Raw genomic sequence first — 46956 nt, 5'->3', positions numbered from 1 at the left:
CAGCGTTCATCCTGAGCCAGGATCAAACTCTCCAATAAAGTTAGTTTGTCTAGCATCTAAAAATAAAAATTGACGTTTCACGTTGTTTGTTTCGTTTAGTTTTCAAAGTTCAACATCGCGTTTTAGCGACTTTCATAATATATCATAGTATATTATTTTCGTCAACAAGTTTTTTTCGATAACTTGTATCTCTCATTTGCTGACTTTTCCTATTATATACACTTTCCTATTGCTATGCAAGTATTATTATAAAAAAATAAGAGGGGGGAGAAATCCCCACTCTTACTCTTCAGAAGAATCCTCTTCATTAGATTCTTCTTCTTCATCTTTTTGCGCTTTTGCTACTGTCGCTACCTCTTGCTCATCTTCTAATCGAATTAGACGAACACCTTGTGTATTACGTCCCATTTGAGAGATTTGATTAACCGGCATACGAATAATAACGCCTGCTGCTGTAATTAACATAATGTCTTCTTCGCCTGTTACAGACTTAACCGCTACTAACTTACCGTTTTTATCTGTAATATTACAAGTCTTCAGACCTTTACCACCACGACTTTGCAGGCGGTATTCATCAATCGGTGTACGCTTTCCATAACCATTTTTCGTTACAATTAGAACATTTACATCCTCTTCGACAATTTCCATACCTACAACTTGATCTTCATCACCTAATGTAATTGCTTTTACACCAGCCGCATTACGTCCCATTGAACGCACATCTTGCTCATTGAAACGAATTAACATACCGTTACTTGTCCCAACAATAATATCCTTATCACCAGATGTTAAGCGTACAGAGATTAATTCATCCTCTTCACGAAGAGAAATTGCAATTAAACCATTTGTACGTATATTGGCAAATGATGAAAGTGGTGTTCTCTTAGAGATACCTTGTTTCGTTGTAAAGAATAAGAACTGGTCGTCACCAAATTCACGAATTGGAATAATAGCGTTGATCCACTCGCCCTTATCTACCCCTAATAGATTAATAATCGGTATACCTTTTGCTGTACGACTATACTCTGGAATTTCATATCCTTTTGTACGGTATACTTTACCCTTGTTTGTGAAGAATAAAATATGATCATGAGTAGACGTTGTTAATAAATGTTCGACAAAGTCATCATCATTCGTACCCATTCCTTGTACACCACGTCCCCCACGGTTCTGTGTTTTGTACGTAGAAGCCGGTAACCTCTTAATATAACCATTATGAGTAAGTGTAATTGCGATATTTTGTTCTGGGATTAAATCTTCATCCTCTATAGCTTCCATACCGCCAATTGTAATTTCTGTTCTTCTCTTATCATTAAAACGCTCTTTTACTTCAGCTAATTCCTCGCGAATAATTTCAAGAACTTTTTCTTCGTCTGCTAAAATTGCTTTTAACTCTGCAATTATCTTCATTAAATCTTGATATTCTTGTTCGATTTTTTCGCGTTCTAATCCAGTTAAACGTTGCAAACGCATATCTAAAATCGCTTGCGCTTGTTTCTCACTTAAGCCGAAACGTTCCATTAAACCTTGTTTTGCAATATCAGCTGTTTTTGAACTACGGATTAAAGTAATAACTTCATCAAGATGATCTAAAGCAATTCGTAAGCCTTCTAAAATATGAGCACGCGCTTCTGCTTTCTCTAATTCATAAGCAGTACGTCTACGAATCACTACCTTTTGATGCTCTAAATAATAATATAGATTTTGTTTTAAATTTAAGACTTGTGGCTCTCCATTTACAAGAGACAACATATTAATACCGAAGCTTGTTTGGAGTGCTGTATGTTTATATAGATTATTTAATAGTACATTGGCATTGGCATCACGACGTACTTCCATAACAATACGCATACCATTTCGATCTGATTCATCACGTAAATCTGTAATACCTTCAATTTTCTTATCACGAACTAGTTCTGCGATTTTTTCAATTAATCGCGCCTTATTAACTTGATAAGGTAGTTCTGTTACGATAATAGTTTGTTTACCATTTGCTCTCTCTTCAATTTCAACTTTAGCACGAAGTATAATAGAACCGCGACCTGTTTCGTAAGCTCTTCGAATTCCACTTCGCCCTAAGATTAAACCTGAAGTTGGGAAGTCTGGTCCAGGAATATATTCCATTAATTCCGCGATAGTGATATCAGGGTTATGACTTAATGCCAACACACCATCAATTACTTCTCCAAGTTGATGCGGTGGAATGTTTGTTGCCATACCAACCGCAATACCCGTCGTACCATTGACTAATAAGTTAGGGAAACGCGCTGGTAATACAACTGGCTCTCTTTCAGAACCATCGTAGTTATCTTGATAATCAATTGTATTCTTTGTAATATCGCGTATTAATTCCATAGAAATCTTAGACATTCTTGCTTCTGTATAACGCATTGCTGCCGCTGAATCTCCATCAACAGAACCGAAATTACCATGTCCATCAACAAGCATGTAACGTTGACTAAAATCTTGTGCCATACGTACCATTGTTTCATAAACAGCTGAATCACCATGCGGGTGATACTTACCAATTACTTCGCCGACAATACGCGCCGACTTCTTATATGCTTTATCAGCTGTAATTCCTAAATCATTCATCGCATATAAAACCCTACGATGAACTGGTTTTAATCCATCACGAACATCTGGTAATGCACGAGACACGATAACACTCATTGCGTAATCTAAAAATGAGGTACGCATTTCATGACTAATATTAATTTCTCGAATTCGTGCTTGTTGTTGATTGTCTGACATCAACGAGCACCTCCTCTTACATTTCCGTTACACATACATTGATTTATATGTAGAAGACAGGAATACTTAGATTCCTGTCATTACTCACTTAAATATCAAGGTTTTTCACGTATTTTGCATTTTCTTGGATAAAGTTACGACGTGGCTCTACTTTATCACCCATCAAAATTTCAAATGTTTCATCCGCTTCAATTGCATCTTGAAGGGAAACTTGAAGTAACGAACGTACTTCTGGGTCCATTGTCGTCTCCCACAGCTGAGTTGGATTCATTTCCCCTAGACCTTTATAACGCTGAATCCCAGGCTTAGGTTGAGCTGGTAATTCAGCTAGTATTTTTTCAAGTTCTTTATTGTTATAAGCATATTGAATTTTTTTACCTTGTTGTATTTTAAACAACGGTGGCTGTGCGATATATATATATCCACACTCAATGATTTGGCGCATATAACGATAGAAGAACGTTAATAATAGGGTACGAATATGTGCACCATCAACATCGGCATCTGTCATAATAATAACTTTATGATAGCGAGCTTTTTCAATAGCAAAATCCCCACCAATATTTGTACCGATTGCTGTAATAATTGTACGAACTTCATCATTTGATAAAATCTTATCTAAACGTGCCTTTTCAACGTTAATAATTTTACCCTTCAGTGGTAAAATCGCTTGAAAATGACGATCGCGTCCTTGTTTTGCAGATCCGCCCGCAGAGTCACCCTCCACGATATAAATTTCGCTAATTGCTGGATCTTTAGAAGAACAATCAGCTAGCTTCCCTGGTAAACTTGAAACTTCTAGAGCACTCTTTCGGCGCGTTAGTTCACGAGCCTTTTTAGCCGCTACACGTGCACGTGCTGCCATAGTCCCTTTATCTATAATTTTACGTGCAACATTGGGATTTTCTAGTAAGAACTTTTCAAACGCCTCTGAGAATACAGACTCTGTAATCGTTCTCGCTTCACTATTTCCAAGTTTCGTCTTTGTTTGTCCTTCAAATTGTGGATTTGGATGCTTAATTGACACGATTGCTGTTAAGCCTTCACGAACATCCTCACCAGTTAAATTACTATCCGCATCTTTTAAAATATTATTTTTACGACCATAATCGTTAATTACACGTGTTAGAGCAGTCTTAAAACCTACCTCATGTGTACCGCCTTCATACGTATGAATATTATTTGTAAATGAATAAATATGATTTGTATAGCCTTCGTTATATTGAAGAGCAACCTCAACCTGAATCCCATCTTTTGAACCATCAACATATACAGGTTCCTCATGAATCGGTTGTTTTGAACGATTTAAATGTTCAACATATGATTTAATTCCACCTTCATAATGGAATTCTTTCTTTTGCTTATGTTCACGCTTATCTTCAATTGTTAATTTAATATTACGATTTAAAAACGCCAACTCACGCATACGAGTCGCTAATGTATCAAATTCGTATTCTGTCGTCTCTGTAAAAATTTCTGAATCTGGCTTAAAGCGTGTGATCGTTCCTGTACGATCAGTTTCACCTATTACTTTTAAATCCGCAGCCGGGACCCCACGTTCATATTTTTGATAGTGTATTTTTCCATCTCGATGTACAAATACCTCTAATTCTGTTGATAAAGCATTTACAACAGATGCACCTACACCATGCAAACCACCAGAAACTTTATAACCACCACCGCCAAATTTACCACCGGCATGGAGTACCGTCATAATAACTTCTACAGCAGGACGTCCCATTTTTTCTTGTATACCAACAGGGATACCACGACCATCATCTGTTACAACAATACTATTATCTTCTTCAATACTGACATTAATTTCATCACAATATCCTGCTAAAGCTTCATCAATACTGTTATCAACAATTTCCCACACGAGGTGATGAAGACCTTTTCCACTTGTAGAACCGATATACATACCAGGACGCTTTCGAACTGCCTCCAGTCCTTCTAACACCTGAATCTGACTTTCATCATATGCATTTTCCTGTATTTGCTTTTGTTCCATTGACACAAAGATCACCTACTTTTCCATTTAAACAGAAATTATTTTCTGTCTATTTCACAATCTACCGTGCCGTTCGTTACATGAATTGTTTTCGCTTCTTTCAATGTTTCATGTTCAATTCCCTCGACACTCGTCGTTGTCACAAAGGTTTGTACTTTTCCTTGAATTGTATTTAGCAGATGCGATTGACGATAATCATCTAATTCTGATAACACATCATCTAGTAAAAGAATTGGATATTCCTTAACCTCTGAGTATATCAATTCAATTTCAGCCAATTTTAGGGATAGTGCGGTTGTTCGTTGTTGTCCTTGTGAACCAAAGACTTGAACATTTTTACTATTAACGAAGAATTGTAAATCATCACGATGAGGACCAAGTAAAGTTGTACCCCGAAAAATTTCACGTTGTTTCACAGATTGAAAACTTTCATAGTATACTTCTTTTATTTTCGACAAATCCATTGATTCTGATACATCTACACTTGGTTTATAAACGATTTCTAACTCCTCTAATCCCCTGCTAATTCCGCGATGAATTGGAGCAGCCCATTCTTGTAGTAAATGCAAAAACTCAAAACGTTTTCGCAAAATTTTTGCACCATGCTCAATAAGTTGAAGTGTAAATACATCCAACATAGTTTCCTCATTTTTACTATTCCCTTGCATCTTCTTAAGTAAATGATTTCGTTGCGTGAGTACCTTTTGATATTGACTTAATTCATACAAATAGACCGGAGCTATTTGTCCAAGTTCCATATCCAAAAAGCGTCTTCGTACTTGAGGGCTTCCTTTTACAAGATTTAAATCTTCTGGGGCAAACATAACAACATTCATTTCACCAATATACTGGCTCAATTTTTGTTGTTCTAACTGATTTAACTTTGCCTTTTTACCTTTTTTTGAAATATTTAATTCTAAGGATACTGAACTATTTCGCCTTTGTAATCTACCTTTTATATTACCATAATCCTCATCCCAACGAATGAGTTCACGATCGTTCGAAGTTCTATGAGATTTCGCCATCGCCAATACATAAATAGCTTCCATCAGATTCGTTTTCCCTTGCGCATTTTCACCAATAATTACATTGACTTTATCCTCAAAGGAAAGCTCTAAATGCTCATAATTGCGATAGTTTTTTAATTGTATTTCTGTAATAAACAAAGGGATCCCCCTTTATGCCTGAACTTGGAAAGTTCCGCTTCCCGGAATTTCAACAATATCATTTGCATATAACTTTCGGCCTCTTCTATTTTCAAGTTCTTGATTCACGTATACTTCATATTCTTGTAAGAACCATTTCACAGCGCCACCTGTATCAATTACATCAGCTAACTTTAAAAATTGTCCTAGTGTAATGTATTCTGTTGAAATCTTAATAAGTTTCATAAAATCGCTCACTTTCTGAAAGTGTTCATTCTTTCATTGTACTAAATAAACTAGCATTAGGAAAGTAATACCCCACAAATCAAATAAGGGTCACTAGTACCTTTACACTAGCAACCCTTAATCCTTACTTAGTAAGTACGGACTGGTAAAATTAATTGGATAATGGAATTATCATTTACTGTGCGAATTAAAAACGGTCTCATCGCTCCAGTAAAACTAACTTTAATTTCTGTACTGTCTAAAGCCTTTAATGCGTCCATCATATATTTTGCACTAAAAGATATTTTTAATTCTTCGCCATCTACATTTTCACATTGAACCTCTTCTACTACTTTTCCGATTTCTGGTGCATTCGAAGAAATCTCTAACATCTGTTGTTCTAATGTCGATAATTTAACAACGTTGTTACGACCATCTCTTGCTAACAGCGACGCACGATCAATCGCTTGTAAAAATTCTTTTGTATTTACAAATATATCAGTTTTACTTTCAGCTGGAATTAAACGCGTTGTATCTGGATAATTTCCTTCTAATAATCTTGAGAAGAATAATAAATGTTTTGTACGGAATAATACTTGATACTCCGTAATAACGATATCTACCATTTCTTCAGATTCATCTAGAATTTTACTTAATTCACTTAAGCTCTTACCAGGAATAACGACATTCGCTTGAAATTCATCGGCAATATTATACCCTTCGATTTTTGCTTTACGAAGTGCTAGTCTGTGACTATCTGTTGCAATACAAGTTAGCTCGCTGTTATATACCTTCCAGTTTACACCTGTCAAGATCGGTCTTGTTTCAGAACTTGAAACTGCAAATACTGTTTGACGAATCATGTGCTTTAGTAAATCTGTTGGAATCTTAAATACATGATGTTCTTCGATTTGTGGTAATAACGGATATTCAGCAGCATCTAAACCATTTAAGTTGAACTCTGATTTTCCAGATTTTATTTTTGTCATAAAATGATTTTCCACAGAAATTTCGACAGTTTCTTTAGGTAATTTTTTTACGATCTCACTAAAATATTTTGCTTGTAAAATAATACTTCCTGCTTGTTCAATTTCCACAATTTCTTTTCCAGCATCTTCGACTGGGATAAATGATTCGATAGAGATGTCTGCATCACTACCTGTTAAAGTAACTCCTTCTTCAGTTGCTACAACTTTAATCCCTGTAAGAATTGGAATTGTTGTACGAGAAGAAACTGCCTTCATTACATCTTGTACACTTCTTACAAGATAGTCTTTTTGTATTGTAAAACGCATAACGAAAAACCTCCGGTAAGTATAAGATTTTATTTATTTAATAAAGATATAAAAGTAGTAGTAATAGTACTAGGGCTTGTGGATATGTGGATAACCCTGTTTAAAGATGTAAAAACAGTCTATCTACATGTGGATAGACTGTGCGTAAAATAAGCTAAGTTATTCACACTATTCAGCTACTACTATTTTAAAATATCCTTAACTTCTTCAACGTGTTTTTGTAATTGAGTATCCGTTTTTAATAGCTTCGAAATTTTTTCGTGAGCATGGATTACTGTTGTATGATCGCGGCCACCAAATTCTTCACCTATTTTTGGCAAAGATGAGTCCGTAAGTTCACGTGATAAATACATCGCAATTTGGCGAGGGAATGCAACGGATTTTGTCCGTTTTTTTGCTTTGAAATCTTCTAATTTTACTTGATAGACGCCCCCAACAGCCTTTTGAATATCAGAAATAGAAATAATTCTAGGTATAGAGTTTGGAATAATATTTTTAAGCGCTTCAGCCGCTAAATCAGCATTCATATCTTTATTAATTAAAGATGAATAAGCTACAACTCGAATAAGTGCACCCTCTAGTTCACGAATATTTGAATCGATTTGATTTGCGATATAAAGCATAACTTCATTTGGTATATCAAGACCTTCTGCTTTTGCTTTTTTACGTAAAATTGCGATTCTAGTTTCTAAATCTGGTGGCGTAATGTCCGTAATTAACCCCCATTCAAAGCGAGAACGAAGGCGATCTTCTAAAGTTGGGATTTCTTTTGGTGGTCTATCGCTTGAAATCACAATTTGTTTACTTTCTTCATGTAACGCATTAAATGTATGGAAAAACTCTTCCTGTGTTTGTTCTTTTCCAGCAAGAAATTGAATATCATCTATCAATAAGACATCTACATTACGATATTTATTACGAAAATCGACAGCTTTATTATCACGAATTGAATTAATAAATTCATTTGTAAATTTTTCAGATGATAAATATACAACTTTTGCATTTGGGTTGTGTTCAATTACATAATGCCCAATTGCGTGCATTAAATGTGTTTTTCCAAGTCCAACGCCCCCGTAAATAAAGAGCGGATTATAGGCTTTAGCTGGTGCTTCAGCTACAGCTAAAGAAGCAGCATGTGCAAAACGATTACCAGAGCCAATAACAAATGTATCAAATGTATATTTTGGGTTTAACATACTCTGTGGTAAGTGATTAGACTCATCATGTGCGTGTTTTTGCTTAACAGAAGGGAGATCTATATCCTCTTCTGCCTGACTTTGGGGAATGATAAAACGAATAGCTAGTTTTGCCCCTGTTAAATCATAAAGTGTTTCGGAGATTAGTTCCGAATAATGAGATTCTAGCCAGTCACGAGCGAATTCATTTGGAGCTGTAATAGTTAATACATCTTTTTTTAAGTTATGAGCAGTTGTTGATTTTAACCAGGTTTCATAACTTGGCTTGCTTACCTTTTTTTCTAATTCTTTTAAGGCACTATTCCATAAATCAGAGATATTTTCCAAAGGTGTCCCTCCTTTACAAAGATGGTAAAAGAATAAGGTTGTGCAACAATTGTACAACCTGTAAATACTTCTAATGCATATTTATACGAAACGTATTTTAAAATATAAAAACGTCGTTAGTATCCGAGATAGAGTTTTCGACAAAATAACACATGTGGACAACTATTTACTCACATGTGATTTAAACTATCCACATGTTATACACAAATTGTGGATAAAATAAAGGTGTGGAAAACTTATTCAAAGTGAAAACACAACTATAATATCAAAAAAAAGCAGCTATAGCAATGAATTTAAGAAAGTTATCCACAAAATCAATACCTTGTGGAATAAACTTGTCCACAATACGATATACTGTGTAAAAGTAAAAAAAGAGTTTGTGGATACAAAAAAGAGAAAATATATTTATCCACAAGGAAATATAGGTACTGTGAAAAAGTTTGTGAATAGGTTAAAAATGAATATTTGATGAAAATTTCGAGAACCATTGACATTTTCCTATTTGATTTACTATAATTTATTAGACTGTCTTTAACAGATATTCCTCAGGGAGGTGTCATATAATGAAAAGAACTTACCAACCAAATAAACGTAAGCGCAGCAAAGTACATGGTTTCCGCAGCCGTATGAGCACAGCAAACGGACGTAAAGTGCTAGCAGCTCGTCGTCGTAAAGGAAGAAAAGTATTATCTGCGTAGACCACTGATCGTTCAGTGGTCTTTTTTTCTAATAATAATGAGTTTCCGCTGATGAAATACAGGAGTGTCAAATGATATGAAGAAAAAAAATCGTATAAAAAAGAATGATGAATTCCAGGCTGTTTTCCAAAAAGGACAATCGAATGCCAATCGCCAGTTTGTTGTATACAAATTAGATAAAGAAAAACAGCCGCATTTTCGCATTGGTCTTTCTGTTAGTAAGAAAATAGGAAATGCAGTAGTGCGTAATCGAATTAAGCGTATGATTCGCCAATCGATTATAGAATTAAAAGATGAGATAGATTCTGGAAAAGATTTTGTTATAATAGCAAGGAAGCCTTGTGCAGAGATGACATATGAAGAGTTAAAGAAAAGCTTAATTCATGTCTTTAAACGCTCTGGTATGAAAAGAATAAAAAAGTAGCGTAAGGAAATGAATTACACTATATACATACCGAAACAAGGAGGAGCAGGCTTTGAAAAAGAAAATAGGTTTATTAGCCATGGTTATTATGCTAATGGCAATTGCTACCGGCTGTAGTGAAACAAATCAACCGATTACACCGAAAAGCACTGGGATTTGGAATGAATATTTCGTATACCCGCTTTCTCAGTTAATCACGTATTTTGCAGAATTATTTGGTAGTAATTACGGTTTAGCAATCGTTGTTACAACTCTTATCATTCGTTTTGCATTATTACCATTAATGATTAAACAAACGAAGAGTACGAAAGCAATGCAGGCGTTACAACCAGAAATGGTGAAATTAAAAGAGAAATATAGTTCTAAAGATCAAGCAACACAGCAAAAACTACAACAAGAAATGATGCAGTTATATCAAAAGAATGGTGTAAACCCATTAGCAGGATGTTTACCAATATTTGTTCAGATGCCTATTTTATTCGCGTTTTATCATGCGATTATGAGAACAACAGCAATTAGTGAACATACATTTTTATGGTTCGATTTAGGACAGGCGGATCCGTTCTATATCCTTCCAATTGTTGCAGCTATTACGACGTTTATTCAGCAAAAGCTTGCAATGGCAGGAACGGCTGGACAAAATCCGCAAATGGCAATGATGATTTGGCTTATGCCAATTATGATTTTAGTCTTTGCAATTAACTTCCCAGCAGCACTATCATTGTACTGGGTAGTTGGTAATATCTTTGGTATCGCTCAAATGTATATGATCAAAGGGCCTGAAATTAAGGCTAGTAAGGCAGGAGGATCAAGCAAGTGAGTATGATTACTGCTAAAGGACAAACAGTCGAGCTGGCAGTACAAGATGCTTTAAGACAATTAAATGCTTCGAAAGATCGAGTAGATATAAATATTATCGATGAGGGTAAGAGGGGGTTCCTGGGTTTATTTGGTAATCGCCCCGCTGTTGTAGAAGTTGTATTGAAAAAAGATCCAATCCAAGAATGTGAAGAATATTTAAAAAATGTTATTCAAAATATGGGTGTGGAAGTTGAGATTAGAAAAATTGTAAAAGGACGCGAAGTTGAATTTACAATTTCTGGTGAAAATATTGGTGTTTTAATTGGTAAAAGAGGGAATACGTTGAATTCTTTACAATATTTAACAAAACTTGTTGCGAACCGTAATACAAAGCAATATATTGGTATTACACTGGATGCTGAAAACTATCGTAGTAAAAGAAAAAATACGTTAGAATCTCTTTCCTATCGATTAGCAAAACAAGTAGTGAGTACGAAAAAAAGAGTTGTTCTAGAACCAATGCCTTCTTTCGAACGAAAAATTATTCACCAAGCATTATCTAATCATCAAAATATCATTACAACTTCTGAAGGAAAAGAACCACATCGGTATGTTGTAATATCTTCCAAGTGACCGGTTACTCAATTGAGTGCCGGTTTTTTTGAGGAGAAAATAAATGTGGATAACTAAAAAACACTAAACTTATCCACTGTGAATAAGTTTAGTGTTTTTTACATAAGGACATAATAAAATGAGTTATTATTCTTTTGTAGATAGGTTCGTTATGGTATCCTAATAATTTAGTGACGGAAAAAATTCATGTTGAAATAGAGATAAATAAGCAAGTGAGGTGAAAGGACATGGAATTTGATACAATTGCCGCAATTTCCACAGCACTTGGGGAAGGTGCAATTGCCATTGTTCGAGTAAGTGGGGATGATGCGATTGAGAAAGTCGATCGTATTTTTAAAGGGAAGGATTTAACACAGGTTTCTTCTCATACAATTCATTATGGTCATATTGTCGATTTAGATACAAATCAAGTTATTGAAGAAGTTATGGTGTCCATTATGCGTGCACCAAGGACTTTTACGCGTGAAAATATAGTAGAAATTAACTGTCATGGTGGACTTGTTTCGGTAAATAAAGTATTACAGCTTATTTTAGCGCAAGGAGTACGACTGGCAGAGCCTGGTGAATTTACAAAACGTGCTTTTTTAAATGGACGTATTGATTTGTCACAAGCAGAAGCTGTTATGGACTTAATCCGTGCGAAAACAGATCGTGCTATGAATGTAGCGATTAACCAAATGGAAGGACGATTATCTAAATTAATCGGCCATCTGCGTCAAGAAATATTAGAAACATTAGCTCATATTGAGGTGAATATAGATTACCCAGAATATGATGATGTAGAAGAGATGACGCATAATATTTTAATTGAGAAAGCTACACATGTCCGTGCTGAAATTGCAAAGATATTAGAAACATCGAAGCAAGGAAAGATTTTACGTGAAGGTATTTCTACCGCGATTATCGGTAGACCTAACGTTGGGAAATCATCGCTATTGAATAGTCTTGTTCAGGAGAAAAAGGCAATTGTAACTGATATTGCAGGAACAACTCGTGATGTTATTGAAGAGTACGTTAATGTGCGTGGTGTACCACTTAAACTTATAGATACAGCCGGAATTCGTGAAACGGAAGATATTGTTGAACGAATTGGTGTAGAGCGTTCGAAGGAAATGATGAGCCAAGCAGACTTAGTGTTAATTGTAGTGAATTATAGCGAGGCTTTAACAAATGAAGATGAGGATCTATTCCGTGCCGTACAAGGAAAAGATTTCATTGTTATTGTAAATAAGACAGATTTACCGCAAGAAATTGATATGGAACGTGTTACAGATTTAGCGGTAGGCAATCGTGTTATTACAACATCTTTAATTGAGGAGCAAGGAATAGATGAGCTTGAAAAGGCAATAGCTGATTTATTCTTTGAAGGAACAATTGATTCTGCGGATATGACATACGTGTCTAATGCGAGACATATCGGATTATTAACACAAGCAGGAAGAACAATTAACGATGCAATTGAAGCGATAGAAAATGGTGTTCCGATTGATATGGTTCAAATTGATTTAACAAGAGCTTGGGAAATACTTGGTGAAATTACTGGTGATACTGTCCATGAAAGCTTAATTGACCAATTGTTCTCTCAATTTTGTTTAGGAAAATAAAGTAAAACTTTAATCAGAGATGATTTAGTAAGATAGAGGTTATTAGGAGGAATAAACAATGGGATACAATGCCGGTTTATATGATGTCATAGTAATCGGTGCAGGTCATGCAGGATGTGAAGCTGGTCTTGCGGCAGCACGAATGGGCTCAAAAACATTAATGTTAACAATTAACTTAGATATGGTAGCGTTCATGCCATGTAACCCTTCTGTTGGTGGACCAGCAAAAGGGATTGTTGTTCGTGAAATTGATGCATTAGGCGGAGAAATGGGACGCAATATTGATAAAACACATATTCAAATGCGTATGTTAAATACGGGTAAAGGACCAGCTGTACGCGCGCTTCGTGCACAAGCTGATAAATTCTCTTACCAGCATGAATTAAAGAAAACAATTGAAGAAACACCAAACTTAACGTTGTTTCAAGGTCTGGTAGAGCGTTTAATTGTTGAAGATGGTGTATGTAAAGGGGTAATTACGCAAGCTGGTGCTGAATACACAGCGAAAACAGTTGTAATTACAACGGGAACATTTTTACGTGGTGAGATTATTATGGGAGATTTAAAATATTCAAGTGGTCCAAATAATCAGCAACCATCTATTACATTATCTGAACACTTAGAGGAACTTGGTTTTGATCTTGTTAGATTTAAAACAGGTACACCTCCGCGTGTAAACAGTAATACGATTGATTATAGTAAAACAGAAATTCAACCAGGTGATGATAAGCCACGTGCTTTCTCTTTTGAAACGACAAAATTTATTATGGATCAAATTCCATGTTGGTTAACGTATACAAGTACAGAAACACATCGCTTAATAGATGAAAACTTACATCGCTCAGCTATGTATTCTGGTATGATTAAAGGAACAGGGCCTAGATATTGCCCTTCAATTGAAGACAAGGTAGTAAGATTTAATGATAAACCACGTCATCAAATTTTCTTAGAGCCAGAAGGACGTAATACACAAGAAGTATATGTACAAGGCTTATCGACGAGCTTACCAGAAGATGTACAGCGTGCAATGCTTAGAACAATTCCTGGCCTGGAAAATGTTGAAATGATGCGTACGGGTTATGCAATTGAATATGATGCGATCGTACCAACTCAACTATGGCCAACACTTGAAACGAAAAAAATTAAAAATTTATATACAGCAGGACAAATTAATGGAACTTCTGGTTACGAAGAAGCGGCAGGACAAGGGCTTATGGCTGGAATTAATGCAGCATGTCGTTCTTTAGGTAAAAAAGAAGTTATTTTAGGTCGCGCTGATGCATATATTGGTGTTTTAATTGATGACCTTGTAACAAAAGGCACAAATGAACCATACCGTTTATTAACGTCTCGTGCAGAATATCGTTTATTATTACGCCATGATAATGCAGATCTTCGTCTAACTGAGGTTGGGCGTGAAATTGGTTTAATTAAAGAAGATCGTTATGAGAGATTTACAAATAAAAAACTACAAATTGAACAGGAAAAGGAACGATTAGAGAGTATTTTTATTAAACCGCGTCCTGAAGTTCAAGAATTAATTCGTAGTATTGGCGGAAGTGAATTGAAAGATGGAATACGTGCAAGTGACTTATTACGTCGTCCAGAAGTGACATATGAGCATATTCATCTTTTAGTACCAAGTGAAGTAGCATTAAGTGATGAAATTACGGAACAAGTTGAAATTCAGACCAAGTACGAAGGATACATTGAAAAATCTTTACAGCAAGTAGAACGTATGAAGAAAATGGAAAGCAAAAAAATTCCTGTGGATATTGATTATGATGCGATTTCTAGCCTTGCCTCAGAAGCGAGACAGAAATTGAAAGATGTTCGTCCGCTTTCAATGGGGCAAGCTTCACGTATTTCTGGCGTAAATCCAGCTGATGTTTCCATTTTACTTATTTACATTGAACAAGGAAAAATTGCACGAGTATCGAACCAATAACATAGTAAGGGGATATTGCTAGATGAACATAGAACAATTTCAATCTATGCTAGAAGAGAAGGGTATTTCCCTCTCTTCTAGACAGTTAGAGCAGTTCGAAATCTATTTTGAAACATTAGTAGAGTGGAATGAAAAAATGAACTTAACGGCTATTACGGAGAAAGAAGAAGTATACTTAAAACACTTTTTTGATTCTGTTACAGCGGCTTTTTATTATGATTTTTCGAAACCATTTTCTATTTGTGATGTTGGAGCAGGAGCTGGATTCCCAAGTATCCCTTTAAAAATCTGTTTCCCGCACTTAAAAGTAACAATTGTAGATTCATTACAAAAACGTATTAATTTCTTAAATCACTTAGCGCAAAAGTTAGAATTAAGTGATGTTGCATTTTGTCATGATCGTGCTGAAACATTTGGAAAAAAAGAAGGTGTACGTGAAGCATACGATATTGTAATGGCACGTGCAGTTGCACGTCTTTCTGTATTAAGTGAGCTATGTTTACCACTTGTAAAAGTAGGGGGAACATTCATTGCAATGAAAGGCGCAGCGGCTAACGAAGAAATCGAAAATGGCAAATATGCTTTAGAGGTACTTGGCGGAGAATTGAAAGAAATGTCTACGTTCCAATTACCGTTTGAAGAAAGTGAGCGTAATATTTTATTAATCGAGAAAAAGCGCAAGACACCAAAGAAATATCCACGCAAACCGGGAACGCCCAATAAATTACCTATTGAAAAATAAATCTTATTAGACGTAAGATTAAATTATATAAATGAAAACGTAAATGTTTCATAGGAAACATTTTATGTAGAACAGTCAATAGGCCTAAAAGGTGGTGGAATATGTATGAAAAATACGTTTTCTCGTTTATTTGGCTTTGGAGATAAAGAGAGCGAATTCGAATTACAAGACGAAAGCCATGAAGAAATAGCTAAAAAGGTATATGAAGAAATACAGGAAATTCCGATAGTAAACATTACCCCTAACCGTTATCAACCACGAACAGTTTTTGATGATGCACGTATTGAGGAGCTAGCATTAACGATTCGTACACATGGGCTTATCCAGCCGATTGTTGTGAGACAGTATGAGGATGATAAGTACGAGATTATTGCCGGGGAAAGGCGTTTCCGCGCAGCAACAAAGTTAGGGTGGGAAAAAGTTCCTGCAATAATAAAGAATTTAAATGATACTGAGACAGCTTCTGTAGCGTTAATTGAAAATTTGCAACGTGAGGAATTAACAGCAATTGAGGAAGCTGTGGCATATCAAAAGCTGATTGAGTTACATAATTTAACACAAGAAGCATTGGCACAACGACTTGGAAAAGGACAATCGACAGTCGCAAATAAATTGCGATTATTAAAATTGCCTGAAGAAATCAAAAGTGCATTATTAGAAAAAAGTATTACAGAACGGCATGCTCGCGCCCTTATTCCTTTGAAAAATGAGGAATTACAACTGAAGGTTTTACAAGAGATTGTGGAGAAGCAATTGAATGTAAAGCAAACAGAAGAACGAATTGCAAAGTTACTAGAAGAAGTAAAACCAAAGCGCAAAGCGAAGCAAAAAGCAGTAAGTCGAGATGCGAGAATTGCTATGAACACGATTAGACAATCATTACAAATGGTTGCTAATAGTGGTTTGAATGTTAATTCTGCGGAAGAAGAGTTTGATGAATACTATCAAATTACGATTAAAATTCCGAAGAAAAAATAATTACGTGCTAGAGACCTTATCCTATTGGAGAGGTCTCTTTTACTATATTTTCTTGTTAAAGCAAGAAGGAGTTTAGAAATAAATTTTGAAGTTTAATAAGGACGTAAAAGAAAAACTTTTATTTCATGTTACAATAAACGTAATTGTTTCTAGAATAAGAAAGAAAGGTTGAAAGTAGGTGACATCATGGGAAAAATCATTGCTATTGCTAATCAAAAAGGCGGTGTTGGAAAAACAACAACATCCGTTAATTTAGGGGCTGGATTGGCACAAGTAGGAAAAAAAGTCCTTCTCGTAGATATTGATGCTCAAGGAAATGCAACGACTGGTGTAGGGATTGAAAAGTCTGAATTAGATCAATGTATTTATAATGTTCTTGTAGAAGATGCAGATGTTCAAGGTGCCATACGGAAAACCGCAACTGAAAACTTAGATGTTCTACCCGCTACAATTCAATTGGCTGGTGCTGAAATTGAATTGGTACCAACCATTTCCCGGGAAGTACGCTTGCAAAGAGCGTTACAGCCAATTCGTGATGAATATGAGTATATTATTATTGACTGTCCCCCATCCTTAGGGTTATTAACGATTAATGCATTAACAGCAGCAGATTCTGTTATTATTCCTGTACAGTGTGAATATTACGCGCTGGAAGGGTTAAGTCAGCTATTAAATACAGTTCGACTTGTGCAAAAGCATTTAAATAAAAATTTAGCAATTCAAGGTGTATTGTTAACGATGTTGGATGCTCGTACAAATTTAGGAATTCAAGTTATAGATGAAGTGAAAAAATACTTTAGGGATAAAGTATATCGTTCGATTATTCCTCGTAATGTTCGCTTAAGTGAGGCACCAAGTCATGGAAAACCAATTATGCAGTATGACGCTAAATCAAGAGGAGCAGAAGTATATTTAGATTTAGCAGAGGAAGTGATTGCAGGTGGCTAAGGGATTAGGAAGAGGAATCAACGTGTTTTTTCCAGATTTAGATGTGAAAGAAGAAGAAACGATTCAGGAGATTATAGTAACTGAATTAAGGCCGAATCCATATCAACCACGTAAACATTTCAATAAAGAAGCGATTCAGGAATTAGCGGCTTCTATTAAAGAGCACGGTATATTGCAACCTTTAATTGCTCGAAAGAGTATTAAAGGATATGAAATAGTTGCAGGTGAAAGAAGATATCGTGCTGCTAAAGAGGCCGGACTTGAGAAAGTGCCTGCTGTCGTAAGGCAATTAAATGAGCAGCAAATGATGGAATTTGCTTTGCTTGAAAACTTACAACGAGAAGATTTAAATCCTATGGAAGAGGCAATGGCATATCAGATGTTAATGAACGAGCTAAATGTAACACAAGAACAATTAGCAAAACGTCTTGGTAAAAGCAGGCCTTATATCGCAAATTATACTCGTTTGTTAAGCCTCCCTTCATTCGTTCAAGATATGATTGCAAACGGTCAACTTTCAATGGCTCATGGAAGAACTTTACTTACAATAAAAGATGAAGAACAGTTGAAATCTTTATTGAAGCGAATTGAAAAAGAAGGACTGAATGTTCGCCAATTGGAACAAATTGTCCAGGAAATTAATCAACGTGTTTCACGTGAAACACAACAAGTGAAAAAAGAAAGAAATATATTTTTTGTAGAGCGTGAAACGTTTTTAAGAGAAAAGTTTGGTACGGATGTAAAAATTAAAGAGACGAAAAAAGAAAAAGGTAAAATCGAAATCGAATTTTTTAATAAAGAAGATTTAAATCGAATTTTAGAATTATTATCAAAGGGAAATTAAAAAGCAAACCATCTTATTGTTTATAGATGGTTTGCTTTTTTTAATGCAGATAATTTTTGATCGGTTTCTTTTATACTTTGTGCAATTACATCGGCCATCTTCATGACTAAACTTAGTCTTGTATTTTGAAGTACGAAAAACTCCATGAAACCATTTAAATTTACGATGCCATGAATATGCAAATCACCAATTTCAGGTAATTTCTTATTCATCGCAGCTCCAGGTTTACTGGGGCCCTTTCCGGTAGTTATAGAACCGATACTTTGAGATTTTCCTAAACATGCATCAACAGCAATAATAAATGAAGCAGGATTTTCTTTCTGTATATTCTGAATTTTCTCTTCTAGATTTAGTGCATGTATTGGTTCGTCTAGTGTGCCGAATACTTGAAGGTTTTTGATTTCAATTTGTTCTAGTTTAGTACCAACTAATGGACCAAGTGCATCACCGGTGGAACGGTCTGTTCCGATACAAACGAGAATGAGTGGTATATTAGTCTTAATGGGAATATAGGAAAGTAAGAAATTACTGATTGTCTCAGAGGCTTCTAAGTCATGATGCATAACATTTTGAGTTTCTTTTTCAAAAAAAGGTAAGCGAAAACTTCTAATATTCATGAAGCACCCATCCTTTTAATAAATTTTCACAATATGTTATATGGTGTGTGAAATGGAAAATTATAAGTGCATACTTTTTACAAACTGTGAATGAAAACGGAAATAATAGTACTAGTATATATATATTCGTTTCATTTTATACCTGAATGGAAGTTAACAAATGGAATTAAAGTCATAAATTTTTTTCAGAAATCAGAGAGAGTTCTGATACAATAAGAAGGATAACTAAAAAGAAATTTTAGCTAGAGAGGTAGAGGGACATGGATTTAGCGTTGAAATGGTTTGAGTCCATTGATTGGACGAATATAGGTGTGAAGTCACTAAAAATAATCGTTATTTTAATACTTGGTGCAATCGTTGTGCGAGTTGCAAGGGCAATTGTACGAAATGCGTTTCGTATGGGAAGCCGTTCGCCGATTCAAATTTCAGAACGTCGTACAGTTACGGTAGCGAAGTTGCTTGAAAATATTGTGGCATACGTTGTTATGTTCATTATGTTAATTGCGATTTTAGGTGTGTTTGATATTAATGCGTCAGGTTTATTAGCCGGTGCTGGGGTAATTGGTTTAGCAGTCGGTTTTGGTGCACAAAGTTTAGTTAAAGATGTTATTACAGGATTATTTATTCTGTTAGAGGATCAATTTTCAGTAGGTGATTATGTAAGAATAGGTCAATTTGAAGGAACTGTTTTGGAAATTGGACTACGTACAACGAAGATGAAAAGCTGGACAGGTGAAATTCATATAATACCAAATGGTAGTATTGTACAAGTAACGAACTTTTCCGTTAGTAATAGTGTAGCATTTGTTGATGTATCTATTTCTTATGAAAGTGATATAGTACGAGCGGAGCAAGTTATTGAAGATTTATTAGTAGAATTACCAGAAAAATATGAGAAAATGGTAACAACACCTCAATTGCTAGGTGTTCAAACATTGGCAGCGTCTGAAGTTGTATTACGTGTTATTGCTGAAGTTGAGCCGATGCAGCATGCAGTTATTGCGAGGGCTCTTCGCAAAGAGATTAAAAATCGTCTTGATTTACATGGAATTGAAATTCCATACCCACGTATGGTTTTATATAGTCGCGAAGAATTAGTTAGTGAAAAAGCAATTTAATAGTGGGAGGGATTTAGAGAATGGAGCAAAAGCAATATAACTTGTACGATGTTGTGGAAATGAAGAAAGCCCATCCATGTGGTGAAAATCGCTGGAAGATTATTCGTATGGGAATGGATATCCGCGTTAAGTGCGAGGGGTGTGACCATTCGGTAATGATTCCTCGAAGAGAGTTTGATCGCAAGGTGAAAAAAATACTTGTGAAGCACGAAGAATAGTGAAAAAGCAACAGCTGCAGTAGACAGCCGTTGCTTTTTTTCATTTGGTGGAAACTTGTCATTTTTTTCGTTACTATCTATAATGATGAAAGATTGAGACATAGGAGTGAAAAATATGGGATTAACGGCTGGGATTGTTGGATTACCTAACGTAGGTAAGTCCACTTTATTTAATGCAATTACACAAGCAGGAGCAGAATCTGCGAACTATCCATTCTGTACAATCGATCCAAACGTAGGGATTGTAGAAGTACCAGATGAGCGTTTAAATAAATTAACGGAATTAGTAGAACCGAAAAAAACTGTTCCGACTGTATTTGAATTTACTGATATTGCAGGTATCGTAAAAGGTGCGAGTAAAGGTGAAGGGTTAGGAAATAAATTCTTATCTCACATTCGTCAAGTAGATGCAATTTGCCAAGTTGTTCGTTGTTTTGAAGATGAAAATATTACGCACGTTTCAGGAAAAGTAGATCCAATTGATGACATTGAAACAATTAACTTAGAACTAATCTTAGCGGATTTGGAATCTGTTGATAAGCGTATCGAACGAGTTGCGAAGTTAGCAAGACAAAAAGATAAAGAAGCTGTATATGAGCATGAAATTTTAGTTCGTTTAAAAGAAGCTTTTGAAGAGGGAAAACCAGCTCGTACTGTTGAATTTACAGAAGAGCAAATGAAGATTGTTAAAGGCCTGCATTTACTTACAACGAAAGAAATGCTATATGTAGCAAACGTAAGTGAAGATGATATTATGGATCCTTCCGACAATAAATATGTACAAATGGTAAAAGAATTTGCAGCAAATGAAAATTCACAAGTAATTGTTGTATGTGCAAAAATAGAATCAGAAATTGCTGAGTTAGATGAGGAAGAGAAGAAAGTATTCCTTGAAGAACTAGGTATTGAAGAATCTGGTTTAGATCAATTAATTCGTGCTGCATATGACTTATTAGGACTTGCTACTTACTTCACAGCTGGTGTGCAAGAAGTACGTGCATGGACGTTTAAACAAGGTATGAAAGCACCACAATGTGCTGGTGTTATTCATACGGACTTTGAACGTGGATTTATTCGTGCGGAAACAGTTTCTTATACTGATTTAATGACAAATGGCTCTATGACAGCTGCAAAAGAAGCTGGTAAAGTACGTTTAGAAGGAAAAGAGTATATCGTAAAAGACGGAGATGTTATGCACTTCCGCTTTAACGTTTAATTTAATATTTCCTAGGAAAAATAAAGATATGAACTTGGCAAATATATTATGTGTTTGCCAAGTTTTTTACGTATTGGTGAGTTGATTCATATAACTTACTATGATATAATCTAAACTCGTGAGTAATTACTATAAATTAATTGCTCCTTGCCCATTATGGGCCGTTTAGACCAAAAGGAGGTGAAAGTGTAATGAGAAAGTACGAAATTATGTACATCATTCGTCCTGGCGTTGAAGAAGAAGCTCAAAAAGCTTTAGTTGAACGTTTCGCAGGTGTTTTAACAAACAATGGTGCAGAAATCATTAACACAAAAGAGTGGGGTAAGCGTCGTTTAGCTTACGAAATCAACGACTTACGTGAAGGTTTCTACATGATCTTAAACGTGAACTCTAACTCAGAGGCGATTAACGAATTCGACCGTTTAGCTAAGATCAACGAAGATATCCTTCGTCATATCGTTGTTAAAGAAGAAGAAAAATAATTGATATATAAGGGAGAGTGGTTCGATTGATGAATCGTGTTATCCTCGTTGGTCGTTTAACTAAGGACCCTGACTTACGTTACACGCCCAATGGTGTTGCAGTAGCTACTTTTACGTTAGCTGTGAATCGCGCATTTGCGAATCAACAAGGTGAGCGTGAAGCTGACTTTATTAATTGTGTAATATGGCGTAAACAAGCAGAAAACGTGGCAAATTATTTGAAAAAAGGTAGCTTAGCAGGCGTAGACGGACGTCTTCAAACTCGTAATTACGATGGACAAGATGGTAAACGTGTATATGTAACAGAAGTTCTTGCGGAGAGCGTACAATTTTTAGAGCCGCGTAATGGCGGTGGGGAGCAACGTGGTTCATTCAATCAGCAACCATCAGGAGCTGGTTTCGGTAACCAAAGCTCTAACCCATTTGGTCAATCTAGTAATTCAGGTAACCAAGGTAATCAAGGTAACTCTGGATTTACGAAGAATGACGATCCATTTTCGAATGTTGGTCAACCGATTGACATTTCGGACGACGATTTACCATTTTAATGGTGTGAATCGGCTATTTTTAACAAAGAATGGAGGGAATAGACATGGCAGGACGCAAAGGTGGACGTGCGAAGCGTCGTAAGGTGTGTTTCTTTACATCTAACGGCATCACTCGCATTGACTATAAAGATGTTGATTTATTAAAACGTTTCGTTTCTGAGCGCGGTAAAATTTTACCTCGTCGTGTAACAGGAACAAGCGCGAAATACCAACGCAAACTTACAGTTGCAATTAAACGTGCTCGTCAAATGGCACTTTTACCATATGTTGGTGAATAATAGCGTATGAAATGCACAGTAGAGTCGGACTCTACTGTGCATTTTGCTATGCTTTTCTTTTTTTGAAAGAGAGGTTAGATGATGAAGAATACGAAATTTATTACTGAGGGTGCAGCACTGTTAGCGATATATGCAATGTTATTGCTTATATCTATGTATGTTCCAATTTTAGGTACAGTTGTAACGTTTGCGTTGCCATTGCCATTTATATTGCTAACGATAAGATATAGATTATCTAACGCCTTTATAGTTTTTACTGCGGCGCTTTTTATTACTGTTATTGTCAGTCAGCCGATGAACCTAGTAAAGACAACTATGTTTGGATTGATAGGTATCGTTTTAGGATATATGTATAAAAAACGAAAAAAGCCGGTAGAAACTTTAATGGCGGGGACGCTTGCGTACTTAATTGGTATTATGCTCATTTATGTTGCGAGTATAAAGTTTTTTAACATAGATTTAATGAAGCAAATGCAAAATATGTTTAATGAAAGTATGGCGCAAAGTGAAAAGATAGTTACTGCTGCGGGTATGCCTATTAGTAAAGAGCAAAAAGAATTATTTGCACAATTTAATGATGTGTTACAAACGTTATTCCCAAGTTTGCTTGTAATGGTTTCTGTATGTTTTTCTTGGATTACAGTTTTGATATCAGGTAGTGTTTTGAGAAAACTAAAGCATGACGTTATACCTTGGCCTAAATTTAAAGATATACAATTACCAAAGAGTATTGTTTGGTATTACGTTATATTTATTTTGCTATCAACTTTTATAAAAGTAGAACCGACATCATATTTACATATGGTATTTTCTAATTTATATGTCATATTTGCTTTACTACTAGTACTGCAAGGTCTGACATTTATCGCTTTTATAGCGCATAGCAAAGGTTTTACGAAAGGTGTTCCTATTATTAGTTTTATTGTCTGCATGTTTATTCCGATGATGTTTCCTCTTGTAACAATCTTAGGTATAATTGATTTAGGGATTTCATTGCGTTCTAAAATAGGGGAATAAAATAATATTCCTTACACTATTTTAATTTGTTTAACTAACTGGAAAGTGAGTTAGTTTTACTTTATAGGAGTTGTATACATGCCTGAATTTTATAAGAAACAGTGGTTTTTATATCCTGTTTACGTATTGGCATTTTTTGTATTCGTGCTAATTTCACTCCTCTGTTACTTTCATTTAATTATGGGGATATCAGCCTTTTTTATCTTTTGTATTGTACTTTTTTTCGTTATACGATTCGAACTTACTTTTCAAAGGAATTTTGAAAAACATACGACAGATATGATTACAAGGGTAAAGAAAGTAAGTAATGAAGCATTTAACCAAATGCCAATTGGTATTTTGTTATACAATAAGGATTATGGGATTGATTGGGCGAATCCTTATTTATCATCATGTTTGGGACAGCATGCATTAGCTGGTTGGCACCTTTACGATGTATCAGAATCATTACTCCTTTTTATTAAGGGGGAAACTTCTGACGATATAGTTTCTTTAAATAATCGAAAGTTTCGTGTTTTTGTAAGGAAAGAAGAAAAGCTAATTTATTTCTTTGATGTAACGGAACAAACAGAAATTGAAAAGATGTATGAAGATCAACGCACTGTTTTAGCTGTTATTTATTTAGATAACTATGATGAAGTTACACAAGGATTAGATGACCAATTACGTACGAATATAACAAGTCTTGTGACGTCACGTCTAAATGAATGGGCCGTTAAGTATGGTGCATATTTGAAACGTGCATCTTCAGAAAGATTCTTCGTTGTACTAAATGAAAGTATTTTAGCGCAAATGGAGAAAGGGAAATTTAGTATTTTGGATCAAGTGCGTGAAGAAACATCAAAAAGGAATATACCACTTACATTAAGTGTTGGTGTTGGCTCAGGTGATTTACCTTTATCAGAACTTGGAGCGATGGCTCAATCTGGTTTAGACCTTGCATTAGGACGAGGAGGAGACCAAGTAGCTATTAAACAAGCAACGGGTAAAGTTAAGTTTTACGGTGGTAAGACGAATCCGGTTGAAAAGCGTACTCGTGTACGTGCTAGGGTTATTTCGCATGCATTAAAGGATTTAGTATTAGAAAGCAGTAATGTCATTATAATGGGGCATAGAGCTCCTGATATGGATGCGATTGGTGCAGCGATTGGTATTTTAAAGGTAGCTCAATTAAATGAGCGCAAAGGATATATTGTATTAGATGAAAATGATTCTGATAAAGGAATCAAACGTTTGATGGATAAAGTGAAACAAAATGAAGAGTTATGGTCACATTTTATTACACCAGGGCAAGCGATGGAATTTGCAAATGATGATTCATTACTTGTTGTTGTTGACACGCATAAACCTTCAATGGTGATGGAGGAAAAACTGTTACACAAGATTGAAAATGTAGTAGTTATTGACCATCATCGCCGCGGGGAAGATTTCATTGAAGATCCATTACTTGTTTATATGGAGCCATACGCTTCTTCAACGGCAGAGCTTGTTACAGAATTACTTGAGTATCAACCGAAAAATTTAAAGATGACAATGTTAGAAGCAACGGCATTGTTAGCTGGTATTATTGTTGATACGAAAAGTTTTACATTCCGTACAGGCGCTCGTACATTTGATGCCGCTTCTTATTTACGCTCGCATGGCGCAGACACTGTACTTGTACAAGAACTTTTAAAAGAAGATATGGATCAGTATTTACGAGTTGCAAAAGCCATTAAAAATGCGTACATTTATAAAAATGGAATTGCGATTGCTAAAGTTGATGGTGATGAATATTATGACCAAGTACTTATTGCACAATCAGCAGACACATTATTGACAATGACAGGTATCATTGCATCGTTTGTTATTGCAAAACGTGGAGAAAATTTCATTGGAATTAGTGGTAGATCTTTAGGTGAATTGAATGTACAGCTAATTATGGAGAATTTAGGAGGTGGCGGGCACTTAACAAATGCAGCCACACAAATGAAAAATGTTACAGTAAATGAAGCGGAGGAGAAGCTTCGATTTGTTATTGATGACTATTTACAGGGAGGCACACAATCATGAAAGTAATTTTTCTAAAAGACGTAAAAGGTAAAGGTAAAAAAGGAGAAATAAAAAACGTACCAGACGGTTATGCAAATAATTTCTTACTAAAACAGGGGTTAGCTGCCGAAGCGACAAACAGCAGTATGAAAACTTTAGATGCTCAAAAGCGCAAAGAGGAAAAAGATGCAGCAGCAGAAGTTGAGAATGCAAAAGAGCTGAAAGAAACATTAGAGAAATTAACTGTAGAAGTAAAGGCGAAATCTGGAGAAGGTGGCCGCTTATTTGGTTCTATCACGAGTAAACAAATTGTAGATGTAATGCAAAAGTCACACAAGATTAAACTTGATAAACGTAAATTTGAAATGGATGATGCAATCCGTGCATTAGGTTATACAAACGTCAATGTGAAATTGCATCCGCAAGTAACAGCAACAGTAAAAGTTCATGTTAGTGAACAATAAAAATAAATTAAGCAAGGAGGATTGCGCATGAGTGATGTAATGGCTGATCGTACCCCTCCGCATAATATAGAAGCTGAGCAGGCAGTCTTAGGTGCCATATTAATTGATCAGGATGCGTTAACGTCAGCATCGGAACTATTGGTACCTGACTCGTTTTATCGAACGAAACATCAAAAGATTTTTGAAGTCATGCTTGGGTTGTCTGATAAGGGAGAACCAATCGACTTAGTAATAATGACATCAGCGATGGCTGATCAAGGATTACTAGAAGAAGTTGGTGGGGTTTCTTATCTAGCAGAGTTAGCAGAAGTTGTTCCAACAGCTGCTAACGTAGAATATTATGCACGCATCATCGCTGAAAAGGCACTTTTACGTCGTTTAATTCGAACGGCGACTCATATTGTATCGGATGGATACGAGCGAGAAGATGATGTGGATGGCCTTTTAAATGAGGCTGAGAAAAAAATATTAGAAGTATCTCACCAAACAAATGCAAAAGCATTCCAAAACATTAAAGATGTTCTTGTAGATGCTTATGATAAAATTGAACTTTTGCATAATCAAAAGGGTGAAGTTACCGGGATACCAACTGGATTTACTGAATTAGATAAGATGACCGCAGGTTTTCAGCGAAATGATTTAATCATCGTGGCGGCGCGTCCATCGGTAGGAAAAACTGCATTTTCACTAAATATCGCACAAAACGTAGCGACGAAAACTGATGAAAATGTAGCGATTTTTAGTTTAGAGATGGGCTCTGATCAGCTTGTTATGCGTATGCTTTGTGCAGAAGGAAATATTGATGCACAAAGACTTCGTACCGGTTCATTAACTTCTGATGATTGGGCGAAATTAACAATGGCGATGGGTAGCCTTTCTAATGCTGGTATATATATTGATGATACACCAGGGATTAAAGTAAATGAGATTCGAGCAAAATGTCGTAGATTAAAGCAAGAGCAAGGTCTTGGGATGGTTTTGATTGACTATTTACAGCTTATTCAAGGAAGTGGGAAATCAGGAGAAAACCGTCAGCAGGAAGTATCTGAGATTTCTCGTACATTAAAAGGGATTGCACGTGAATTACAAGTACCTGTTATCGCCTTGTCGCAGTTATCTCGTGGTGTAGAATCCCGTCAAGATAAACGTCCGATGATGTCTGACATTCGTGAATCAGGAAGTATTGAGCAGGATGCTGACATTGTAGCCTTCCTATATCGTGAAGATTACTATGACCGAGAAACGGAAAATAAAAATACGATTGAAATTATCATTGCAAAACAACGTAATGGTCCGGTAGGTTCAGTAGAGCTTGCGTTTGTTAAGGAATTTAATAAATTCGTCAACTTAGAACGGCGCTTTGAGGATGGGGCATAAAGGCAGTATAAAAAAGAAACACATTTCTTATAATAAGATGTGTTTCTTTTTTTTATATAGGAAAGATAGGGCTTTCATAATGTGAAAATATAATTCTTACGAACGAAAATGAATTTTAATAAAAAAATGTTCGCTTTTTGGTTGACTTCTTTTTCGGTTTTGGTACAATTATATTGTTTGAATAGATCGTTTGAAAATCGCGGAGGTGCTTTAATAATGTCTTCAGTAGTAGTTGTAGGAACACAATGGGGCGACGAAGGAAAAGGTAAAATCACTGATTTTCTTTCTGAGCATGCGGAAGTAGTTGCAAGATATCAAGGTGGAAATAACGCGGGACATACAATTGTTTTCGGCGGAGTTAAATATAAATTACACTTAATTCCATCTGGTATTTTCTATAAAGAGAAAATTTGTGTAATCGGAAATGGCTTAGTAGTAGATCCGAAAGCATTACTTGAAGAGTTGAAATACTTACACGATCGTGGTGTAAGTACTGATAATTTACGTGTAAGTAACCGTGCGCACGTTATTTTACCTTATCACTTAAAACAAGATGAATTAGAAGAAGCGAGTAAAGGTGATAACAAGATTGGTACAACGAAAAAAGGTATCGGTCCTGCATATATGGATAAAGCTGCTCGTATTGGTATCCGTATGGCTGATCTTTTAGACCGTGAAGCATTTAAAGAGAAGCTTGAGCGTAATTTAGTGGAGAAAAATCGTTTGTTTGAAAAAATGTACGATACAGAAGGTTTCAGCGTAGAAGAAATCTTTGAAGAGTACTTCGAATACGGACAACAAATCGCACATTACGTATGCGATACATCTGTCGTATTAAATGATGCACTAGATAACAATAATCGTGTATTATTTGAAGGTGCACAAGGTGTTATGCTTGATATCGACCACGGTACGTACCCGTTCGTTACATCTTCTAACCCAATTGCTGGTGGTGTAACAGTTGGAACTGGAGTTGGTCCTGCGAAAGTTACTCGCGTTGTAGGTGTATGTAAAGCATATACAAGCCGTGTTGGTGATGGTCCATTCCCTACTGAACTTAATGATGAAATCGGTCACCAAATTCGTGAAGTTGGTCGTGAATACGGAACAACAACGGGTCGTCCACGCCGTGTAGGTTGGTTCGATAGCGTTGTTGTAAGACATGCACGTCGTGTTAGTGGTTTAACAGATTTATCATTAAACTCTATCGATGTATTAACAGGTATTCCAACTGTTAAAATTTGTGTTGCTTACAAATGCAATGGCGAAGTTATCGATGAAGTTCCAGCTAACTTAAACATTTTAGCGAAATGTGAGCCTGTATATGAAGAGCTTCCAGGTTGGACAGAAGATGTTACTGCTGTGAAATCATTGGATGAGCTTCCTGAAAATGCAAGAAAATACGTAGAGCGTGTTTCTGAATTAACAGGAATCCAATTATCTATGTTCTCGGTTGGACCAGATCGTAATCAAACAAATATCGTTCGTAACGTATACGAAGCTTAATTGATATAAAAAATTGATTTTTTTAAGAAAAAACTCATATTTTTATGAGTTTTTTCTTATTTTTTATAAAAAAATAAAAAAAGGTATTGCAAAAATGAAAGATAGCATGTTATGATATGTCTTGTCGTCACGAAAATATGACGTTGGTGAGTATGAGCCATTAGCTCAGTTGGTAGAGCATCTGACTTTTAATCAGAGGGTCGAAGGTTCGAATCCTTCATGGCTCACCATTTTATTTTTCGTGGCCCGTTGGTCAAGTGGTTAAGACACCGCCCTTTCACGGCGGTAACACGGGTTCGAATCCCGTACGGGTCATGTTTTTTTTATGTTCATTTTTGGTCCCGTGGTGTAGTGGTTAACATGCCTGCCTGTCACGCAGGAGATCGCCGGTTCGACCCCGGTCGGGACCGCCACTTTTGTTTATACCACCATTAGTGGTTTTATATATAGTTTTGGCTCGGTAGCTCAGTCGGTAGAGCAGAGGACTGAAAATCCTCGTGTCGGCGGTTCGATTCCGTCCCGAGCCACTCTCAGGATATTAAGTGGGCCCACTTAATATCCTTTTTATTTTGTCCAGTTTTACAAATGTGGGTAGTTATTTTACAATAGAATGAGGAGCCTCTAGCAGTTGAAGCTAGAGGTTTTTCTATAGATCGTATAGGATTCTGTGTAAAAGTGGATGATACATGAGTCTATGAGAATAGAGGAGAAATACTTAGACTAAGATTGTTGTCATATAGGAACATACTATAGAAACACCAATATGTTTGAGGATTATTGATCATATTTTTATAAGGAGGAAATAGACGATGATGGGAAAGAAAATTTTAGTAGTTGATGATGAAAAGCCAATTGCGGATATTTTGAAGTTCAACCTAGAAAAAGAAGGTTTTGAAATTGTAATGGCGCATGATGGTGATGAGGCGATTGAAAAAGCAAATGAAGAACAGCCAGATATGGTTTTATTAGATATTATGTTACCGGGAAAAGACGGTTTAGAGGTATGTCGTGAAATACGTAAAAGCTCAGAAATGCCAATTATTATGCTTACAGCAAAAGACTCTGAAATTGATAAAGTATTAGGGCTTGAGCTTGGGGCAGATGATTATGTAACGAAGCCATTTAGTACGAGGGAGTTACTTGCTCGTGTGAAAGCGAATTTACGTCGCCATCAGCAGGGTAGTGCTGCAGAGAAAGAAGAAAATACCGAAATGGTTATTGGACCAATCGTTATTAATTCGAACGCTTATAGTGTAACAAAGCGTGAAGAAAGCATTGAGCTTACACATCGTGAATTTGAATTACTACATTATTTAGCGAAGCATTTAGGTCAAGTTATGACTCGTGAACATTTATTACAAACAGTTTGGGGTTATGATTATTTTGGAGATGTACGTACAGTAGACGTAACAGTACGTCGTTTACGCGAAAAAATTGAAGATAATCCAAGTCATCCTACTTTAATTGTAACTAGACGTGGGGTAGGGTATTACTTGCGTGACCCAGAACAGGAATAGTATATGAAGAAAGTTGGTTTTTTTCAATCTATTCATTTAAAATTTGTGCTCATATATATGCTGTTAATATTAATAGCAATGCAAGTAATTGGTGTATATTTCGTCAGGGAATTAGAAAAAAGCCTTGTAAAAGGCTTTCAAGATTCCTTAACGCAGCAAACAAATCTACTTTCTTATAACCTGAAGCAAGAGTTTGTAAAAGAACGTCCTAAAACAGAATCAGTAGATAAAGCTATTAATGATTCGATTCAAAAATTCGCATCAGATCGTAAGAAAGATATTCAAGAAGTAAGTGTAATTGATTCTACTAAAAAATTAATGGCAATTTCAGACGGGTCTAAGCAAAATAAGGTAGGAAGAACGTCAGCAGATACAGCTGTACAACGGGTAATGGTACAAAAGAAACCAGAGTCAAAGATTGAGAAAGATGGAAATACAGGTCATCGAGTTCAAGTTATGATTACCCCTATTCTAAAAGAGCCAGGCGGAGAGGTACTTGGTGTCATTCATATCGTTGCATCTATGGAAGATGTGTATAAACAAATGAAGGACATCAACCAAATTTTCGCAACGGGGACAGTAATTGCTTTATTAGTAACAGCTGTACTTGGAATTTTATTGGCTCAAACAATTACGAGACCAATTTCAGATATGCGAAGACAAGCAATTGAAATGGCGAAAGGAAATTATTCGCGAAAAGTAAAGGTGCATAGTCACGATGAGATTGGACAATTAGCATTATCTTTTAACAATTTATCTAAAAAATTACAACAAGCTCGTTCCTCCACAGAAAGTGAAAGACGAAAATTATCATCCGTTTTATCACATATGACAGATGGAGTAATTGCTACTGATCGAAAAGGGGATATCATTTTATTAAATGATCCTGCGGAAAAGATGTTAAATGTTTCGCGTGAAACGGCGCTAGATCAATCAGTGTTAGAAGTGCTAGGAATACAAGAAGAATTTACACTGGATCATTTATATGAAGAGCCTGATTCAGTTTTATTAGATTTTAGTACGAGAAATGAACCATATATTTTACGTGCTAGTTTCTCTGTTATTCAAAAAGAAACAGGGAAGGCAAATGGTTTAATTGCTGTATTATATGATGTAACAGAGCAGGAGCGGATAGAACAAGAGCGCCGTGAGTTTGTTGCGAACGTATCTCATGAGTTAAGAACGCCGTTAACAACGATGCGCAGTTACTTAGAAGCACTTACTGATGGAGCGTGGCAAGATCCCAATATTGCACCGCAATTTTTAACAGTTACACAAGAAGAAACGGAAAGAATGATCAGGCTTGTAAATGCATTGTTACAACTATCTAAACTAGATAGTACAGAACATCGCTTAATGAAGGAATGGGTCGACTTTACTGATTTCTTTAATAACGTTATCGATCGTTTTGAAATGTCTAAAGAGCAAAATGTAAGCTTCAAACGATCTTTCTCTAAAAAATCTCGATTTATTGATATGGATACAGACAAAATTACACAAGTTTTATATAACATTATTTCCAATGCACTAAAATATTCGCCAGAAGGTGGTACAGTAACATATCGCCTACGTGACCGCGGGGAGTTATTAGAGATTAGTGTGAGTGATCAAGGAATGGGAATTCCGAAAGAAAATGTAGATAAAATATTTGAACGTTTTTATCGTGTAGATAAAGCGCGTTCGAGACAAATGGGTGGTACAGGTCTTGGGTTAGCCATTGCGAAAGAAATGATTGAGGCACATGGCGGCTCGGTTTGGGCGAAAAGTGAGGAAGGAAAAGGGACAACTATTTATTTCACATTGCCAATGGCGACAGATGAAGAGGACGATTGGGAATGAGTATGGAAAACTTTAAAACGATAGTTCTAATTAATTTGGTTGTCATTAGTCTATTTCTTACTTTTAACTTGTGGACATATGTTCCTGATTCTACTTCTATGCAAAATACAAAGTTCGTTCAAGGTAACGAAGAGATAAATACGATAAAGATTTCGGAGGTTGTTCGCCCATCCTCTGTCGTTATTCATAAAGAGAAAAATCATTATGTAAGCGAAAAGAAGGAAAATGTGGATTCGATCTATAAAATTCTTGAAAACGGAGAATTACATAATTTCGAGGAAATAACGTGGACAGTCCCTAAAGGTGATTTTCTGTCTTATGTACACGGAGAAGAAAAAATTGAATTTGTTTTTCCTACAAATATCCCGTTAGATACGATTAAAAATATGTTTAATATTAAAGATAAAAACATAGAAAGTAACAGAAGTTTTAATCGTATTATAATTGATCCTTCTAGAAGTAAGGACCAAGAAATTAAAGTTAGCTTTGTTTCCTATGATACTCCTCATAAAATATATCAAGCAACATTGAGTGGTGCTTATATAAAGGATATTATAAATGCTCAAAATCAACTTATAACAGTAGCAAGACCATATTTTGAGTATCAAATAAATGATACAAAAAAACTTTTTTTACCAGAGGGGATTACGGAATTAAGTAAGGCAGAGTATATTACAGCTAAACTAGAAGTGGATCCATTTAAAAATGCTTTATTTAGTGATCCACGTTATTTAAGTCCTATTTCTGAGAAAACAAAGGAAACATTTACAGATGGCATCCGTTCTATGGAAATTGATAAGTCGGATGCAATGTTGAAATATAAAAATTCCGCTGTACATGGTGATAAATCTATGGATAATGCGGTAATTTTACAAAAAAGTTTTGACTTTGTAAGTGGGCATAGTGGATCCTTGAAGTCCTATCGTTTTGATTATATTAATGGGAGGAAAACTTCATTCCGTTTATATGAGGATGGTTTGCCTGTATTTAATGCAAATGGAATAGCGGAATTAAAACAAGTATGGGGTTCAGGTGAAATTATGCAGTATGAAAGACCCTTTTTTGAGTTCAGTATTCCTTTGCCTAGTAAACAACAAACAACTTCTCTCGCATCAGGTCGTACAGTGATGACATCACTAGAGAATAATCCAGAAATTGATAAAAAATCAATTCAGGATGTTGGTATTGGTTATAAAATGTCATTGGAACCGTCCATCAGTGATGTGAGAATCGCTGTCTTACAGCCGATATGGTATGTAAAATGTGAAGAAGATGGTAAGCAACAAATATATGAGTGGAGTGAGGGGGGACTAAATGGATTGGGATCGAATTAAAACCATATTTATTGTGACCTTTTTTGTTTTAGACCTCTTTCTTATCTTTCAGTTCATTCAAAAGCAAGATAGTAATCAATTAGAACTTGTGACGGAAACGAAAATCGATCAACAATTAAAAGCTGAAAAAATTACTATGGGAAATTTTCCTAAAGAACCGAAAAAAGAGTCATTTATAATGGCGAAAAATAAGGGTTTCAAAGAAGAAGATGTGCAATCTTTAAAAAATCAGACAGCGCATGTGCAAGACGAATATCAAATAGAGGGTAAATTAAAAGAGCCTTTTTTAAATACAAAATCATTGTCAAAAGATAAGTATAATGAGTTTTTGAAAAATTATGTGCTGGATGGACAAAAATATGAGTTTGGAGCAATAAAGGACTCAAAAATTTACTTCTTTCAAAAGTATAAAGATAAACCAATCTTCTACAATAATCGTGCGATGATTGTTGTAGATTTAAATGAAAAAAATGAGCTTATTTCGTATACACAAACAATGTTAACGGATTTGAAGGAAATGGGCGAAAGCGAAAAGACGAAAGAACAAGAAATTATTACTGCTCAAACAGCTTTAGAAAATATATATTTGAAAAATAAAATTGCAGAAAATACGCACGTGAAAGAGGCGCAGATTGGATATGCGACTCTTGCGGAGTCTTCTTCTAATATACAAGTGCTTGCTCCAACATGGAACTTAAAGACAGAACAAAAAAAGGATTTTTTTGTGAATGCAATTGAAGGACAAGTTATGGAATTAGGGGAAACTCAAGTGCCGGAAGAACATAATGGAGTGAGAAAGAATGAGCATGCATTTTAGTGTACTTGCAAGTGGAAGTACAGGGAATATGCTATATGTAGGAACAGATGAAAAAAAACTGCTTGTCGATGCAGGTTTAAGTGGTAAAGCGACAGAGGCTTTATTTAAACAAGCTGAACTGAATATAAATGACATATCAGGTATTCTTGTAACACATGAGCATAGTGATCACATTAAAGGATTAGGTGTATTGGCGCGTAAATATGATTTACCTGTTTATGCGAACGAGAAAACATGGAATGCAATGGAACATTTAATAGGTAATATCCCAACTGATCAAAAATTCATTTTCTCAGTAGGAGACGTGAAAACATTTGGGGATATTGAAGTTGAATCATTTGGTGTTTCTCATGATGCGGCGGAACCGATGTTTTACGCTTTTCATAACAATAATAGAAAGTTAGCTCTTATTACAGATACGGGCTACGTAAGTGACCGTATGAAAGGTGTTATTAAGGGAGCAAATGCTTTCGTGTTTGAAAGCAATCATGATGTGGAAATGCTTCGTATGGGACGCTATCCATGGAGCATTAAGCGACGCATTTTAAGCGACGTTGGCCACGTTTGTAATGAGGATGCTGCATTAGCGATGGCTGATGTTATTACAGATGAGACAAAACACATTTATTTAGCACATTTAAGCTTAGATAATAACATGAAAGAATTAGCGCGTATGTCTGTATCACAAGTATTAGAAGAAAAAGGTTTTGGGGTTGGAGAATCCTTTGAAATACATGATACGGATCAAAAAATGCCTACGAAAATTCAATACGTATAATTCTTCATTTTAGTAAACAATAAAGGTGAATATAGTTGTTTTCAGGAAGATAGGTGAACAAATATGTCCTTTATTGATGAAGAAAAATATCGTATTAAACGTGCAGGGAAAAAGAAACATAAAGGTATTGTCATTTCTAGCATAGCGGGGACAATTGTAGGGGCTTCATTATTTGCATTTGGAGCTCCTTTATTTTCAAATCATGCAGGTAAGCTTCCGCAAGCTGAAGCAAGTGAAAAAAATATGGCTGAAGCTCAAAGTGGAAATGTTCCCGTTAAACAGATTAGCTTTGTAGACGCTGTTGATCGTGCTTCAGAGGCTGTTGTTGGTGTTATTAATATTCAACGAGACGATTTTTCAGAGGCTGATTCGGAAGCTGGTACAGGATCTGGTGTGATTTATAAGAAAACAGATGGAAATGCGTATATTGTAACGAATAACCACGTTGTTGCTGGGGCGAATCGTATTGAAGTGAGCTTAAGTGACGGTAAGAAAATTCCAGGTAAAGTATTAGGAACCGATGTAGTCACTGATTTAGCGGTACTAGAAATAGATGCGAAGTATGTGAAGAAAGTGATTGAAATTGGCGACTCTAATACCGTTCGTAGAGGAGAACCAGTTATTGCGATTGGAAATCCACTTGGGCTACAATTTTCCGGAACTGTCACACAAGGTATTATTTCGGCTAATGAGCGTATTGTTCCTGTAGATTTAAATCAAGATGGACATTACGATTGGCAAGTAGAAGTATTACAAACAGATGCGGCAATTAATCCAGGTAATAGTGGTGGAGCGCTTGTAAATGTAGCGGGACAATTAATAGGTATTAACTCAATGAAAATTGCAGCAAAAGAAGTAGAAGGAATTGGACTAGCTATTCCAGTTACGAGAGCTGTTCCTATTATGAATGAACTAGAAAAGTACGGTAAAGTAAAAAGACCTTATGTTGGGATTGAACTAAGATCATTAAATGAGATTCCAAATTACTATTGGTCAAAAACATTACACTTACCAGGTAACGTAACAGAAGGAGTTTGTGTTTTAGATGTGAAAAGTCCTTCGCCAGGTACGGATGCGGGTCTTAGAGAACATGATGTTATTGTGGCGGTAGATGGAAAACCGGTGCGCGATATTATTGGGTTCCGCACGGCCTTATATAATAAAAAAATTAATGATAAAATGACTCTTACGTTTTATCGTGGTACAAAACGAGCGACAACAACGGTGAAATTAGGCATTCAAAAGTATTAAAAACAGGAGGGCCTACCTCCTGTTTTCTATTGTAGAAAAGTGAGGTGAAGAATATGAATTTACCTTGTTGTTTAGAACATGTTGAATTAGCATTAGATATCATTGTGGATGAGTGTGAAGTCGCACCGGTTATTAACAATGTGGATAACTCTAAAGAAGAGAAAAAAACATGTGAATTTTGTCAAAATGAGGCGACATATGTTGTATCGAACACAGATTCTCACACAATATGTGGGTAACATTTGTGGATATGTGGATAAGTCCTGTGGATAACGTGTTTGTAAGGTGGGGAATAAATGTGAATATCTCGATTATTTCAATTGGGAAATTAAAAGAAAAGTACTTAAAACAAGGTATAGCAGAATATTTAAAACGATTATCTTCTTACGCAAAAGTAGAAGTAATTGAATTGCCAGATGAAAAGGCACCAGAAAATTTAAGTGCAGCAGAAATGTTAATTGTAAAAGAGAAAGAAGGTATTCGTATACTAGATAAAATTTCTGATGATACGCACGTCATTGCATTAGCAATAGAAGGAAAGCAAAAATCATCAGAAGAATTTGCGGTAAACTTAGATCGCCTTGCTACATATGGAAAGAGCAAGATCACATTTGTAATTGGTGGATCACTGGGGCTTAGTTCTGAAGTAATGAAGCGTTCAAACGAATCTCTTTCTTTTTCGAAGATGACATTACCACATCAATTAATGCGATTAGTATTGCTTGAGCAGGTGTATAGAGCGTTTCGGATTAATCGTGGTGAACCGTACCATAAGTAAATGAGGTTTTTTATTTATTAATCTGACTGGTAGGTACACTGGATGGTTTTAATTGACATAATTTTCTTATTCCAATAAAATTAGAACGTGAGTTCCGGAATTTATTGGAAATGAGGTCTTTTAATGTTTTATATCCAAGATGGTCGATTTAGTCAATCTTTAACAACACATGAAGCAATATTAACAGCAGCAACAAGTACACAAAATATAGGTTCTTATGGTGTGGGAGCGTTTGCTTTTGCTACTTCTGGTGGTGCTTCTTTAGTATTTGAGGATCAGGTCCTGAGTAACTTTTTATCAAATAATCGTTTTACTTTAATTGTAGGTGTGGATGATATTACTAATACAAACACACTGGATAAATTGCGAGAATTAAGAAATCTATATCAACCCAATTTAGAGGTGAAAGTTTTCTTTCATAATGATTCAGGCTCATTATTTCATCCTAAATTTGTATGGTTTAAGATTGATGGGGAAATTAAATTAATAACAGGTTCTGGTAATTTAACTGAAAAAGGTTTAAGACGTAATAGAGAAGCATTTACAATAAGCAATCTTGCAAATAATGAGTTAAGAGATTTTGAAGAATATTGGAATTTATGGTTTAGCGAAAATAATGGTAACCTACGTGACGTAGATGACGAAGAGGTACTAAGAAAAGCAGCTCAAAATGCAACAAGATTTGTTAGATCCCGTAGATTAGAGATAGAACTAGAGGTAGAAGAAGAAAATATTTCTTCTGAAACAGCAAATAATCCTCTAATTACAGAAACAGTAAATGAAGAAGTAGCTCCACCCGAATTAGTGGATGAAAATTCTTCATTTGTTCCAGAAATTTTAGAGAATGAAGATTATGAAGCTTGGACAATAGAAGATAATCCTGAAGTGCTTGTTGCTGAAATTCCCAATAGCGGAGATAGATGGAAGCAAGCTAATTTCAATCGTGCTGTATTTGAAGGATTCTTCGGAGGAGAAGCAGGAGTAAATGAAGAAAGGCGAATATTACTAAGACATGTAGGTACTACAGGAACACTAGAAGAATTAGAGGTTCGACCAACAGTATCGGTAAGGAGTCGAAACTATCGGGTTGAGTTAAATGCTGCAGGTGGTCTAGATTATCCTGCAGGCGATAATAGACCTATAGGAGTTTTCATAAAAGTAGCTACTCGTTCGTTTATTTATTTACTTGTGATGCCTGAAGATGTAAATTATAATGAAGTTCTAACCTACTTAAATAACTCTCAACTAAGGGTTGCAAATAGAATGAGACGGTATTTAACAGATGTGGAAGAACTTAGAGAAAACTGCCCAAGTTTGAGTTTTTGGTTAATTTAATAAATTGGAGAATGATAGAAAATGGTTATAAATTCAAATAAGCAGATGGCCTTTTTTAAAGAAGAAAAAAGTGCCTTTAGACCAATACACTACTTAGGTAGTAAATTGAGAGTTCTTGAAACCATTTCAAATATCATTGATGAAATAGACCCTACTTTTGGTAGGGTCTATGATGTTTTTTCAGGATCAGGTACAGTTTCTTCCTATTTAGGGAGAAAAAGGCCTGTTACATCAGTTGATATTCAAGAATATTCAAGGATTTTAACTAGTGCTGTGCTGCAGCCTTTTTATGAGCACGAGTTAATAGAAATTAAAAATAAGTTATTGGAATATAAAGTAACAAATTTACAGGAATGTGTAGAACCTTTAGTCAAGTATGAAGAGTGGGCTCTTGCTAAGGCGAGTGGAAATGAGATTTTTGAGATTTGTGAATTGGTGGAGTATGGGGCTATATTACCCTTTTTAAATAATGAAAGAGAAGAAGTATCTGAAGGCTTAATAGAAGCATTACAGGCTACTGTTAATAACCTTAATGCTATGAATTTAATGGGTTCTCCGAATTCTATCACGAGCCGATATTTTGGGGGGGCGTATTTTTCATTCAAACAAGCAAGTGAGTTAGATAATTTATTAACTATGGCTAACTCATTTGAAGGAAGATTACAAGATATCGTGATTGCGGCTACTTTAAGTACTGCCAGTGAAATTGTTAATACAGTCGGTAAACAATTTGCACAACCTTTAAAGGCCGTTGATTCGAAGGGGAATCCCAAGAAGTCATTAGTTTCAAAAATTAATAAAGATAGAGGGATAGATGTATATAAAAAATTTGAAGAAGAAATTAATAAGTATTTTTTATTAGAAAAGGGAGACTTTAATCATATATCACTATGTAGTAATTTTGCAGAAGCACTAGACAATTTAACTGAAGATACAAAAGTAGTATATGCAGATCCTCCTTACACTCGATATCATTATAGTAGATATTATCATGTTTTGGAAACAATGAGTTTAAGGGATAATCCTGAAATTACCATGGTAAAATCAAATGGGAAATTAAGAATGAGTCGAGGTTTATATAGAAAAGAACGGCATCAATCTCCATTTTCCATTAAGACACTCGCTAGAGAAGCTTTTGATACTTTAATTAGTAAGGTGAGCGAGAAAAATGCCAGTTTAATTCTTTCATACTCGCCTTATGATTCTGAAAAAGAAAGTACCCCCCGAGTTCAAACAGTGAGCGAACTACTGGAAATGGCTAATCAATATTTTAATAAAGTTGAATTAGTTTCTATTGAAGGGTTTGTCCATTCAAAATTAAATGCAGTAGATAAAAATTTTGAAATACCCACTAATGCAGAAATCCTGATAATTTGTAAAGAACCAAACGGAGGTTAATTTATAAAAATGAAATATCATAAAGCGTTAAGTTACGGAATGGGAAATTATAGAAATAAGATTTTTAAAGGAGATAATTTAGATGTTTTAAACCACCTTATCCATTCATATAGAGGAATGGTGGACTGTATATATATTGATCCACCATATAACAATAATGAAGATTATATTCATTATAGTGACTCGGATGGTTTTGATGTATGGTTAGAAAAACTTTGTAATATACTTCCACTGCTATTTGACTTATTAAGTGAAAAGGGAAGTCTGTGGATATCAATAGATGACGGAGAATTACATTATCTTAAAGTTGCTGCAGATAAAATTTTAGGCAGGAAAAACTTTGTTCATACGATTATATGGGAACATAGAACTTCTCGTGAAAATCGCAAAGCATTTTCTAACAATCATGAATATATCCTTGTATACGCTAAAAATCCAAATGAATTCAAGAAAAATAGAAATTTATTAGAACCTGACGAAGAATTTTTAAAAAGGTTTAAAAATCCTGATAATGATCCTAGAGGCGATTGGCAATCAGTCTCTGCTCATGTTCAATCTGGACACGCAGTAGCATCCCAATTTTATACTATTATGGCACCTAATGGTAAGGGTCATAATCCACCATCAGGAAGATGTTGGATTTATAATGAGTCACGAATGTTAGAAGAGATTGAAAAGAATAATATTTGGTTTGGAAAAGATGGTAACGGCGTTCCACGTGTAAAGAAGTTTCTTAGTGAAAGTAAAAAAGGACTAACACCTGAAACATTATGGAGAGCTGAAGAAGTAGGAACAACTAATCAATCTAAGAAACATTTAAAGGCATTATTTAAAGATAAGACTGTATTTGATACTCCTAAGCCAGAGGCGCTTATTAAAAGGATTATTGAGATTAGTACTAATGAACAGGATCTAGTATTAGATGCTTATTTAGGATCGGGAACTACAGCGGTGGTGGCTCAACAATTGAATCGGAAATATATAGGAATAGAGGTTGGAGAGCATATTTTAGATATTGTGATTCCAAGGTTAAATAAAAGTATAGACGATTTACTTTCAAATGATAGGGGAATAAATAACCTAGGTTACGAACTTTGGGTAAAAGACGACCATGAATAAGATTATAAATATATATTATTTCTATGAGTTAAATAAATAAAAGCCTTGGTCTCATATGAGACCAAGGCTTTTATTTTTATGGAGGAATATTAGGAAGTCGTTAAAAAGATTGAATGATTAGATATTTTATAGTTGGTGATGAAAAATACATCATTAAAAGAAAAAGATTTTCTCAAAGCACAATATTTTAAGCGTAATAAAAGAATTCTAAATTATATATTATAGTCATGAAAGATAATTGTTAGTTCTAACCCTAATTCAAGATTAGGGGTTTTTATATTTAAGAGGAGGATAATAATGGATTTAGAATTAGAAGAGTTTTGTAATGCAATGAAGTCCAGATTTAGTGTAGTAGCTAGAGAAGACGAAGTGTGTTGGGAGAATATAGAGCATTATCGAGATGAATTAGATATGGAATTATTTCCAACAGTTATTTATGAAAGCCTACCAGATCCATGTTTGTTTCAAGTAATAATCTTCACGGATGAAGACTTGAATGAGTGGATGTCAATTGTTCCTATTCATCCATCTACAAAAGAACGACTATATATAATTTGGTTGAAAAATTCAAAAGTCGTTGATTGGGAAAAATAAATATGTATATTGTAGGTGAAAAGGATATGTAAAAACAGAAGACTGAAAAGTTAGTTTAATTGGCTCCTGATTAAAAAATCAGGAGCTTAATTTATTTAGAAAAGAAAATTTAGAGGAAACAGGTAAGTGGACATATATTGTCTATCTGTTTTCAATATAATTTTTAAACAAGTGAGTAAGAAAAGGAATGGGGGATATGGCAAGTATATTCAATGAGAAGACATTTCGAATACTTTCATTATATGAGCGAATACATAAGGGAGAGGTAATCAATAAAAATAATGAAGCAATAAGGTTTAATGTAGATCGTAGGACTATTCAAAGGGATATTGCTGAAATAAAGCATTATTTAGAGCAACCAAACCTTTCTATGTCCCTTCAATATAGTCGAAGAGAGAATGGCTATATATTGTATAAACAAAGTCCATATTGGTTTTCTTATGGTGAATTGTTAGGGATTTGTAAGGTATTAGTTAGTAGTCGAGCATTTTCAAAAAAACAAACGGTAGCTATATTAGATAAATTGATGAAGATGATAGATGAAGAAAAAGGAAATTTGATACGGGAACAGTTGAAAAATGAGCTTTTTCACTACCATTCGTTGGAACTTAAAGATGTTCAATTAGAGTTGATTTCGAAAATCAGTTGGGCAGTATATAAGAAACAAGAGATAGTTATAAAATATAAATCACACTTAGGGGATAAAAAGAGCATAATCCATTTATATCCTATAGGAATCGTCTTTTTTAGTCAGTATTTCTATTTATTTTCAATATCTAAAGGAAATGTAATGGAGTACACAACGATTCATCGTTTAGATAAGATAATTTCTTTAAAGATAAAGGACAATCTAAATGTTTCCTTCGGTCATAACCGAATTGAAGTTGGGGAATTAATGAAAGGTTTCCCAACCGAACCATTGGGAGAATACATAAATGTACGTCTGCGTTTTTTAAATGTTAACTTTCATAAGATAATGAAAGAGTTCCCAAATGCTCAAGTGATGAGTAAAGGTAAAGTAGATACAATTATAGAAGTAAAGGGATTTTCAAATGGAATCAAACAGTGGGTGCTAAAATCATTGCCTATGGTAGAAATTTTAGAGCCTAAAATTTTGAGGGAAGAAGTAATAATTATTTTGAAAAAAAGCTTTAAAATATATAGTTAAATTCATATAATTTTATATTTTGTATAAATTTAATTGTAATAAATAGATAATATGTATAAATTGGTATTCAGAAATGATAGAATGTAAATGTTTGTAAAATGGTATTTAGTTCAAGGGATGAAGGGTATAGATACAGATGATTGGAATTCATTGGAGGGGAAAAAATGAAAAAAATTGTGGGTAGCATTTTGATAAGCTCTGTTTTATTAGTGACAGGATGTAGTGGTCATGATGTAGATGAAGCGGTAAATAAAGCTGATAAGCAGGTAAAAGAAGAGGTTGCGATAGCAGCTACAAAAGACCATGAATATGTACAAAAAATCAAATCCGCTAAGCTTCCTAATTATGATTCAATGGCTATAGAAGAAGCATTTCATAAATTTTTTAAAAATCCTAAATGGAAGTATGTTACGTCAAAGGATAACGAAGAGATAGTTGAGTTTACAGGTAATTGTTTATATCGTGAGCAGGAAGTGAAGGCTAAAGTTCAATTTGTAATAAATAAAGATGATAATACATTCAAATTAAAAGCGCTGGCGTTAAATGACATACCACAGAACGAACTTGAACTAGAGGGAATGTTACATTCTATATATGGTACGGCTAATGATAACTTAGAGCAGCAACAAGAACCTCAAAATAATAACAATAATCAACAAGAAAATGAAAAACCAGAAGGATCAGTAAAAGCAGATTCATACTTTGAGGAAGATAGGAATGCCGAGGAGGTCGACCCGCCAAAACCGGAAGGATCAGTAAAGGCAGACTCGTATTTTGAGGAAGATAGGAATGCTGAGGAGGTCGATCCGCCAAAACCAGAAGGATCAGTAAAGGCAGACTCGTATTTTGAAGAAGATAGGAATATCGAGGAGGTCAATCCGTCGAAACCAGAAGGATCGGTAAAAGCAGATTCATACTTTGAATAGGATGAGGTAACGATAGAATGATAATAGTCATCATAACTGCAGTCATAATAGGATATCTTTTTATTTCAAGTCGAGATAGAAAAAGTGCTAAGAATGTGGTCAGTGAAGATATTACTAGTAGGGGAGGAGAGATAACAGATCGTATAGATTGGCAAAAAGGTTATTATCAATTTATTTTTGATAAAAAGAAAAAGGGTTTTTGGTATGTAACAGGGCAAGAGAAGAGATTTTATGATTATCATGAGATTCTTGGATGTGAAATGCAAATAGATGGTCGAACCACTGTCTCCACTTCAAGAGGTACAAGTATAGGTGGTGCAATTGTAGGTGGAATAATAGGCGGTGGCATAGGAGCAATAATAGGCGGAGTAAGTGGTGAAAGAAAATCTATAGAAGAAAAAAAGGTTTTTTCAGCAAAACTGATTGTTACCGTAAATGACATGGAACGTCCATATATTGAAATTGTAATAGCAAGCTATTTACTGCCACGGGAACTATATTATGGGGATGAAAAAAATGCTTTGAAATGGATGAAGCTGTTGGAAGTAGCAATGAAACAACCTAATGATGGGAATACTCAAATATTAACAAGTCAATATCCAACTAAAGATTAATGATTTATTTTTTGAAAAAGGTTATTTATATAAAGATAAAATAGACAAAGTTTTAATTCCGTTAAGTGTTCTTGTAGCACCAAATAAAACGGTTGAGGCTTTGTCTATTATTTTTATCAATGGAAAGGACAATGAGATATGTATATTGCAATATTTGATGAGAAAACACAGGAGTATGACAAGATCATTAAATGATTTATCAACTATGAGCTACAAGGATGGAGGATATGAGCATATGGATGCTAAATTTCATAGAGTAATTATTGATAACGAGACGTACTATCGTAAATATAAGGGCTATAACAACGAATACGAAGAATTGATGGATGAAGAAACATTTGTAGAAATGCTTATGGATGAGGTTGTTACAGAAGAAATTGAAATTAACGAAACTGATGTCAGAATGGCAATTGATAGTGTAGAAAGTTTTTATGATCAACAATTGCTTTTACACTATATCTCATATTTGAAAGAACAAGCTGGGTTATAAGGAGGTGAAATGAATGTGGCAGAAAGTAGTTGTACCAGTTGTAATTGCAGTGGCAACTGAGGTTGCGAAAGAAATAATCAAAAATAATAACATCAAATATTAAATTAAAGAGGGTGACAAGATTGAAAGTATATCCATGTTTACATTGTTATCAAAGATGTACTAAATGCACAATTAAAAATATTATCGATATTATTAAAAAATAAGGGCTATAAATGCAAAGTAAAGCATTTATAGCTTTTTTGTTAGGGGGGAAGGTTCCGATATGAAAATAGAAATAGGAGATCATTGGCGCCTATCCTAACAAAAGCGTTTAATCAATTAATTTGTAAAATATAGGGGGAGTCATCTGAAGATATGGGTAATGGATTAAATAAACTTTATAATAATGCTTTTCCATAGGATTATTAGTAATAATAACTTGCTCATTTAGGGAGACTTCCCTAAATGAGCATTTACTTAAAAGAATTTGTTTTTTAGAACAGGGGATGGTTTAGTGAACATACAGATTAAATCCAAAAGTAATGAATTAGCAGATATAATGTTTAATTTACAATTTAGTAAATGAAATCGATATATTTTTTTGTATAACTCTTGAAAAATAGGGGGAAAGGGGGGATATTAAAAATTAGAGGTGATTAAATGGAATATTTAAATATAACGGATATTGTGAAACTCAAACTTAAATTGGCGAAACTAGAATATGATACAGACCGATTAAATAATACACATTCTACTTTTATTCGAAATTGTAATAATAAATTAGCAAGCATTGATCTTCAAATAAAGGATTTCAAAACAGAAGAGGGTGAATATAAATTTACCGTTGAGGCAGCAAAAAAATTAATACAATTAGAAGAATTAAGTGTAAAGAAAAGTTTAAGTAAAATGAAAAAAGAAGAATATGATGCTGTTGATTTAACATTAATAGAAGAATATTTTGCGGTTTTGGAATGCTTAATAAAACTTCACTTTAATGATACAAGGAAAGAAATTTATTTATGGAAAATTAAAGCATTAAAAACAGAAGTAAAGATAAACAAAGAAAGAAAAAATATTATTAATCATTTATATTTGGGAGATAGTGAACAGAAGCATTTTTCGATGTTAGGAGAGAACTTGGCAAAAACAATTGTAGATATTTATTCAATTAATAAATACCCTTATTTAACAGAGGTGGATAGAGACAGCCTTTTGCATGAGTTATATGAAAATTTAAACGGATTTATGTCAGATCATTCTAGGACTATTGAAATAGCTAATGACATTAGGAACTCAGAAGACGAGCAAATTAAGGAAATGCCAATTGAGCAAATTATTTTAGAGTATTGAACATAATCTAACCTTTGAAATGAATAAAGATTTTTATAACAGTCCCTTGTATTTCAGCTTATGTAGACATGTCTCTACTGTTAAAATACAAGGTTTTTTTGTATTCAATGATTTGGTCACAATTCAATCATTGAAAATGAACAAAGATTGTTATGACAGTCCGCTGTATTCTAATTCATGTAGACAATATTCTACAGGATAAATACAGGAGGGGTGTTTAA

At 34.9% G+C, this 46956-nt stretch carries 45 protein-coding genes and 4 tRNA genes; 42 read left to right on the top strand and 7 right to left on the bottom strand.

The window, feature by feature from the left end; genetic code table 11:
- Window positions 1–282: 282 nt before the first annotated feature.
- The 6 genes from gyrA to dnaA form a co-directional block, all read right to left on the bottom strand.
- Window positions 283–2754 carry a DNA gyrase subunit A gene (gyrA, locus tag SB773_RS15560; RefSeq protein WP_410590762.1) on the bottom strand — a complete coding sequence of 824 codons (2472 nt, stop codon included), beginning with the start codon at window positions 2752–2754 and terminating at the stop codon, window positions 283–285.
- 88 nt (window positions 2755–2842) lie between these two features.
- Window positions 2843–4765 (bottom strand): DNA topoisomerase (ATP-hydrolyzing) subunit B, encoded by a 1923-nt coding sequence (gyrB, locus tag SB773_RS15555; RefSeq protein WP_410590760.1) that lies wholly within the window; start codon window positions 4763–4765, stop codon window positions 2843–2845.
- A 38-nt stretch (window positions 4766–4803) separates the two neighbouring features.
- Complete coding sequence (gene recF, locus SB773_RS15550; protein ID WP_002016486.1) at window positions 4804–5931, bottom strand: DNA replication/repair protein RecF; 1128 nt, start codon at window positions 5929–5931, stop codon at window positions 4804–4806.
- Between the two features lie 12 nt (window positions 5932–5943).
- Window positions 5944–6156 (bottom strand): S4 domain-containing protein YaaA, encoded by a 213-nt coding sequence (gene yaaA / locus SB773_RS15545; RefSeq protein ID WP_002016484.1) that lies wholly within the window; start codon window positions 6154–6156, stop codon window positions 5944–5946.
- A gap of 128 nt (window positions 6157–6284) precedes the next feature.
- On the bottom strand, window positions 6285–7430 hold the full coding sequence (gene dnaN, locus SB773_RS15540) for a DNA polymerase III subunit beta (protein WP_044438326.1): 1146 nt from the start codon (window positions 7428–7430) through the stop codon (window positions 6285–6287).
- 182 nt (window positions 7431–7612) lie between these two features.
- A complete protein-coding gene (gene dnaA, locus SB773_RS15535; RefSeq protein WP_002016481.1) occupies window positions 7613–8953 on the bottom strand; it encodes a chromosomal replication initiator protein DnaA in 1341 nt (446 codons plus the stop codon).
- Between the two features lie 563 nt (window positions 8954–9516).
- Between dnaA and rpmH the strand changes: the two genes are divergently transcribed.
- The 10 genes from rpmH to spo0J all read left to right on the top strand — a co-directional run bounded on the left by rpmH (window position 9517) and on the right by spo0J (window position 18573).
- Window positions 9517–9651 carry a 50S ribosomal protein L34 gene (gene rpmH / locus SB773_RS15530; protein WP_000831901.1) on the top strand — a complete coding sequence of 45 codons (135 nt, stop codon included), beginning with the start codon at window positions 9517–9519 and terminating at the stop codon, window positions 9649–9651.
- 76 nt (window positions 9652–9727) lie between these two features.
- Complete coding sequence (gene rnpA / locus SB773_RS15525) at window positions 9728–10075, top strand: ribonuclease P protein component (protein WP_002089963.1); 348 nt, start codon at window positions 9728–9730, stop codon at window positions 10073–10075.
- Window positions 10076–10127: 52 nt separating this feature from the next.
- A complete protein-coding gene (gene spoIIIJ / locus SB773_RS15520) occupies window positions 10128–10895 on the top strand; it encodes a YidC family membrane integrase SpoIIIJ (protein WP_002089960.1) in 768 nt (255 codons plus the stop codon).
- On the top strand, window positions 10892–11509 hold the full coding sequence (gene jag, locus SB773_RS15515) for an RNA-binding cell elongation regulator Jag/EloR (RefSeq protein WP_002166368.1): 618 nt from the start codon (window positions 10892–10894) through the stop codon (window positions 11507–11509). Before spoIIIJ ends, jag begins: the two co-directional genes overlap by 4 nt.
- Before the next feature lie 227 nt (window positions 11510–11736).
- Window positions 11737–13113 (top strand): tRNA uridine-5-carboxymethylaminomethyl(34) synthesis GTPase MnmE, encoded by a 1377-nt coding sequence (gene mnmE / locus SB773_RS15510; protein ID WP_002034990.1) that lies wholly within the window; start codon window positions 11737–11739, stop codon window positions 13111–13113.
- Between the two features lie 58 nt (window positions 13114–13171).
- Window positions 13172–15061 carry a tRNA uridine-5-carboxymethylaminomethyl(34) synthesis enzyme MnmG gene (mnmG, locus tag SB773_RS15505; protein ID WP_044438329.1) on the top strand — a complete coding sequence of 630 codons (1890 nt, stop codon included), beginning with the start codon at window positions 13172–13174 and terminating at the stop codon, window positions 15059–15061.
- 22 nt (window positions 15062–15083) lie between these two features.
- Complete coding sequence (rsmG, locus tag SB773_RS15500; protein ID WP_002089956.1) at window positions 15084–15803, top strand: 16S rRNA (guanine(527)-N(7))-methyltransferase RsmG; 720 nt, start codon at window positions 15084–15086, stop codon at window positions 15801–15803.
- 105 nt (window positions 15804–15908) lie between these two features.
- Window positions 15909–16781, top strand: a complete 873-nt coding sequence (noc, locus tag SB773_RS15495) for a nucleoid occlusion protein (RefSeq protein ID WP_002016471.1) — start codon at window positions 15909–15911, stop codon at window positions 16779–16781.
- Between the two features lie 186 nt (window positions 16782–16967).
- Window positions 16968–17729 (top strand): sporulation initiation inhibitor protein Soj, encoded by a 762-nt coding sequence (gene soj / locus SB773_RS15490; RefSeq protein ID WP_002016469.1) that lies wholly within the window; start codon window positions 16968–16970, stop codon window positions 17727–17729.
- On the top strand, window positions 17722–18573 hold the full coding sequence (gene spo0J, locus SB773_RS15485; RefSeq protein WP_171902578.1) for a stage 0 sporulation protein Spo0J: 852 nt from the start codon (window positions 17722–17724) through the stop codon (window positions 18571–18573). The genes soj and spo0J overlap by 8 nt, the downstream gene beginning before the upstream one ends.
- Window positions 18574–18593: 20 nt before the next feature.
- On the opposite strand, the gene yyaC is transcribed toward spo0J, so the two are convergent.
- On the bottom strand, window positions 18594–19190 hold the full coding sequence (gene yyaC / locus SB773_RS15480) for a spore protease YyaC (protein WP_410590754.1): 597 nt from the start codon (window positions 19188–19190) through the stop codon (window positions 18594–18596).
- A gap of 260 nt (window positions 19191–19450) precedes the next feature.
- On the opposite strand from yyaC, the gene SB773_RS15475 reads away from it, so the two are divergent.
- The 32 genes from SB773_RS15475 (at window position 19451) to SB773_RS15320 (ending at window position 46735) form a co-directional block, all read left to right on the top strand.
- Entirely contained in the window at window positions 19451–20308 is an 858-nt protein-coding gene (locus tag SB773_RS15475; protein ID WP_002089952.1) for a mechanosensitive ion channel family protein, read from the top strand.
- Window positions 20309–20328: 20 nt separating this feature from the next.
- On the top strand, window positions 20329–20526 hold the full coding sequence (locus tag SB773_RS15470; protein WP_000436054.1) for a DUF951 domain-containing protein: 198 nt from the start codon (window positions 20329–20331) through the stop codon (window positions 20524–20526).
- 115 nt (window positions 20527–20641) lie between these two features.
- Window positions 20642–21742, top strand: a complete 1101-nt coding sequence (gene ychF / locus SB773_RS15465; protein WP_002130188.1) for a redox-regulated ATPase YchF — start codon at window positions 20642–20644, stop codon at window positions 21740–21742.
- Between the two features lie 191 nt (window positions 21743–21933).
- Window positions 21934–22224: a 30S ribosomal protein S6 gene (gene rpsF / locus SB773_RS15460; RefSeq protein WP_001233782.1), complete on the top strand. Its 291-nt coding sequence runs from the start codon at window positions 21934–21936 to the stop codon at window positions 22222–22224.
- Window positions 22225–22250: 26 nt separating this feature from the next.
- Window positions 22251–22772 carry a single-stranded DNA-binding protein gene (gene ssb / locus SB773_RS15455; protein WP_000981963.1) on the top strand — a complete coding sequence of 174 codons (522 nt, stop codon included), beginning with the start codon at window positions 22251–22253 and terminating at the stop codon, window positions 22770–22772.
- Between the two features lie 44 nt (window positions 22773–22816).
- Window positions 22817–23050, top strand: coding sequence for a 30S ribosomal protein S18 (gene rpsR, locus SB773_RS15450; RefSeq protein ID WP_000918874.1), 234 nt, complete (start codon window positions 22817–22819; stop codon window positions 23048–23050).
- Between the two features lie 81 nt (window positions 23051–23131).
- On the top strand, window positions 23132–24067 hold the full coding sequence (locus SB773_RS15445) for a YybS family protein (RefSeq protein ID WP_410590749.1): 936 nt from the start codon (window positions 23132–23134) through the stop codon (window positions 24065–24067).
- Between the two features lie 78 nt (window positions 24068–24145).
- The gene (locus SB773_RS15440; protein ID WP_410590747.1) at window positions 24146–26119 is read left to right on the top strand and encodes a DHH family phosphoesterase; all 1974 of its coding nucleotides are present in this window, start codon (window positions 24146–24148) and stop codon (window positions 26117–26119) included.
- Window positions 26116–26562 (top strand): 50S ribosomal protein L9, encoded by a 447-nt coding sequence (rplI, locus tag SB773_RS15435; RefSeq protein WP_002130186.1) that lies wholly within the window; start codon window positions 26116–26118, stop codon window positions 26560–26562. The genes SB773_RS15440 and rplI overlap by 4 nt, the downstream gene beginning before the upstream one ends.
- A 27-nt stretch (window positions 26563–26589) precedes the next feature.
- Complete coding sequence (gene dnaB, locus SB773_RS15430; RefSeq protein WP_001286241.1) at window positions 26590–27939, top strand: replicative DNA helicase; 1350 nt, start codon at window positions 26590–26592, stop codon at window positions 27937–27939.
- 216 nt (window positions 27940–28155) lie between these two features.
- On the top strand, window positions 28156–29445 hold the full coding sequence (locus SB773_RS15425) for an adenylosuccinate synthase (RefSeq protein ID WP_002034994.1): 1290 nt from the start codon (window positions 28156–28158) through the stop codon (window positions 29443–29445).
- 154 nt (window positions 29446–29599) lie between these two features.
- Window positions 29600–29675 (top strand) — tRNA-Lys (locus SB773_RS15420).
- 13 nt (window positions 29676–29688) lie between these two features.
- Window positions 29689–29760, top strand: a tRNA-Glu gene (locus SB773_RS15415).
- Between the two features lie 22 nt (window positions 29761–29782).
- Window positions 29783–29858 (top strand) — tRNA-Asp (locus tag SB773_RS15410).
- 41 nt (window positions 29859–29899) lie between these two features.
- Window positions 29900–29972: transfer RNA gene (locus SB773_RS15405), tRNA-Phe, on the top strand.
- Between the two features lie 282 nt (window positions 29973–30254).
- On the top strand, window positions 30255–30962 hold the full coding sequence (gene walR, locus SB773_RS15400) for a cell wall metabolism DNA-binding response regulator WalR (protein WP_410590744.1): 708 nt from the start codon (window positions 30255–30257) through the stop codon (window positions 30960–30962).
- Window positions 30963–30965: 3 nt separating this feature from the next.
- The gene (gene walK, locus SB773_RS15395) at window positions 30966–32801 is read left to right on the top strand and encodes a cell wall metabolism sensor histidine kinase WalK (RefSeq protein WP_002166370.1); all 1836 of its coding nucleotides are present in this window, start codon (window positions 30966–30968) and stop codon (window positions 32799–32801) included.
- Window positions 32798–34135 (top strand): YycH family regulatory protein, encoded by a 1338-nt coding sequence (locus tag SB773_RS15390; protein WP_410590742.1) that lies wholly within the window; start codon window positions 32798–32800, stop codon window positions 34133–34135. Before walK ends, SB773_RS15390 begins: the two co-directional genes overlap by 4 nt.
- On the top strand, window positions 34116–34952 hold the full coding sequence (locus SB773_RS15385) for a two-component system regulatory protein YycI (RefSeq protein WP_002166372.1): 837 nt from the start codon (window positions 34116–34118) through the stop codon (window positions 34950–34952). The genes SB773_RS15390 and SB773_RS15385 overlap by 20 nt, the downstream gene beginning before the upstream one ends.
- Complete coding sequence (locus tag SB773_RS15380; protein WP_002138925.1) at window positions 34936–35730, top strand: MBL fold metallo-hydrolase; 795 nt, start codon at window positions 34936–34938, stop codon at window positions 35728–35730. The genes SB773_RS15385 and SB773_RS15380 overlap by 17 nt, the downstream gene beginning before the upstream one ends.
- 63 nt (window positions 35731–35793) lie before the next feature.
- On the top strand, window positions 35794–36981 hold the full coding sequence (locus SB773_RS15375) for a S1C family serine protease (protein WP_410590739.1): 1188 nt from the start codon (window positions 35794–35796) through the stop codon (window positions 36979–36981).
- Between the two features lie 53 nt (window positions 36982–37034).
- Entirely contained in the window at window positions 37035–37220 is a 186-nt protein-coding gene (locus SB773_RS15370; protein WP_002035001.1) for a CxxH/CxxC protein, read from the top strand.
- 59 nt (window positions 37221–37279) lie between these two features.
- Complete coding sequence (gene rlmH / locus SB773_RS15365; protein WP_002089928.1) at window positions 37280–37759, top strand: 23S rRNA (pseudouridine(1915)-N(3))-methyltransferase RlmH; 480 nt, start codon at window positions 37280–37282, stop codon at window positions 37757–37759.
- Between the two features lie 123 nt (window positions 37760–37882).
- On the top strand, window positions 37883–39094 hold the full coding sequence (locus tag SB773_RS15360; protein WP_410590736.1) for a phospholipase D family protein: 1212 nt from the start codon (window positions 37883–37885) through the stop codon (window positions 39092–39094).
- Window positions 39095–39115: 21 nt separating this feature from the next.
- A complete protein-coding gene (locus SB773_RS15355) occupies window positions 39116–40492 on the top strand; it encodes a DNA adenine methylase (RefSeq protein WP_410590734.1) in 1377 nt (458 codons plus the stop codon).
- A gap of 9 nt (window positions 40493–40501) precedes the next feature.
- The gene (locus SB773_RS15350) at window positions 40502–41611 is read left to right on the top strand and encodes a site-specific DNA-methyltransferase (protein WP_410590732.1); all 1110 of its coding nucleotides are present in this window, start codon (window positions 40502–40504) and stop codon (window positions 41609–41611) included.
- A gap of 297 nt (window positions 41612–41908) precedes the next feature.
- The gene (locus SB773_RS15345) at window positions 41909–42205 is read left to right on the top strand and encodes a hypothetical protein (protein WP_410590730.1); all 297 of its coding nucleotides are present in this window, start codon (window positions 41909–41911) and stop codon (window positions 42203–42205) included.
- A gap of 196 nt (window positions 42206–42401) precedes the next feature.
- The gene (locus SB773_RS15340) at window positions 42402–43373 is read left to right on the top strand and encodes a helix-turn-helix transcriptional regulator (RefSeq protein ID WP_410590728.1); all 972 of its coding nucleotides are present in this window, start codon (window positions 42402–42404) and stop codon (window positions 43371–43373) included.
- A 164-nt stretch (window positions 43374–43537) separates the two neighbouring features.
- Window positions 43538–44299 (top strand): hypothetical protein, encoded by a 762-nt coding sequence (locus tag SB773_RS15335; protein WP_410590726.1) that lies wholly within the window; start codon window positions 43538–43540, stop codon window positions 44297–44299.
- Between the two features lie 17 nt (window positions 44300–44316).
- On the top strand, window positions 44317–44913 hold the full coding sequence (locus SB773_RS15330) for a hypothetical protein (RefSeq protein WP_134996008.1): 597 nt from the start codon (window positions 44317–44319) through the stop codon (window positions 44911–44913).
- A gap of 175 nt (window positions 44914–45088) precedes the next feature.
- Window positions 45089–45403 (top strand): hypothetical protein, encoded by a 315-nt coding sequence (locus tag SB773_RS15325; protein WP_086405497.1) that lies wholly within the window; start codon window positions 45089–45091, stop codon window positions 45401–45403.
- 642 nt (window positions 45404–46045) lie between these two features.
- Window positions 46046–46735 carry a hypothetical protein gene (locus tag SB773_RS15320; RefSeq protein ID WP_410590724.1) on the top strand — a complete coding sequence of 230 codons (690 nt, stop codon included), beginning with the start codon at window positions 46046–46048 and terminating at the stop codon, window positions 46733–46735.
- The last annotated feature ends 221 nt before the right edge of the window (window positions 46736–46956 follow it).

This window comes from Bacillus sp. SIMBA_074 (genome assembly GCF_046534555.1).
Classification (GTDB): Bacteria; Bacillota; Bacilli; order Bacillales; family Bacillaceae_G; genus Bacillus_A; species Bacillus_A mycoides.
This window is presented reverse-complemented; position numbering and strand designations above follow the sequence as displayed.

Coding starts and splice junctions, on each gene's coding strand:
- gyrA (WP_410590762.1), bottom strand. CDS start 2,754: ATGTCAGACAATCAACAACAAGCACGAATTCGAGAAATTAATATTAGT.
- gyrB (WP_410590760.1), bottom strand. CDS start 4,765: ATGGAACAAAAGCAAATACAGGAAAATGCATATGATGAAAGTCAGATT.
- yaaA (WP_002016484.1), bottom strand. CDS start 6,156: ATGAAACTTATTAAGATTTCAACAGAATACATTACACTAGGACAATTT.
- dnaN (WP_044438326.1), bottom strand. CDS start 7,430: ATGCGTTTTACAATACAAAAAGACTATCTTGTAAGAAGTGTACAAGAT.
- rpmH (WP_000831901.1), top strand. CDS start 9,517: ATGAAAAGAACTTACCAACCAAATAAACGTAAGCGCAGCAAAGTACAT.
- rnpA (WP_002089963.1), top strand. CDS start 9,728: ATGAAGAAAAAAAATCGTATAAAAAAGAATGATGAATTCCAGGCTGTT.
- mnmE (WP_002034990.1), top strand. CDS start 11,737: ATGGAATTTGATACAATTGCCGCAATTTCCACAGCACTTGGGGAAGGT.
- mnmG (WP_044438329.1), top strand. CDS start 13,172: ATGGGATACAATGCCGGTTTATATGATGTCATAGTAATCGGTGCAGGT.
- rsmG (WP_002089956.1), top strand. CDS start 15,084: ATGAACATAGAACAATTTCAATCTATGCTAGAAGAGAAGGGTATTTCC.
- noc (WP_002016471.1), top strand. CDS start 15,909: ATGAAAAATACGTTTTCTCGTTTATTTGGCTTTGGAGATAAAGAGAGC.
- soj (WP_002016469.1), top strand. CDS start 16,968: ATGGGAAAAATCATTGCTATTGCTAATCAAAAAGGCGGTGTTGGAAAA.
- yyaC (WP_410590754.1), bottom strand. CDS start 19,190: ATGAATATTAGAAGTTTTCGCTTACCTTTTTTTGAAAAAGAAACTCAA.
- SB773_RS15475 (WP_002089952.1), top strand. CDS start 19,451: ATGGATTTAGCGTTGAAATGGTTTGAGTCCATTGATTGGACGAATATA.
- SB773_RS15470 (WP_000436054.1), top strand. CDS start 20,329: ATGGAGCAAAAGCAATATAACTTGTACGATGTTGTGGAAATGAAGAAA.
- ychF (WP_002130188.1), top strand. CDS start 20,642: ATGGGATTAACGGCTGGGATTGTTGGATTACCTAACGTAGGTAAGTCC.
- rpsF (WP_001233782.1), top strand. CDS start 21,934: ATGAGAAAGTACGAAATTATGTACATCATTCGTCCTGGCGTTGAAGAA.
- rpsR (WP_000918874.1), top strand. CDS start 22,817: ATGGCAGGACGCAAAGGTGGACGTGCGAAGCGTCGTAAGGTGTGTTTC.
- SB773_RS15445 (WP_410590749.1), top strand. CDS start 23,132: ATGAAGAATACGAAATTTATTACTGAGGGTGCAGCACTGTTAGCGATA.
- SB773_RS15440 (WP_410590747.1), top strand. CDS start 24,146: ATGCCTGAATTTTATAAGAAACAGTGGTTTTTATATCCTGTTTACGTA.
- rplI (WP_002130186.1), top strand. CDS start 26,116: ATGAAAGTAATTTTTCTAAAAGACGTAAAAGGTAAAGGTAAAAAAGGA.
- dnaB (WP_001286241.1), top strand. CDS start 26,590: ATGAGTGATGTAATGGCTGATCGTACCCCTCCGCATAATATAGAAGCT.
- SB773_RS15425 (WP_002034994.1), top strand. CDS start 28,156: ATGTCTTCAGTAGTAGTTGTAGGAACACAATGGGGCGACGAAGGAAAA.
- walR (WP_410590744.1), top strand. CDS start 30,255: ATGATGGGAAAGAAAATTTTAGTAGTTGATGATGAAAAGCCAATTGCG.
- walK (WP_002166370.1), top strand. CDS start 30,966: ATGAAGAAAGTTGGTTTTTTTCAATCTATTCATTTAAAATTTGTGCTC.
- SB773_RS15390 (WP_410590742.1), top strand. CDS start 32,798: ATGAGTATGGAAAACTTTAAAACGATAGTTCTAATTAATTTGGTTGTC.
- SB773_RS15385 (WP_002166372.1), top strand. CDS start 34,116: ATGGATTGGGATCGAATTAAAACCATATTTATTGTGACCTTTTTTGTT.
- SB773_RS15380 (WP_002138925.1), top strand. CDS start 34,936: ATGAGCATGCATTTTAGTGTACTTGCAAGTGGAAGTACAGGGAATATG.
- SB773_RS15375 (WP_410590739.1), top strand. CDS start 35,794: ATGTCCTTTATTGATGAAGAAAAATATCGTATTAAACGTGCAGGGAAA.
- SB773_RS15370 (WP_002035001.1), top strand. CDS start 37,035: ATGAATTTACCTTGTTGTTTAGAACATGTTGAATTAGCATTAGATATC.
- SB773_RS15360 (WP_410590736.1), top strand. CDS start 37,883: ATGTTTTATATCCAAGATGGTCGATTTAGTCAATCTTTAACAACACAT.
- SB773_RS15355 (WP_410590734.1), top strand. CDS start 39,116: ATGGTTATAAATTCAAATAAGCAGATGGCCTTTTTTAAAGAAGAAAAA.
- SB773_RS15350 (WP_410590732.1), top strand. CDS start 40,502: ATGAAATATCATAAAGCGTTAAGTTACGGAATGGGAAATTATAGAAAT.
- SB773_RS15345 (WP_410590730.1), top strand. CDS start 41,909: ATGGATTTAGAATTAGAAGAGTTTTGTAATGCAATGAAGTCCAGATTT.
- SB773_RS15340 (WP_410590728.1), top strand. CDS start 42,402: ATGGCAAGTATATTCAATGAGAAGACATTTCGAATACTTTCATTATAT.
- SB773_RS15335 (WP_410590726.1), top strand. CDS start 43,538: ATGAAAAAAATTGTGGGTAGCATTTTGATAAGCTCTGTTTTATTAGTG.
- SB773_RS15330 (WP_134996008.1), top strand. CDS start 44,317: ATGATAATAGTCATCATAACTGCAGTCATAATAGGATATCTTTTTATT.
- SB773_RS15325 (WP_086405497.1), top strand. CDS start 45,089: ATGACAAGATCATTAAATGATTTATCAACTATGAGCTACAAGGATGGA.
- SB773_RS15320 (WP_410590724.1), top strand. CDS start 46,046: ATGGAATATTTAAATATAACGGATATTGTGAAACTCAAACTTAAATTG.